At 72.6% G+C, this 55,802-nt stretch carries 57 protein-coding genes and 2 pseudogenes (1 of these 59 running past the window's edge); 30 read left to right on the top strand and 29 right to left on the bottom strand.

The genetic code is table 11. The annotated features are described in order from the left end of the window. From BLW04_RS11620 to BLW04_RS11585, 9 genes and pseudogenes are all read right to left on the bottom strand, one after another. Positions 1–826 carry the 5' portion of a GGDEF domain-containing protein gene (locus tag BLW04_RS11620; protein WP_254781380.1) on the bottom strand. 89 nt of this gene lie to the left of the window's left edge, so 826 of the gene's 915 nt are visible here — the first part of the coding sequence; it begins with the start codon at positions 824–826; its stop codon lies off the left edge, out of view. 94 nt (positions 827–920) lie between these two features. Then, the gene (locus BLW04_RS11615; RefSeq protein ID WP_217630999.1) at positions 921–1,514 is read right to left on the bottom strand and encodes an NUDIX hydrolase; all 594 of its coding nucleotides are present in this window, start codon (positions 1,512–1,514) and stop codon (positions 921–923) included. Between the two features lie 17 nt (positions 1,515–1,531). Next, positions 1,532–2,410, bottom strand: coding sequence for an HTD2 family dehydratase (locus BLW04_RS11610; protein WP_217630998.1), 879 nt, complete (start codon positions 2,408–2,410; stop codon positions 1,532–1,534). Continuing rightward, a complete protein-coding gene (locus BLW04_RS29620) occupies positions 2,407–2,802 on the bottom strand; it encodes a CoA transferase (protein ID WP_371327787.1) in 396 nt (131 codons plus the stop codon). The genes BLW04_RS11610 and BLW04_RS29620 overlap by 4 nt, the downstream gene beginning before the upstream one ends. Further along, a pseudogene (locus tag BLW04_RS11605) lies at positions 2,801–3,616 on the bottom strand (CaiB/BaiF CoA transferase family protein); the annotation flags it as partial. The pseudogene BLW04_RS11605 and the gene BLW04_RS29620, both read right to left, overlap by 2 nt. After that, a complete protein-coding gene (locus BLW04_RS11600) occupies positions 3,588–4,466 on the bottom strand; it encodes an HpcH/HpaI aldolase/citrate lyase family protein (RefSeq protein WP_091540604.1) in 879 nt (292 codons plus the stop codon). The gene BLW04_RS11600 and the pseudogene BLW04_RS11605, both read right to left, overlap by 29 nt. A 1-nt stretch (position 4,467) precedes the next feature. Beyond that, positions 4,468–5,625 (bottom strand): acyl-CoA dehydrogenase family protein, encoded by a 1,158-nt coding sequence (locus BLW04_RS11595; protein WP_175484017.1) that lies wholly within the window; start codon positions 5,623–5,625, stop codon positions 4,468–4,470. 72 nt (positions 5,626–5,697) lie between these two features. Beyond that, positions 5,698–6,885, bottom strand: coding sequence for an MmgE/PrpD family protein (locus BLW04_RS11590; protein WP_217630997.1), 1,188 nt, complete (start codon positions 6,883–6,885; stop codon positions 5,698–5,700). Positions 6,886–6,980: 95 nt separating this feature from the next. Continuing rightward, entirely contained in the window at positions 6,981–7,748 is a 768-nt protein-coding gene (locus tag BLW04_RS11585; protein ID WP_091540725.1) for a GntR family transcriptional regulator, read from the bottom strand. A 326-nt stretch (positions 7,749–8,074) separates the two neighbouring features. Here BLW04_RS11585 and BLW04_RS11580 point away from each other — a divergent pair, with 326 nt between their 5' ends. The 3 genes from BLW04_RS11580 to BLW04_RS11570 all read left to right on the top strand — a co-directional run bounded on the left by BLW04_RS11580 (position 8,075) and on the right by BLW04_RS11570 (position 11,000). Beyond that, entirely contained in the window at positions 8,075–9,088 is a 1,014-nt protein-coding gene (locus tag BLW04_RS11580; RefSeq protein ID WP_175484016.1) for a DctP family TRAP transporter solute-binding subunit, read from the top strand. A 74-nt stretch (positions 9,089–9,162) separates the two neighbouring features. Continuing rightward, positions 9,163–9,717: a TRAP transporter small permease gene (locus tag BLW04_RS11575; protein ID WP_091540596.1), complete on the top strand. Its 555-nt coding sequence runs from the start codon at positions 9,163–9,165 to the stop codon at positions 9,715–9,717. Continuing rightward, positions 9,714–11,000, top strand: coding sequence for a TRAP transporter large permease (locus BLW04_RS11570; protein WP_091540593.1), 1,287 nt, complete (start codon positions 9,714–9,716; stop codon positions 10,998–11,000). Before BLW04_RS11575 ends, BLW04_RS11570 begins: the two co-directional genes overlap by 4 nt. A gap of 21 nt (positions 11,001–11,021) precedes the next feature. Here the strand turns inward: BLW04_RS11570 and BLW04_RS11565 are convergent, their stop codons facing one another. After that, complete coding sequence (locus BLW04_RS11565) at positions 11,022–11,939, bottom strand: LysR family transcriptional regulator (protein WP_091540589.1); 918 nt, start codon at positions 11,937–11,939, stop codon at positions 11,022–11,024. 65 nt (positions 11,940–12,004) lie between these two features. Between BLW04_RS11565 and BLW04_RS11560 the strand changes: the two genes are divergently transcribed. Next, positions 12,005–13,279, top strand: a complete 1,275-nt coding sequence (locus tag BLW04_RS11560) for an MFS transporter (RefSeq protein ID WP_091540586.1) — start codon at positions 12,005–12,007, stop codon at positions 13,277–13,279. A 5-nt stretch (positions 13,280–13,284) separates the two neighbouring features. On the opposite strand, the gene BLW04_RS11555 is transcribed toward BLW04_RS11560, so the two are convergent. Genes BLW04_RS11555 through BLW04_RS11545 form a run of 3 tightly spaced genes read right to left on the bottom strand, consistent with a single transcriptional unit; the run spans position 13,285 to position 16,270 of the window. Continuing rightward, positions 13,285–14,361: a tartrate dehydrogenase gene (locus BLW04_RS11555; RefSeq protein ID WP_091540583.1), complete on the bottom strand. Its 1,077-nt coding sequence runs from the start codon at positions 14,359–14,361 to the stop codon at positions 13,285–13,287. Positions 14,362–14,418: 57 nt separating this feature from the next. Beyond that, on the bottom strand, positions 14,419–15,111 hold the full coding sequence (locus BLW04_RS11550) for a GntR family transcriptional regulator (protein WP_091540581.1): 693 nt from the start codon (positions 15,109–15,111) through the stop codon (positions 14,419–14,421). Positions 15,112–15,130: 19 nt separating this feature from the next. Further along, positions 15,131–16,270: a CaiB/BaiF CoA transferase family protein gene (locus tag BLW04_RS11545; protein WP_254781374.1), complete on the bottom strand. Its 1,140-nt coding sequence runs from the start codon at positions 16,268–16,270 to the stop codon at positions 15,131–15,133. 232 nt (positions 16,271–16,502) lie between these two features. Between BLW04_RS11545 and BLW04_RS11540 the strand changes: the two genes are divergently transcribed. Next, positions 16,503–17,342, top strand: coding sequence for a fumarate hydratase (locus tag BLW04_RS11540; RefSeq protein WP_091540575.1), 840 nt, complete (start codon positions 16,503–16,505; stop codon positions 17,340–17,342). Then, complete coding sequence (locus BLW04_RS11535) at positions 17,339–17,911, top strand: Fe-S-containing hydro-lyase (RefSeq protein ID WP_091540572.1); 573 nt, start codon at positions 17,339–17,341, stop codon at positions 17,909–17,911. Before BLW04_RS11540 ends, BLW04_RS11535 begins: the two co-directional genes overlap by 4 nt. A 34-nt stretch (positions 17,912–17,945) precedes the next feature. On the opposite strand, the gene BLW04_RS11530 is transcribed toward BLW04_RS11535, so the two are convergent. Both BLW04_RS11530 and BLW04_RS11525 read right to left on the bottom strand, forming a co-directional pair. Then, the gene (locus tag BLW04_RS11530) at positions 17,946–18,362 is read right to left on the bottom strand and encodes a carboxymuconolactone decarboxylase family protein (protein WP_217630996.1); all 417 of its coding nucleotides are present in this window, start codon (positions 18,360–18,362) and stop codon (positions 17,946–17,948) included. 40 nt (positions 18,363–18,402) lie between these two features. Continuing rightward, complete coding sequence (locus BLW04_RS11525) at positions 18,403–19,299, bottom strand: NAD(P)-dependent oxidoreductase (RefSeq protein WP_091540568.1); 897 nt, start codon at positions 19,297–19,299, stop codon at positions 18,403–18,405. Between the two features lie 155 nt (positions 19,300–19,454). On the opposite strand from BLW04_RS11525, the gene BLW04_RS11520 reads away from it, so the two are divergent. Further along, a complete protein-coding gene (locus BLW04_RS11520; protein ID WP_217630995.1) occupies positions 19,455–19,904 on the top strand; it encodes a CBS domain-containing protein in 450 nt (149 codons plus the stop codon). Next, positions 19,905–21,188, top strand: coding sequence for an ArsB/NhaD family transporter (locus BLW04_RS11515; protein WP_091540565.1), 1,284 nt, complete (start codon positions 19,905–19,907; stop codon positions 21,186–21,188). A gap of 61 nt (positions 21,189–21,249) precedes the next feature. On the opposite strand, the gene BLW04_RS11510 is transcribed toward BLW04_RS11515, so the two are convergent. After that, positions 21,250–23,070, bottom strand: a complete 1,821-nt coding sequence (locus BLW04_RS11510) for an ABC transporter ATP-binding protein (RefSeq protein WP_091540715.1) — start codon at positions 23,068–23,070, stop codon at positions 21,250–21,252. Positions 23,071–23,163: 93 nt separating this feature from the next. Here BLW04_RS11510 and BLW04_RS11505 point away from each other — a divergent pair, with 93 nt between their 5' ends. Together BLW04_RS11505 and BLW04_RS11500 are read left to right on the top strand one after the other, a co-directional pair. Beyond that, positions 23,164–23,577 carry a MarR family winged helix-turn-helix transcriptional regulator gene (locus tag BLW04_RS11505; RefSeq protein ID WP_254781371.1) on the top strand — a complete coding sequence of 138 codons (414 nt, stop codon included), beginning with the start codon at positions 23,164–23,166 and terminating at the stop codon, positions 23,575–23,577. 486 nt (positions 23,578–24,063) lie between these two features. Further along, positions 24,064–24,687 (top strand): hypothetical protein, encoded by a 624-nt coding sequence (locus tag BLW04_RS11500; protein WP_091540562.1) that lies wholly within the window; start codon positions 24,064–24,066, stop codon positions 24,685–24,687. 123 nt (positions 24,688–24,810) lie between these two features. Here BLW04_RS11500 and BLW04_RS11495 read toward each other — a convergent pair whose 3' ends face one another. Next, positions 24,811–26,388, bottom strand: a complete 1,578-nt coding sequence (locus BLW04_RS11495; protein WP_217630993.1) for a molybdopterin-dependent oxidoreductase — start codon at positions 26,386–26,388, stop codon at positions 24,811–24,813. Between the two features lie 279 nt (positions 26,389–26,667). On the opposite strand from BLW04_RS11495, the gene BLW04_RS11490 reads away from it, so the two are divergent. Then, the gene (locus tag BLW04_RS11490; protein WP_091540555.1) at positions 26,668–27,879 is read left to right on the top strand and encodes a sensor domain-containing phosphodiesterase; all 1,212 of its coding nucleotides are present in this window, start codon (positions 26,668–26,670) and stop codon (positions 27,877–27,879) included. Between the two features lie 13 nt (positions 27,880–27,892). Here the strand turns inward: BLW04_RS11490 and BLW04_RS11485 are convergent, their stop codons facing one another. Continuing rightward, positions 27,893–28,300, bottom strand: coding sequence for a hypothetical protein (locus BLW04_RS11485; RefSeq protein ID WP_254781368.1), 408 nt, complete (start codon positions 28,298–28,300; stop codon positions 27,893–27,895). 410 nt (positions 28,301–28,710) lie between these two features. Continuing rightward, the gene (locus BLW04_RS11475; protein ID WP_217630991.1) at positions 28,711–29,082 is read right to left on the bottom strand and encodes a VOC family protein; all 372 of its coding nucleotides are present in this window, start codon (positions 29,080–29,082) and stop codon (positions 28,711–28,713) included. 123 nt (positions 29,083–29,205) lie between these two features. Between BLW04_RS11475 and BLW04_RS11470 the strand changes: the two genes are divergently transcribed. The 3 genes from BLW04_RS11470 (at position 29,206) to BLW04_RS11460 (ending at position 33,547) form a co-directional block, all read left to right on the top strand. Further along, entirely contained in the window at positions 29,206–29,475 is a 270-nt protein-coding gene (locus BLW04_RS11470) for a YrhK family protein (RefSeq protein ID WP_091540552.1), read from the top strand. A gap of 89 nt (positions 29,476–29,564) precedes the next feature. Beyond that, the gene (locus tag BLW04_RS11465) at positions 29,565–31,646 is read left to right on the top strand and encodes a hydantoinase/oxoprolinase family protein (protein ID WP_091540549.1); all 2,082 of its coding nucleotides are present in this window, start codon (positions 29,565–29,567) and stop codon (positions 31,644–31,646) included. Next, positions 31,643–33,547: a hydantoinase B/oxoprolinase family protein gene (locus tag BLW04_RS11460; RefSeq protein ID WP_091540546.1), complete on the top strand. Its 1,905-nt coding sequence runs from the start codon at positions 31,643–31,645 to the stop codon at positions 33,545–33,547. Before BLW04_RS11465 ends, BLW04_RS11460 begins: the two co-directional genes overlap by 4 nt. A gap of 739 nt (positions 33,548–34,286) precedes the next feature. On the opposite strand, the gene BLW04_RS11455 is transcribed toward BLW04_RS11460, so the two are convergent. Next, a complete protein-coding gene (locus tag BLW04_RS11455) occupies positions 34,287–34,769 on the bottom strand; it encodes a DnaJ family domain-containing protein (protein ID WP_091540542.1) in 483 nt (160 codons plus the stop codon). Positions 34,770–34,802: 33 nt separating this feature from the next. Here BLW04_RS11455 and BLW04_RS11450 point away from each other — a divergent pair, with 33 nt between their 5' ends. Both BLW04_RS11450 and BLW04_RS11445 read left to right on the top strand, forming a co-directional pair. Further along, a complete protein-coding gene (locus BLW04_RS11450; protein ID WP_091540539.1) occupies positions 34,803–35,330 on the top strand; it encodes an NUDIX domain-containing protein in 528 nt (175 codons plus the stop codon). A 70-nt stretch (positions 35,331–35,400) separates the two neighbouring features. Further along, positions 35,401–35,802: an STAS domain-containing protein gene (locus BLW04_RS11445; protein ID WP_091540702.1), complete on the top strand. Its 402-nt coding sequence runs from the start codon at positions 35,401–35,403 to the stop codon at positions 35,800–35,802. 4 nt (positions 35,803–35,806) lie between these two features. Here the strand turns inward: BLW04_RS11445 and BLW04_RS11440 are convergent, their stop codons facing one another. The 4 genes from BLW04_RS11440 to BLW04_RS11425 all read right to left on the bottom strand — a co-directional run bounded on the left by BLW04_RS11440 (position 35,807) and on the right by BLW04_RS11425 (position 39,353). Next, positions 35,807–36,322, bottom strand: a complete 516-nt coding sequence (locus BLW04_RS11440) for a MarR family winged helix-turn-helix transcriptional regulator (protein WP_091540536.1) — start codon at positions 36,320–36,322, stop codon at positions 35,807–35,809. Further along, positions 36,319–37,029, bottom strand: coding sequence for an SDR family oxidoreductase (locus BLW04_RS11435; protein WP_091540533.1), 711 nt, complete (start codon positions 37,027–37,029; stop codon positions 36,319–36,321). The genes BLW04_RS11440 and BLW04_RS11435 overlap by 4 nt, the downstream gene beginning before the upstream one ends. 53 nt (positions 37,030–37,082) lie before the next feature. Continuing rightward, positions 37,083–38,078, bottom strand: a complete 996-nt coding sequence (locus BLW04_RS11430; protein ID WP_091540530.1) for a sensor histidine kinase — start codon at positions 38,076–38,078, stop codon at positions 37,083–37,085. Positions 38,079–38,216: 138 nt separating this feature from the next. Next, positions 38,217–39,353, bottom strand: a complete 1,137-nt coding sequence (locus tag BLW04_RS11425; RefSeq protein WP_091540526.1) for a DUF6986 family protein — start codon at positions 39,351–39,353, stop codon at positions 38,217–38,219. 20 nt (positions 39,354–39,373) lie between these two features. Here BLW04_RS11425 and uraD point away from each other — a divergent pair, with 20 nt between their 5' ends. The 4 genes from uraD (at position 39,374) to BLW04_RS27530 (ending at position 41,652) form a co-directional block, all read left to right on the top strand. Then, positions 39,374–39,877 carry a 2-oxo-4-hydroxy-4-carboxy-5-ureidoimidazoline decarboxylase gene (gene uraD / locus BLW04_RS11420; RefSeq protein WP_254781365.1) on the top strand — a complete coding sequence of 168 codons (504 nt, stop codon included), beginning with the start codon at positions 39,374–39,376 and terminating at the stop codon, positions 39,875–39,877. Then, positions 39,874–40,191: a hydroxyisourate hydrolase gene (gene uraH, locus BLW04_RS11415; RefSeq protein ID WP_091540521.1), complete on the top strand. Its 318-nt coding sequence runs from the start codon at positions 39,874–39,876 to the stop codon at positions 40,189–40,191. The genes uraD and uraH overlap by 4 nt, the downstream gene beginning before the upstream one ends. Positions 40,192–40,284: 93 nt before the next feature. Further along, positions 40,285–41,190 (top strand): factor-independent urate hydroxylase, encoded by a 906-nt coding sequence (pucL, locus tag BLW04_RS11410; protein WP_091540695.1) that lies wholly within the window; start codon positions 40,285–40,287, stop codon positions 41,188–41,190. Positions 41,191–41,376: 186 nt separating this feature from the next. After that, complete coding sequence (locus tag BLW04_RS27530; RefSeq protein WP_217630990.1) at positions 41,377–41,652, top strand: hypothetical protein; 276 nt, start codon at positions 41,377–41,379, stop codon at positions 41,650–41,652. Here BLW04_RS27530 and BLW04_RS11400 read toward each other — a convergent pair. From BLW04_RS11400 to msrA, 4 genes are all read right to left on the bottom strand, one after another. Then, the gene (locus BLW04_RS11400) at positions 41,631–42,716 is read right to left on the bottom strand and encodes a class I SAM-dependent methyltransferase (protein ID WP_091540517.1); all 1,086 of its coding nucleotides are present in this window, start codon (positions 42,714–42,716) and stop codon (positions 41,631–41,633) included. The genes BLW04_RS27530 and BLW04_RS11400 overlap by 22 nt on opposite strands. Positions 42,717–42,770: 54 nt before the next feature. After that, positions 42,771–43,904 (bottom strand): class I SAM-dependent methyltransferase, encoded by a 1,134-nt coding sequence (locus tag BLW04_RS11395; protein ID WP_091540513.1) that lies wholly within the window; start codon positions 43,902–43,904, stop codon positions 42,771–42,773. 31 nt (positions 43,905–43,935) lie between these two features. Continuing rightward, positions 43,936–44,853, bottom strand: coding sequence for a haloalkane dehalogenase (locus BLW04_RS11390; RefSeq protein ID WP_091540510.1), 918 nt, complete (start codon positions 44,851–44,853; stop codon positions 43,936–43,938). 80 nt (positions 44,854–44,933) lie between these two features. After that, a complete protein-coding gene (msrA, locus tag BLW04_RS11385) occupies positions 44,934–45,587 on the bottom strand; it encodes a peptide-methionine (S)-S-oxide reductase MsrA (RefSeq protein WP_091540507.1) in 654 nt (217 codons plus the stop codon). Positions 45,588–45,676: 89 nt separating this feature from the next. On the opposite strand from msrA, the gene BLW04_RS11380 reads away from it, so the two are divergent. Then, on the top strand, positions 45,677–46,453 hold the full coding sequence (locus BLW04_RS11380; RefSeq protein ID WP_091540504.1) for an SDR family NAD(P)-dependent oxidoreductase: 777 nt from the start codon (positions 45,677–45,679) through the stop codon (positions 46,451–46,453). Then, a complete protein-coding gene (locus BLW04_RS11375) occupies positions 46,450–47,472 on the top strand; it encodes an NADP-dependent oxidoreductase (protein ID WP_091540500.1) in 1,023 nt (340 codons plus the stop codon). Before BLW04_RS11380 ends, BLW04_RS11375 begins: the two co-directional genes overlap by 4 nt. Before the next feature lie 103 nt (positions 47,473–47,575). On the opposite strand, the gene BLW04_RS11370 is transcribed toward BLW04_RS11375, so the two are convergent. Continuing rightward, positions 47,576–48,229 (bottom strand): hypothetical protein, encoded by a 654-nt coding sequence (locus BLW04_RS11370; protein ID WP_091540497.1) that lies wholly within the window; start codon positions 48,227–48,229, stop codon positions 47,576–47,578. Between the two features lie 123 nt (positions 48,230–48,352). On the opposite strand from BLW04_RS11370, the gene BLW04_RS11365 reads away from it, so the two are divergent. The 8 genes and pseudogenes from BLW04_RS11365 to BLW04_RS11330 all read left to right on the top strand — a co-directional run. After that, on the top strand, positions 48,353–48,559 hold the full coding sequence (locus tag BLW04_RS11365) for a hypothetical protein (RefSeq protein WP_091540493.1): 207 nt from the start codon (positions 48,353–48,355) through the stop codon (positions 48,557–48,559). A gap of 68 nt (positions 48,560–48,627) precedes the next feature. After that, on the top strand, positions 48,628–49,326 hold the full coding sequence (locus tag BLW04_RS11360; RefSeq protein WP_091540489.1) for an alpha/beta hydrolase family protein: 699 nt from the start codon (positions 48,628–48,630) through the stop codon (positions 49,324–49,326). Positions 49,327–49,463: 137 nt separating this feature from the next. Further along, positions 49,464–50,777 (top strand): NAD(P)/FAD-dependent oxidoreductase, encoded by a 1,314-nt coding sequence (locus tag BLW04_RS11355; RefSeq protein WP_091540486.1) that lies wholly within the window; start codon positions 49,464–49,466, stop codon positions 50,775–50,777. After that, entirely contained in the window at positions 50,774–51,628 is an 855-nt protein-coding gene (locus BLW04_RS11350) for a DUF1365 domain-containing protein (protein ID WP_175484015.1), read from the top strand. Before BLW04_RS11355 ends, BLW04_RS11350 begins: the two co-directional genes overlap by 4 nt. Then, positions 51,625–52,914: an SAM-dependent methyltransferase gene (locus BLW04_RS11345; RefSeq protein ID WP_091540483.1), complete on the top strand. Its 1,290-nt coding sequence runs from the start codon at positions 51,625–51,627 to the stop codon at positions 52,912–52,914. Before BLW04_RS11350 ends, BLW04_RS11345 begins: the two co-directional genes overlap by 4 nt. A 43-nt stretch (positions 52,915–52,957) precedes the next feature. Further along, a complete protein-coding gene (locus BLW04_RS11340; protein ID WP_139306819.1) occupies positions 52,958–54,148 on the top strand; it encodes an MFS transporter in 1,191 nt (396 codons plus the stop codon). Between the two features lie 166 nt (positions 54,149–54,314). Then, entirely contained in the window at positions 54,315–55,232 is a 918-nt protein-coding gene (locus BLW04_RS11335) for a hypothetical protein (protein ID WP_139306818.1), read from the top strand. An 86-nt stretch (positions 55,233–55,318) separates the two neighbouring features. Further along, positions 55,319–55,802: pseudogene (locus tag BLW04_RS11330) on the top strand (hypothetical protein); the annotation flags it as partial.

Raw genomic sequence — 55,802 nt, 5'->3', positions numbered from 1 at the left:
TGATCAGCTCGTCGGGCCCTTCACCGGGCCGCGCGGCAGCAGTGCCGACGCTCACTCCGACGGCGAGCGGCCCGTCCGGGCCGGCGACCGGGGCACACACCCGGTCCACCACCCGCGCGGCGAGGGCCCGCAGCCGCGTGTCGTCGGCGTGCGAGCAGACCAGCACGAACTCGTCGCCCCCGAACCGGACGACGACGTCGCCGGACTCGGCCACGGCCAGGAGCCGCCGGGCCACCTCGGTGAGCAGCGCGTCACCGACCGCGTGCCCGTACTCGTCGTTGACGCTCTTGAACTCGTCCAGATCGCAGAACAGGATGCCGCAGCTGCCCCCGACCGGGGGGTCCAGCATGCGGCCGAGCACGTCGAACAGCGCCCGCCGGTTGGGCAGGCCGGTCAGCAGGTCGGTCTGCGCGCGCAGGTGCAGCTGCTCCTCACGGCGGCGCTGCTCGGTGACGTCAAGGCCCACGCACGCGATGCCCCACGGCCGGCCGTCGGCATCGGTGAGGACGTCGTTCTGCATGGCCACCCGCCGGCGTTCGCCGTCCGCGGCCAGCCAGTCGCCCTCCTGCGGGAAGGCGACCCCGCTGGCCATCGCCCGGACGACCGCGTCCTCGGCCAGCAGGACGTGCTCGGGGACGACGAAGACGTCCCAGAACCGGTGACCGACCAGCTCGTCGGGCGACCGGCCGGTGAACCGCTGCAGCGCGGGGTTGGCGAGCAGGATCCGGCCCTCGCCGTCGACGACGCAGACCAACGACCGGGTCGCCTCGACGAACGCCCGGGACAGGGCGACCTCGGGGCTCGTCCATCCGTCCCCAGACGTCACGTTCGGCACTCCCGGCTCGGGGCATCCCGCGGCGGTGCGGCATCGGCTGCTGGTGACCCTACCCAGCACCGGGATCAGGAGTGGCCGGCCGAACTCACCGCCAGGCGAACACCGGTTGCTCGAGGTGCGCGACCCGGGTGACCAGCCCACGGCAGGCGATCTGGCAGAACTGGTGGACGATCGCCGCCGTCGGCGCGTGGAGGTAGCGATCGAACAGCGGCAGTTGGATGACCGGCGCGTCGGACTCCGGGATCTGGAGGAACCGCGGCTCGACGTCCAGGTCGGCCAGCGGCACCTGATGGACCTGGGCGACCTCGGCCTCGGCGCCGACCAGCTCACCGCGATCGCCGGCCCAGCAGACGACCGGCGTCATGACGTAGCCGGATCGGGTCACGTAGTCGTCCAGCAGTCCCAGGACGTCGTCCGGGCCCACGGTCAGCCCGACCTCTTCGTGCAATTCCCGCAGCGCTCCCTGGACGGCGGCCTCCCCGGGCTCCCGGCGACCGCCGGGCAGCGCCAGCTGGCCGGCGTGGGCGCGCATCCGGGGAGCGCGCCGGGTGATGAGCAGCGCCGGCCGGCCGTGGTGCTCGGTGATGCACACCGCAACCGCTGCCTGCTTGAGCTCCGGCCGGTCAGCTTCCAGCCGCGGGAACCCGAGCAGGCGCGCCGCGACCGATGCCCTGTCCACGGGGGCCGCCGAGTGTGTCACCGGGTGATCGCGGCGGGCGCGGGACGGACGTCCTCGAGGGGCTCCAGCGTGGCTGTCGCGGTGGTCCGACCTCGGCCGTCCTGCACGCGGGCGGACCGCTGTCCGTCGAGGACCCGCGAGGTGACGGTCAGCCGCTGCGCTCCGAACGTCGGCGCGACCAGCCGGTAGGCGAACACCGTCCCCTCCAGCGGGACGCCGGAGCGGCGGAAGCACTCGCCCATCAGCAGCGCCTTCAGGGGTCCGTGCACCACCAGGCCGGGATAGCCCTCCTCGGCCGCGTACGTCGCGTCGTAGTGGATCCGGTGCGCGTTGTAGGTCAGCGCGGAGAAGCGGAACAGGACCACCGGGTCGACCGGCATCTCCAGCCGTCCCTCCGGCGCCGGCTCGTCGGCCTGCGGTGCCGCAGCCGCGCGGGGCTGCGCCGGAGGACCGGCGAGGCGGTACACGATGTCCTGCTCGTCGGTAATGGCCAGCCGGCCGTCCTGCTCGACGTCCGACCGCACCGTCGCCAGCGTCATGGGCCCCGACGCGCCCACCTTGTCGACCTCGCGGGCCAGCCGGGTGGTGCGCACCGCGGGCCGCCCGAACTCGAGCGCCGAGTACGTCGACACCCGGCCACCGCCGAACATGCGCAGCCGCCCGGGCCCGGGTGGGGCCGGTATGCCGTGCGTCGGGTGACCGTCCGGGCCCAGATCGCTCTGCCGGCGACGCTCGAGCAGGTACGTCCAGTGCCACAACGCCGGGAGGCCCTGCTCGGCCGAGGGCGCCGCGATGTCCAGCACCCCGGCCAGGGCCTCGGCCGGCTCCCGGGTGATGAGCTCGGTGCGTGCGCTGCTCTCCGGCTCAGCCGGCTGCACCATGGCGCTCGTCGTCATGACTGCTCCTGTCTGCGCGTCCGGTCGCGCCCAGAGGCGAACTCCGCACGGATGGCGTCAGTGTGTTGCCCGATGGCCGGCACCGGCCCCATGGCGGACTCCCGTCCGGGGACGGTGACCGGCGGGAGGAGTGAACGGAGTGGGCCGACCGGGGAGTCGACATCCCGCCAGCGATCGCGGGCTTCGAGCTGGGGGTGCTCGGCGAACTCGGCCATCGTCCGCAGGCGTGCGTTTGCGATGCCCACCTCGTCGAGGCGCTCGGTGACCTGGTCGGCGGTCAGCTGCGCCAGCGCCGCCTCGAGCAGCGTACTGAGCTCGGCGGTTGTTGGCGACCCGGCGGGAGTTGCGGACGAAGCGCGGATCCTCGGCCAGGTCCGGCCGGGCCAGCACATCGGTGCACAGCGCCGCCCACTCCCGCTCGTTCTGCACCCCGATGAACACCTGGGCGCCGCCCCCGGCCCGGTACGGCCCGTAGGGGGCGATGGACGCGTGGCGGGCGCCGGTACGCGGCGGCGGCGAGCCCCCGTAGCGGGCGTAGAAGTACGGCTGGCCCATCCACTCACCCAACGCGTCGAGCATCGCCACCTCGAAGCTCGTGCCGGCGCCGGTCCGCTCCCGCTCGTACAGCGCGGTCAGCACACCGGTGAAGGCGTACATGCCGGCGGAGATGTCGGCGACCGACGCACCGGCCTTCGCCGGCGACCCGGGCGTTCCGGTCACCGACAGGAACCCCGCCTCGCACTGGACGAGCAGGTCATAGGCCTTCTTGCTGCGATAGGGCCCGTCGGAGCCGTAGCCGGAGATGGAGCAGGTGATCAGCCGTGGGTGCCGGTCGCGGAGGGTCTCCTGGTCCAGGCCGAGACGAGCCGTCGCCCCGGGCAGCAGGTTCTGCACGAACACGTCGGCTTCGGCCAGCATCGCGTCCAGCACCGCCCGGTCGTCGGGGTCCTTGATGTCCAGGGCGACGCTCTCCTTGCCCCGGTTCAGCCACACGAAGTAGCTGGACATCCCCTCGACCGTCTCGTCGTAGCCGCGGGCGAAGTCGCCGACCCCGGGCCGCTCCACCTTGAGCACGCGAGCTCCCAGGTCGGCCAGTTGCCGGGTGGCGAACGGGGCTGCCACCGCTTGCTCCAAGGCGACGACGGTGATCCCGGTCAACGGCAGCACGGTGCACTCCTCATATCGTGGGGGGACTGTCCGGCGCATCGGAGCCGGAATCGGAGCCGGCCCGCCGCAACACCCGCCAGGCGTGCTCGAGGACCGGCCGGTCGATCATCTGCCCACCGATCCGCGCGGCAGACCCGCCGGCGGCGGCAGCCAGCACCTCGCGGGCGTGCCGGACGTCGGCGTCGCTGGGCCGGAAACCCGCGTTGACGGCGCTCACCTGCTTCGGGTGCACACACAGCTTGCCGCCGAAGCCGACGCCGACGGCAGCGGCGGTGTCCGATCCGATGGCCGACGGGTCGTCGAGCTCCCGCGTGACGCCGTCCACCGGCGCCGGGAGGCCCGCGACCCGGCAGGCCAGCACCAGCGCGGAGCGCGCGAACAGCAGCGGCAGTGCGGCGTCCTCCGCGCCCAGGTCAAGGGCGAGATCGACCGAACCGAAGGCCAGTCGCGCCACCCCAGGCGTCGCGGCCAGCCGGTGGACGCGGTGCACGCCCAGTGCGGTCTCGACCAGTCCCACCACGGCGGTGCCCGGTCCCAGGCGTTCGCTCAGCGCGGTCAGCCGCCGCGGGTCCTCCGCCTTGGGCACCATCACGGCGACCAGGCCGGGCGCGCCGGCGAGCGCAGCGACGTCCGCGTCGTGGAACGGCGTCCCGTGCGCGTTGATCCGCACGCAGCCCACCCCGCCACCGGCGAGCCAGCGGGCGACCTCGCCGCGGGCCGGCGCCTTGGCGTCCACGCCGACGGCGTCCTCGAGGTCGCACACCACCAGATCGGCTCCACTCGCCACCGCCTTGCCGAAGCGGTCGGGACGGTCTCCGGGGACGAACAGCCAGGAGCACGCGCTCCGTGCATCCGGACGTCCGGAACCCTGGTCAGCGGCCTGGCTCATGTCACGGGGCCACGCTGTTGCGGCTGACCAGCTGGCGCGCGATGACATTCCGCTGGATCTCGTTCGTGCCCTCGCCGACGATCATGAGCGGGGCATCCCGGAAATAGCGCTCGACGTCGAACTCGGTCGAATATCCGTAGCCACCGTGGATGCGGATCGCGTCCAGCGCGATCTGCATGGCCGTCTCGGAGGCGAAGAGCTTCGCCATCCCGGCCTCCATGTCGGCCCGCTCTCCCGCCTCGAACCGCCGGGCGGCGTAGAGCACCAACTGCCGCGCTGCGATCAGCTTGGTCGCCATGTCGGCGAGGTAGTTCCCGATCGACTGGTGCTTCCAGATAGGTTTGCCGAAGCTCTCCCGCTCCTGGGCGTACCGCAAGGCGTCTTCCAGAGCAGCGCGGCCGACGCCGAGGGCCCGCGAGGCGACCTGGATCCGGCCGATCTCCAGCCCGCGCATCATCTGCGAGAACCCACGGCCCTCATGGTCGCCGAGCAGCGCGCTCGTCGGGGTGCGGTAGTCGTCGAAGGAGAGCTCGCAGCTCTCCACACCCTTGTAGCCCAGCTTCGGCAGGTCGCGGGAGACCGTGAAGCCCGGGCCCTTCTCCACCAGCAGGATGCTGATGCCCGAGTGGGCGGGGACGGCGGCCGGGTCGGTCTTGCAGAGCAGGGCCACCAACCCGGACGTACGGGCGTTCGTGATCCACGTCTTCCCCCCGTTGACGACGTACTCGTCGCCGGCCCGCGTCGCGGTGGTGCGCATGGCCTGCAGGTCCGAGCCGCCGCCGGGCTCGGTCAACGCCATCGTGGCGCGCAGCTCGCCGGTCGCCATCCGGGGCAGGTAGGTGTCCTTCTGCTCCTGCGTCCCGTGATCGAGGATGAGCTTGGCCACCACGGTGTGCCCGCCCATGGCGCCGGCCAGGCTCATCCAGCCCCGGGCGAGCTCCTCGGTTACCAGCGCGTAACAGGGGGCGCTCACCCGGACCTCGCCCCACGGCTCGGGGATCGCCAGGCCGAAGATGCCCAGCTGCTTCATCTGCTCGATGAGCGCCTCGGGGTAGGTGTTCGTGTGGTCCAGCTCCTGGACCACCGGCTTCACCGCCCGGTCGACGAAGTCCCGCACGGTCTCGACGATCGCCTGTTCTTCCTCGGTCAGCCCTTCCACGGGGCCCCTCCCTCGGTTCGTTGCGTCCTTTGGTGCACTGCGGCCGTTTCGATGGTTCGGCCTCGCGCGGGGTCAGACGTGGTCGCGCAGGAGCTGCCCGGCGGTCGACCACTCGATCGACTCGGGCTCCAGACCGGAGCCGGCCAGGCATTCCCGCACCTTGCGCAGCAGTTCCTCGTGCGTCGGAGGGCGCTGGGGCGACCCCGGCGGGAACTGCTGCGAGGCGCGCAGCACCTCGTCCCCCACGTGGACCTCCGCGTCGAACTCCCCGGCCAGCAGCCAGTCCCCGCCGTCGCCCAGTTCGATCTGGACCAGCTCGACCAGCCGCTGCGCCGCCGGCCGCTGGACGGCCTCGTCGGTGAAACTCCAGAACCCCGCGTAGTCATCGAGCAGGGCCGTGGCCGCGGCGTACTCCATGCTGAACTTGGCCTGGAGCCCGGTGACGGGACGGTGGTGGCTCAGCGGCGTGACGGTGCCCTTCGGCGTCCGCACGACGATCCGGCGCACCTCGGCCGGGTCCACCCCGCCCGCGCGGAGCGCGGACAGCGCGCTGATCGGGCGCTGCAGGGCGTAGCAGCAGGGGAACACCTTGATGGCCAGGCCGCCCGGGACCGCCGGGCCGCCCATGTCGAGGCTGCTCGGGTCGCCGCCGGCCAGCTCCAACCAGCCGTCGAGGGCCCGCGGGTCGGCCGTGGCGCCGGCTGCGGCCAGGCGAGCCGCCCGGACGCCGGCGTCGGCGGCGAAGCCGACCTGCAGGGACTTCGCATCGGTGCCGAAGGCGCGCTGCACCCCGCCCGCCGCCGGGACTGCCAGGGCCATCGCGGTGGCCAGCCGCTCGGCGTCGAGACCGAGGGCCACGCCGGCCGACACAGCCGCGGCCGGCGCGCCGGCCGTCGTGGTGGCATGCCAGCCGGCGCTGTAGTGCGCCCAGCCCAGCGCGCGGCCGATCCGGGCCATCACCCCCGCACCGGCCAGGTAGGCCCGGGCCCCACCGCCGGTCGCCAGGACGGCCGGGACACAGACGGTGCTGATGTGCGTCGTCGACTCCATGTGCAGGTCGTCGAAGTCCAGGACGTGGGCCGCGGTGGCCCAGCGCGCGGCCTCCGAGACGCCGAGGGCGCGGCCGACGACGGGCTCGGCGCGGGCGGCGACGGCGACGGCGACGGTGTCCACGAGCGCTCGGTCCGCCAGCGCGAGGTCCTCGGCGGTCGGATCGAGGTCAGCAGCCCAGGTGGCGAGCTCGCTGGCAAGAGAGGGCACGACGTCAGCTCCTCGGGGCGGGAGGTTCAACGGGTAATGTACGGCCATTTATTCAGCATGTGGCCGGTCCGTCAAGCGGTGACGACGACCGGACCTCAGGCGGGGCTCCGGTGCAATCGGACGCGGTAGGAGTAGCGGTCCGGGTGGAAGTGGCTGATCGCCAGCTCCACGGGTTCCCCGTCGGTGTCGAAGTACATCCGGTCAATTCGCAGGAGGGCACTGCCGGTCTCGACCTCGAGGGCGGTCGCCACGTCAGCCGGCGCCATGGCGACCGTGATGCTCTGCTCGGCGTCCCGGATCGGCCGTGGGAGTACGGCGTCGAGCAGGCCGATCAGGGTCACCCGGCTCGCGGTTCCCGCGCTCGCCAGCTCACCGACCTCGCCGAGCCGCTCGCGGACCCGCGGGGGGAGGTAGGCGACGGTGTGGGAGAAGGCCTCGCCGTGGTGCAGGCGGAGGAAGATCGTCATCGCCACGCGGTCGTCGGGCAGGCGGAGCCGCCCGGCGGCAGTCGGGTCCACCAGCGCGGTCAGGGGTTGCACGACCTGCAGTTGACTGTCGGCCGACAACGACATCAGCTCCTCGACCGAGCCGAACTGGCGCAGATAGCGCCCGGACGGGGCGGTCACGAAGGTGCCTCTGCCCGGAACTCGGAAGACCAGGTTCTCGGCGACCAGGTCGTGGAAGGCGCGCCGCACCGTCTGGCGGCTCACCGAATACCGGCGGGCGAGCTCGGCCTCGGTGGGCAGCGGCGTGTCGGCGGGGAACTCGTTCCGGTGGATCTGCGAACGGAGGTCGTTCTCCAGACGCCGGAACGCCGGCTCCGGCCGGCCCGCTCCCGCGACCCGCCTGGGCTCCTCGTACATCGCGGTTCCGATCGCAGCATCCCCCTGGCCGGGCAGCACGCCGGGTGCCGGAACCTCGACACCCGGTAGTGGGTGTGGGGGCAGTCTAGGTCGCACGACGTCGTCCCCATGCCCCATGCGGTGCCCGCGGAGACCCGGCATCGGAAGGCGGTGGTCACGTCTCGGTGTCACTTGCAGCAGGCAGCTTGACCCAGGTCACACTCCTGGGTATGAATGGCCTGCCAAATCGGGGCGCACATCCAGGGCTCAGTTCTCTCTTGCCCTGAGCCCGTCGACGACGGAGGAAATACATGATGCGACGACGGAGTCGTGCCACGAGCGTTGCCGTGCTCGGGCTGAGCGCGGTGCTCGCACTGAGCGCCTGTGGCGGCGCACGCAGTAGTGGGAGCGGTGGTGGCGGAGGCGAGGATCAGACCTTCACGATCAAGTTCTCCCACGTGGTGGCCCCCAAGACTCCGAAGGGTCAGGCCGCCGAGAAGTTCAAGGAGCTCGTCGAGGAGAAGTCCGACGGGAAGATCACCGTCGACGTCTTCCCCAACTCCGAGCTCTACGGGGACAAGGACGAACTGCAGGCGCTGCAGTCCAACAGCGTGCAGGTCCTGGCGCCCGCCAGCGCGAAGTTCACCACGCTGGCCCCGGCGCTGCAGGTGCTCGACCTGCCGTTCCTGTTCGACAGCGTCGACGACATCCCCAAGGTCGTATCCCCGGACACCCCCGCCGGGAAGGCCATCTTCGAGAACCAGGCCCTGGCCGACAACAACATCAAGGTCCTCGGTCTGTGGGACAACGGCCTCAAGCAGCTGTCCTCGAACACGGAGATGCGCACGCCGGCCGACCTCCAGGGGCTGAGCTTCCGCATCCAGCCCTCCGACGTGCTGGCCGCCCAGTTCTCCGCATGGGGCGCCAACAGCACGCCACTGGCCTTCTCCGAGGTCTTCAACGCCCTGCAGCAGGGGGTTATCGATGGCCAGGAGAATCCGTACTCCAACATCGAGTCGCAGAACATGCACACGGTGCAGACGAACATCACCGAGTCCAACCACGGTTACATCGGCTACGTGCTGGTGATCAACAACGACTTCCTCAACAGCCTCCCGGATGATCTCCAGCAGGTCGTGCAGGATTCGGCCGACGAGGCGAGTGACTACAACCGCAAGATCGCCGCGCAGCTCAACCAGGACGCGAAGAAGACGATCGAGGACGCGGGGACGACCCAGATCCTCAAGCTGACCGACCAGGAGCGGCAGGCCTTCAAGGACGCCGTCGTCCCGGCGGTGTGGGATCAGTACCGCGACGTGATCGATTCTGACCTGATCGACTCGCTGCTCGCACAGAAGTAACCGGACCCAGGGCTCATCCGCGGGGGGCGGCGCTGCGGCGCCGCCCCCCGCGGTGCTTCGTGACAGGAGATCGGATGTCCCGGCTCGACAAGATACTGACCGCCATCGAGAACGCGCTGGCCATGACGGCGCTGGGGCTGGCCACGGCGATCGCAGTGAGCGCGGTGCTGCTGCGCTTCTTCTTCAACGTCTTCTTCTCCTGGTCGGAGGAGGCGATCATCTATCTGATCATCTACTCGACTTTCCTGGGCGCCGTCATCACCCTGCGGCACAACGAGCACGTGAGCGTCGACGTCCTGCTCATCGTGCTGAAGGGCCGCGTCCGGCGGGCCGTGGCCGTCCTCGGAGCCGTCCTGACCGCCATCTACCTGCTGGTGGTCGGGATCTACGCCTGGCTGCTCCTGTTCGAGCCGTTCTCCACCTCGACGGTCACCCCCTCGACCAAGCTGCCGCTGTGGGTGGTGGAGGCCGCCGTCCCGATCGGCTTCACGCTCATGTTCGTGCGGGCGCTGGAGATCGTGTGGCGCACCGCCCGCGGCCGCACCGCGTTCGAGGAGGGCGAGGGCTCCATCCTCATGTCCGAAGCCGAGGCAACCGGCACCAAGCTCGATGGGGAGACCCGGGCATGACCGGGGCGATCATCACGCTGGTCGTCGTCCTCTTCCTGCTGCTGGCGTCATCGGCGCCCATCGCGGTCGCCCTGGGCCTGACGTCGTTCCTCTACTTCTTCTACTTCACGACCATTCCGCTCACCCAGGTGCCGGAGCGCCTGTTCAACTCACTCAACAGCTTCCCGCTCATGGCGATCCCGTTCTTCGTCCTGGCGGCCGGCATCATGAGCCGCGGCGGCATCAGCCGACGACTCATCGCCGCCGGCAACGCGATCGTCGGTGAGGTCCGCGGTGGCCTGGCGGCGACGGCTGTGCTCGCGTGCATGTTCTTCGCCGCGATCTCCGGTTCCAGCCCCGCAACGGTCGTCGCCGTCGGCACGCTGATCATCCCGGCGATGGTGAACAGCGGCTACGGCAAGAAGTTCTCCACCGGCCTGGTGGCGACGTCGGGGTCGCTGGGCATCCTGATCCCGCCGTCCATCCCGCTCATCGTCTACGGGATCGCCACCGAGGAGTCGATCGGCGACCTCTTCATCGCCGGCATCCTGCCGGGCATCATGGCCGGCTTGATGCTGCTGCTGCTGGTCTTCGTCATCTCCCGCCGGCGCAACCTCGGCGTGGTCGACGAGAGCCAACGCATGACCCGGTCGGACAAACTGCGTGCCCTGCGGGACGCGGTGCTCAGCCTGGCCCTGCCCGGGATCGTGCTCGGTGGCATCTACGGCGGCGTCTTCACCCCCACCGAGGCGGCCGCGGTCGCGGTCGCCTATGCCCTGATCCTGGCCCTGGGCATCTACCGGGAGCTGAGCATCAAAGACCTCGGGGAGGTGCTGCTGAGGTCGACCCGTACGTCAGCGATGATCATGTTCATCATCGCGAACGGGATCTTGTTCTCCTTCGTGCTGACGTCGGAACGTATCCCGGGGCAGATCACCGAGCTGTTCCTGGGTTACAACCTCAACACCTTCACGTTCCTGCTCCTGGTCAACATCCTGCTGCTCATCGCGGGCGCCTTCATGGAGACCTCGAGCGCGATCCTCATCATCGCGCCGATCCTCCTGCCGATCGCCCTGACGCTCGGCGTGAACCCCATCCACCTCGGGGTGATCATGGTGATGAACCTGGAGATCGGCATGGTGACGCCGCCACTGGGGCTGAACCTGTTCGTGGCCAGCGGCATCTCGAAGATGAGCGTGCTGCAGGTCGCCCGGGCAGCCATGCCCAGCGCTCTGGTCCTGTTGGTGGCGCTCGCGCTGGTGACCTACCTGCCGTTCATCTCGTTGGCACTGCTCGGCCAGTAGCCGATCGCGGGGGTGCCCTGCTCAGTTCCGGAGCAGGGCACCCCCGCGGTCGATGAGGAACTCCCGGAACAGCGTCACCGGTGGCGTCTCCGGCCGGTCCCGGGGCCACACGACCCCGATCGTGCGGGCCGCCTCGGGAGTGACCGGGAGCTCGATCGTGCCGGGCGGGAGGCGGCCGGGCTCCCGGGGAAGCAACGCCAGCCCGAGACCGGCGGCCACCAACCCGCGGACGGTGTCGATGTCGTCGCCCTGGAAGGTCAGCTGCGGGGTGAACCCGGCCCCGTTGCACCACTCGTCGGTGATCCTGCGGATCCCGTACCCCGGCTTGAGTCCGACGAACGACTCCTGCGCAAGCTCGGCGAGCGAGACCCTCTGCCGCCGGGCCAGCGGATGGCCGGCCGGCACCAGGCAGATCAGCCGCTGGTCACTCAGCGGCCGCGTCGACAGATCGGGATCCGCGGGCATCGGTGAGGTGAGGCAGACGTCGATGGTGCCCGCGTGCAGTCGGGTCAGCATCGTGTCGTGCGCCTCCTGGTGGAGCTCGAAGCGGATCCCAGGATTGCGCGCGCGGAACTCCTGCAGCAGACGCGGGACCACGACCGGGCCGAGGGTGTGCACGAAGCCCAGATCGACCCGCCCACGGCCGGGGTCGGCGTCCAGCAGAACCTGCCGCAGCCCGAGGTTCAGCTCCGCCACGGCATCGTCGACGGACCGGCGCAGTGCCTGCCCCGCCGCGGTGAGCCACACCCGACGGCCGGAGCGCACCAGCAGCGCGATGCCGAGTTCCTGCTCGAGTCGGGCCATCCGCCGGCTCAGCGTCGGCTGGGGTATGCCGAGCTCCTCCGCGGCCCGCGTCACGTGCAGTTCGCGCGCCAGGACGGCGAACTCCACGAGGCGCGGAGCGATGGTCGCGACGGGGCCACCGGCCGCTTCATACACGACTGCATGCTAATGCGCTGACCGATGCATTGGACGTGCGGAGCGTCCGTCTCTACCGTCGATGCGTGACCGAGCAGGGCAGTGCGGCGGCGATGGCGGCGGCCGCGTCTCCCCGCCCCGCGGCGACGGAGCGGGGCTTCGTCCGCGGCAGCGCGGGATACCGGCGCGCGAGCGCGGCGCAGGCGGTGGCCGGCGCGGGGACCTTCGTCTCGTTGTACTCGGTGCAGGCCCTGCTGCCCCTTGTGGCGGCGGACTTCGACGTCAACCCCAGCACCGCCAGCCTGACCCTGTCCGTCGCCACCGGTGCCCTGGCCCTCGGACTGATACCGGCCAGCGCCGCCGCCAGGCGCTGGGGACTGGGACGGGTCGTCCGCATGTCCCTGCTCGCCACCGCGGTCCTGGGACTGCTGGCTCCACTTGCGCCCAGTTTCGGGGCGCTCCTGGCCGTCCGGACGCTGCAGGGCCTGCTGATGGCGGGCGTGCCCGCGCTCGGGATGGCATACCTCGGGCGTGAGATCCATGCCGGGTCGCTGGGTTCCGCGATGGGGCTGCTCGTGGCCGGCAACACCCTCGGCGGGCTCACCGGGCGGGTGGTCACCAGCACGGCCGCCGATCTCGGCGGTGACTGGCGGCCCGCGATGACCGTGGCCGGCGTCCTGTCGCTGGCCTGCCTGGCGGCGTTCTGGCTGCTGCTCCCCCGCGAGTCAGGCATGAGCCACCGACCAGCCGCACCGGACTCCGGGTCGGCGTGGTCGCACGTCAGAGCGCACCTGCGCGACAGCGGACTGGTGCGGCTGTTCGCCATCAGCTTCCTGATCATGTCCGCGTTCATCACCGTCTACAACTACCTGGCCTTCAGGCTCCTGGACGCCCCTTTCTCGCTGTCCCAGACAGTGGTGGGCCTGCTGTTCCTGGTCTACCTCGCGGGAACGGTCGCCTCCACGCTGGGCGGCCGCCTCGGTGATCGGATCGGGCGGCGCCACGTGCTGCTCGGCGGCACCCTGCTGTCGCTGGCGGCGATCCTGATGACCGTGCCGGACTCGCTGCCGGCCATCGGCGGAGGGCTGATCCTATTCACCGTCGGGTTCTTCAGTGCGCACACCGCGGCCAGCGGCTGGGTCAGCCGGCGGGCCACCAGCGGGCGAGCGCAGGCCTCGTCGCTGTACCTCCTGGCGTACTACGCGGGCAGTAGCGTGGGCGGCTGGGCGAGCGGCTTCGCCTTCGACGCGGCCGGTTGGGAAGGCGTCGTCGCCGTGGTCAGCGGGCTGATGCTGCTGGCCACCGGAATCGCCGCCTCCCTGCGCGGGCTGCCCCCGGCCGGGGCTGTGCCTGCCGGCTGAGGCGGTCAGCCGGTGCGCCGGGCCAGCCCCTCGGCCCGGTCGAGCGCCGCGCGGGTGAACTCGGCGGTGCTCGCTGTGCCGCCGAGGTCGCCGGTGCGGACTCCCTCGGCGAGGGTCCCGAAGCACGCCTCGAGCAGCTCGGCGCCGGCTTCCGGGTGTCCGAGGTGGTCCAGCATCATCGACGCTGACCAGATAGCGCCTACCGGGTTGGCCACGCCCTTGCCGGCGATGTCCGGCGCCGAACCGTGCACCGGCTCGAACATGGACGGGAACTCCCGTTCCGGGTTCAGGTTCGCGGCCGGGGCCACGCCGATGCTCCCGGCCACCGCAGCGGCCAGGTCGCTGAGGATGTCACCGAACAGGTTGGACCCGACGATGACGTCGAATTTCGTGGGATCGAGCACCAGCTTGGCCGCCAGGGCATCGATGTGCTCCTGGTCGGTGCGCACCGACGGATGCCGGTCCGCCGCCTCCGCCACCAGTTCGTCCCAGAAGGGCATGGTGTGCACGATCCCGTTGGACTTCGTGGCCGAGGTCAGATGACCGCCGCGCGCCTCGGCGAGCGTGTAGGCGTACTCCACGACCCGGGTGACCCCGACGCGGGTGAACACCGCCTGCTGCACGGCCAGCTCGTCGGGGAACCCGCGGTTGAACCGGCCACCGACCTCGGAGTACTCGCCCTCGACGTTCTCGCGGACGACGACCAGGTCGACCTCGCCCGGTTCTGCGCGGCGCAGTGGGCTGGGAACCCCGTCCAGCACCTTGATCGGCCGCAGGTTGACGTACTGGCGGAACTGCCGGCGGATCGGGATGAGCAGACCCCAGAGCGACACGTGGTCCGGCACACCCGGCCAGCCGACCGCCCCGAGCAGGACGGCGTCATGGCCTCGGATCTGGTCGAGACCGTCAGCGGGCATCATCGCCCCCGCATGCACGTAGCGCTCGCAGGACCAGTCGAACGAGTCGTAGGTGAAGGACAACCCGTGCCGGGCGCCGACGACCTCGAGCAGGGCCTGCGCCGGCGGCAACACCTCGGTGCCGATGCCGTCGCCGGGGATGAGTGCAATGCGGTAGCCGGTCACCCTGGGAGTCCACCGGGCGAAAATGCGTGCGTCAAGGCGGACGCACTGCCGTGTTGATCACGGCGCCGGTCGGACCGGACCCGGCAGTGACGACAGGGCCGCCGCCGCTCCGGCCTCGATGTGCCCGCGGATCTCGGCCGCGACCGCCTCGGCGTCCCGGCGGCGCAGTGCCGCGACGATCCGCTCGTGCTCCGCCGCGGACTCGGCGACCCGCGCACCGAGGCTGATCGTCTGGTACGGCACGCCGTTCCAGAGCCGGTCCACGAACTCCACGAGCAGCCCCGAACCCGACGCCGCGTAGATGCGCCGGTGCAGAGCGGCGTTGAGCACGGGCACGTCGCCGGTCCGCCCCTGCTCGATGGCCGCGGTGAGGTCGGCGAGCAACTGCTCGACCTCTGCGAGGTCGGCTTCCCCGGCCCGCTCGGCGGCGAGCGCGCCGGCCATCGGCTCGAGCGCGGCGCGCAGCCGGTAGACCTCCTCGGCGCGCTTCCGGCTGTGGTCGCTGACCACCGTGCCGCGGTGGGGGCGGTGCTCGACCAGGCCCTCGGCCCGCAACTGGTACAGCGCCTCGCGCACCGGGGTGAGGCTCATGCCGAGCTCGCCGGCGAGGTCCCGGGTGATGAGCCGGGCACCGGGGGCGTATCGACCCGCGCGGATCGCCGCACGCAGCGTGGCGGCCGCCGCCTCCACCTTGGTCACCGCCGGTACGGCCTGCGCGGACTGGACGGGGTGGACGGGCTGGCGGGTCACGGCGTGGCCCCCCGGGCGGTCACGACCGTTCGCCGTCCCCGTCGTCGAGACCGAGCTCGCGCAGAATCGCAGCCGTGTGCTGGCCCGGGGTGGGGATGGGACCCATCACCGGCTCGTCGGCGTCCAGGCGCGCGGGCGGGAGGAGGGTCCGCAGCGTGCCGACCGGCGAGTCGACCTCCCGCCAGCGATCCCGGGCGGCGAGCTGCGGGTGGTCGATGAGGCCCACCACGTCGCGGAGCCGCGCATTGGCGATGCCCGCGGCCTCCAATCGGCGCAGCACCTCCTCACTCGGCACGGCGCGGAAGATCCCCTCGATAACCTCCCGCAGCGCCGCGGCGGAGGCTACCCGCCGGCTGTTGGTGGCGAACCGCTCGTCGGAGACCATCGCCGGGCGCTCCAGCACCCGTTGGCAGAAGGCTGCCCACTCCCGCTCGTTCTGGATGCCCAGGAAGACCACCCCGTCGCTGGCCTCGAAGGGGCCGTAGGGAGCGATGGCTGCGTGCGAGGCGCCCGAGCGATCCGGCTGAGTGCCGCCGTACAGGGTGAAATACATGGGAAACCCCATCCACTCCGCGAGCGCCTCCAGCATCGAGACCTCGACGGTGGCGCCCTCGCCCGACCGCTCCCGCCGCAGGAGGGCCGTCAGCACGCCGGTGTAGGCGTACATGCCGGCGGCGATGTCGGCCACGGCGATGCCGACCTTGGCCGGCGTCTCCTCGGTGCCGGTGATCGACACGAGCCCGGACTCGCACTGCACGAGCAGGTCGTAGGCCTTCTTGTCGGTGTAGGGGCCGCCTTCGCCGTAGCCGGAGATCGAGCAGTGCACCAGCCGCGGGTGACGCTGACGCAGCTGGAATGCTCCGAATCCGAGGCGCTCGGCCGCTCCCGGAGCGAGGTTCTGCACGAAGACGTCGGCGCGCGCGACCAGGTGCTCGAGGACGTTCCGGCCATGCTCGGACTTGAGGTCCAGGGCGAGGGACTCCTTGGAGCGGTTGAGCCAGACGAAGTGGCTGGACATGCCGCGGACCGTCTCGTCGTAGCCGCGGGCGAAGTCCCCCGCGCCCGGTCGTTCCACCTTGATCACCCGGGCGCCGAGATCGGCGAGCTGTCGGGTGGCGAAGGGGGCCGCGACGGCCTGCTCGAGCGAGACGACCGTCATGCCCTCCAGCGGCCGCATCAGCGTGCCCCCGGCACGCCGAGCTCTGGCAGGTCCCGTGGCGTCGTCATCGTCGTCCTCTCCCCCAGGCATCGTCCGCCCGCGATGTTCGATTAAATATTCTCCGGGTGGCACTCTCCGCAGGACGACGAGAGCATGTCAAGGCCTGCGCCGCTGCAGGCACGACCGGACCACGCTGGCACAGGTGGTCCCCGAGGGGACGGCGAGGACGCCGATGCGCACGATCGCAGCCGAGGACCTGACCGAGGCGGTGGCACAGCTGTGCATCACCGCGAACACCTGTCTGGGCGAGGACCAACTGCGCGCCCTCCGGCGCGCACGGCAGGACGAGGAGTCCGACCACGGCCGGGAGGTGCTGGACCGGCTGCTGGAGAACGCGGCCGTCTCCTGCCGCGACGGAGTGCCCTTCTGCCAGGACACCGGCTACGCCGTGCTGTTCGTCGACCACGGCGAGGACCTGCGGGTGGAGGGTGGGCTGGCCGCGGCGCTCGACGAGGGCGTCCGCCGGGGCTATGAGCGCGGGTACCTGCGCAAATCCCTGGTGCGCGGGCCGGTGGACCGGCGCAACACCGGTGACAACACACCGGCCGTGGTCTACACCGACCTGGTGCCCGGGAGCCGGCTGAAGATCCGCCTGCTGATCAAGGGCGCCGGCTGCGACAACATGAGCGCACTGCGGATGCTGACCCCCGCCGAGGGCGTGGAGGGGATGGTCCGGTTCGTGGTGGAGACGATCGAGCGGGCCGGGCCCAACGCCAGCCCTCCGGTGACGGTCGGGGTGGGCATCGGCGGCCCGTTCGAGCGCTCCGCCGTGCTGGCCAAGAAGGCGCTGACCCGGCCGTCCGGAGAAGCCAACCCCGATCCGCAGCTCGCGGCGCTGGAGCGGCGGCTGCTCGAGGAGATCAACGCCACCGGTGTGGGCCCGGCCGGTTACGGCGGCACCCAGACCGCGCTGGCCGTGCACGTGGAGAGCTTTCCCACCCACATCGCCGCCTTTCCGGTCGCGGTCAACCTCGACTGCCACTCCCACCGCACCCGGAGCATCGAGCTGTGAGCGCCGGGGAGGGCTTCCGGCCGGTGCGGGTGACGACCCCGCTGACCGCCGACGCCGTGGCCGGCCTGCGCACCGGGGACGTGGTCTCCATCAGCGGCACCATCTACACCGCCCGCGATGCGGCGCACGAGCGGATGGCCGAGGCCATCGCCGACGGCCGGCCGCTGCCCTTCGACGTGGCGGGTCAGGTGCTCTACTTCACCGGCCCCGCCCCCGCGCGCCCCGGCGCGGTGATCGGCAGCGCCGGACCGACCACGGCGTCGCGGATGGACGCCTGGTCCCCCCTGCTCATCGAACGCGGGCTGCGCGGCATGATCGGGAAGGGGTTGCGCTCCGACCCGGTCAAGGCGTCCATGCGACAGCACGGTTGCGTCTACTTCGGGGCCGTCGAGGGAACCGCGGCGCTGCTCGCCCAGTGCGTACGCAGCGCCGAGGTGATCGCCTACGAGGACCTGGACTCAGAGGCCGTGCGGCGACTGGTCGTGGAGGACTTCCCCGCCGTCGTCGTCAACGACGTCCACGGTGGCGACCTGTACCTGGAGGGCCGGGAACGCTGGCGTCGCTCCTGACGTCCGGCGACCACTGGGGGTGGCCGCAGGCCGGTCAGGAACCGGCGCCGCTGCCACCTTCGTGCACCTCGACGGTGGGCTCGAGGCCGTCGGCCCCGACCACCTCGCACCAGGCGTCGAAGCCGGCCTGGAACGCGACGACCCCCGCCTCGGGGAGCGAGATCTCGATGGCCTCCAGGATCTCCTGCGCGGAGACACCGAGATCGAGTGCCACCCGGATGTGGCTCTGGATGTGCCCCTTGGACGCGCGCATCACCGTGAGACTGACGATGAAGATCAGTTCCTTGGTCCTGCGGTCCAACGACCGCTGGTCCAGGTAGGCCGCGGACACCAGGCCGTTGGCCGCCTGCAGGACCGGGAAGTCGTGCTTGGCCATCTTCTTGTGGTAATCCAGGACGTAGCCGCGCGTCCGGGCCATGTCGTCGATGTAGTCCTGCGGGTCGCCGCTCACGGTGCATCTCCTCTTTCGGGGTACGGACGGACCGGCCGGGTCATCCGTCGGTGGCGCGCAGCGACACCTGGTTGACCGACTCGTAGTAGCGGGCGACCTCGGTGTGGTCCAGACCCGCCCCGCCCAGTACCTCGCGGGCGCGGGTCGCGGACTGCACGGCGGCATCGGTGACCGGGGTGCTCAGCCCCTCCTCGCGCGCCAGTGCCACCGCGATGCCGAGGTCCTTGATCATGAGGTCCATGGCGAAGCCGGAGTCGTAACCGCCGGTCAGCACGTGCTTGGGGTACTTCACCTCGGTGGCCTGCGAACGCCCGGTGGAGGCGTTCAGCACATCGACCATCACCTCGGCCTGGATGCCGAACTTCCTGGCCACGGTGAGGACCTCCGCCGCCGCCGCCAGGTTGGCCGCCGAAAGCAGGTTGTTCAACGCCTTGGCGGCGTGCCCGGCCCCGGGAGGACCCACGTCCAGCACCTTGCCGCCCAGTGCACGCACGTGCGGCCGCGCCCGCGCCCTGTCGGCCTCGGTGCCACCGAGCATGATCGACAGCTCGCCGGTCACCGCCTTCGCCACTCCTCCGGAGACCGGCGCGTCGACGTACCCGACATTCCGGGCTCGCGCGGCTTCGGCCAGCCGCCGCGTGCTCCCGGGCTCGGAGGACCCCATGTCGATGACGAGCGAGCCGCTGGGCAGGCGCGTCAACAGGCCGCCGGCCACCAGGACCGACTCGACGACGGCACTGCTGGGCAGCATGAGGATCACGGTGTCGACGCCGGCGGGCAACTCCTCGAGGGACGCAACCGCAGGACTTCCCAGCTCATCGGCCAGGGCGGACGCGACGGCATGGTCGACGTCGTACAGCACCGTGTCGTGATCGCCGGCGTACCGGCGCACCATCGGCGCGCCCATCCTCCCCAGCCCCACGAAGAGCGTGCTCATCCCCCACCCCTTTCCTGGGGCACAGGCGACCCCCGACGTTCCGGTCGTTGGCGGAGGAGACCACCAGGAGCTCGGACTGCCGTCCGTCCATCCGCGCCGCCATCATGCACCACCGCCCCGGCGCGCCCGACCCACCCGGTCGGTAGGTTGGTCGGGTGCTCGCCCGCGACCTGATGGTCCCCTTCCCGGCCATCGGGATGAACGACGATGCGCTGGCTGCCGCCCGGTTGATGGCCGAGCAGCACCTGCCGGGGATCGTGGTCTGCGAGCCCGACGGCCGCCCGACCCGGATGCTGCCCGGTCCGGACGTGTTGCGGTTCGTCATCCCGCAGTACGTACAGGACGATTCGGCGCTGGCCCGGGTGATCGGCGAGCGTGGGGCCGACCGGCTGTTGGCCGAGCTCCGGGGCAGGAAGGTGCGCGACCTGCTCCCCGAGCGTGGACGCAGCGATCTGGTGGTCGCCGCACCGGATGACACCGTGCTGGAGCTGTGTGTCCTGATGGCCCGGGCCCACAGCCCGCTGGTCGCCGTCGTCGAGGACAACCGGCTGCTGGGCTGCGTGACGCTGCCCCGGGTGCTCGACGTGCTGCTCGCTGCACGCTGAATGGCCGCCTTCGCCGTCGCGGTCTTCGTGATCGCCTACGCCCTCATCGCCTCGGAGAAGGTCCACCGCGTCAAGGCCGCTCTCGGTGGAGCGGGACTGATGCTCCTCGCCGGTGTCGTCAGCTTCGAGGACGCCTTCCAGTCACCCGAGACGGGGGTCGACTGGGAGGTCATCTTCCTGCTGCTCGGGATGATGATCATCGTGGGCGTGCTCCGGCAGACCGGAGTGTTCGAGTACGCGGCGATCCGGGCGGCCAAGCAGGCCCGGGGCCGGCCGTTCCGGGTGATGGTGACGCTCGTCGTGCTGACGGCCGGGGCGTCCGCGCTGCTGGACAACGTGACCACGGTGCTCCTCGTCGCGCCCGTGACGCTGCTCGTCTGCCAGCGCCTGGGCGTGCCACCGGTGCCGTTCCTGATCGCGGAGGTGCTGGCGTCCAACGTCGGCGGTACGGCCACGCTGATCGGTGACCCGCCCAACATCATCATCGCCAGTCGCGCTGGCTTGAGCTTCAACGACTTCCTGACCAACCTCGCCCCGATCGTCGTGGTGCTGGTCATCGCGCTGCTGGGCATGTGCCGCGTGCTGTTCCGCAAGGCCTTCACCTATGACGCCGAGCGGGTCGCCGAGGTGATGGAACTGGACGAGCGTGAGGCGCTCTCCGACCGGCCGCTGCTGATCAAGGCCGGCTCGGTGCTGCTCGCCGTCCTGGCCGGGTTCGTGCTCAGCTCGCCGCTCGGCTACGCCCCGGCGGCCGTTGCACTTCTGGGTGCGGGCGTCCTGGTCCTCATCAGCGGGCTGCAACCGCGCGAGTACCTGGCCGAGGTCGAGGCGCCCACGCTGATCTTCTTCGCCGGGCTGTTCATCATGGTCGGCGCCCTGATCAAGGTCGGCGCGATCGAGCAGCTCGCCGAGTGGGCCACCGATGCCACCGGCGGCAGCGCCCGCACCGCGACCTTCCTCCTGTTGGGGGCTTCCGCTGTGCTGTCCGGCGTCGTGGACAACATTCCGTACGTGGCGACCATGGCGCCGCTGGTCGACTCCCTGGCCGCCGAGACGGGCAACCCGGGCAACGTGCTGTGGTGGGCCCTGGCGCTCGGTGCCGACCTGGGGGGCAACGCAACGGTGATCGGCGCCAGCGCCAACGTGGTGATGTTGGGCATCGCCGAGAAGAACGGCTACCGGATCACCTTCTGGCACTTCGCGAAGTACGGGTCGCTCGTCACGCTCGTGACCGTGCTGCTGTGCGTGCCGTACCTCTACCTGAGGTACTTCCTCCTCGCCTGAAGACGCAGCCCGCAACGCGGGGGGCGCCCCGGTGGTGCTGATCGCCGATGACCCGGGTCGCTCAGGTGGCCAGGACGGCGTCCCGCTGTACGGCTCCCGCCAGCCGGGCGTAGCGGCCCCCCAGGTCCACGAGCTCCTCGTGCGAGCCCTGCTCGACGACGCGGCCGGCGTCCAGGACGGCGATCACGTCGGCGTACCGGACGGTGGACAGCCGGTGCGCGATGGTGACCGTCGTCCGGCCGCGGCTGACCTCGTCGAGTGCGGCCTGCACCGCGCGCTCGGTCTCGTTGTCCAGTGCGCTGGTCGCCTCGTCGAGGACCAGCACCCGCGGGTCGCGCAGCAGCGTGCGGGCGATCGCCAGCCGCTGCTTCTCCCCGCCGGAGAAACGGTGCCCGCGTGCTCCGACGACGGTGTCGTAGCCGTCCGGGAGCGAGGCGATCAGGTCGTGCACCTGCGCGCGGCGGGCGGCGGTGACCAGCTCGGCGTCGGTCGCGTTGGGTTTGGCGTGCCGCAGGTTCTCCCGGATGGTGCCGTGCAGCAGGTAGGTCTCCTGCGAGACGACGCCGACCACCCGGGCCAGGTCAGCCAGCATGACGTCGCGGACGTCGACGCCGTCGATGGTCACCCGGCCGGTCGTGGGGTCGTTGAGCCGGGCGACCAGCGAGGCCAGGGTGCTCTTGCCCGACCCGGTCGCCCCGACCAGCGCCAGCGTGGCGCCGGCCGGCACGGTGAGGTCGACGTCGTCCAGGGCCGGTCGGGGACCGTCGGGGTAGCGAAAACCGACGTGGGAGAACCGCACCTCGCCGCGCACGGGGCCCAGCTGCACCGGGTGCGCCGGATCGTCGATGTCCACCGGCAGGTCCAGGTACTCGAACACCCGGCTGAACAGCGCCATCGACGCGGTCAGCGAGACGCCGATGTCCAGCAGCCCCATCAGCGGGCGGAACAGGTTGCCCTGCAGCGCGGTGAAGGCGACCAGCGTGCCGATGGTCATCCCACCGGACGTGGCCGGCAGCCCAGCGGCCAGGTAGATCAGCGCCGGGATGCCGGCGAAGATGATGCTCATCGTGGCCATCCGCCACCGGCCGGCCAGCTGCGAGCGCACCTCGAGGGCGACGAGCTCGTCGGAGGTGCCGGCGAAGCGCTGCGACTGGGCCGGTCCGGCGCCGAGGGTCTTGCCGAGCAGCACGCCGCTGACGCTGAGCCCCTCCTCGACCTGGGAGTGCAGGTCGGCGAGGTGCCGCTGCCGCTGGGCGGTGATGGTGCGGCGCATCCGGGCGACCTTGCGGGTCAGCGCGATGGCCGGCGGGAGGACGACGAGGGACAGCAGCGACAGCCGCCAGCTCAGCGCGGCCATGGCGACCGCCGTCCCGATCACGGTGGTGGCGTTGGAAGCGGCCGAGGTGGCGGTCGAAGTGACGACCGACTGCATGCCGCCCACGTCGTTCATCAGCCGCGACTGCACTTCGCCACCCTTGGTGCGGGTGAAGAAGCCCAGCGACTGGCGCTGCAGGTGGGTGAACACCGACGTCCGCAGGCCGTGCATGACGTGCTGGCCGACGGTGGTGGACAGCCAGGTCTGCAGCACGCCGAGGACGGCGGTCGCCGCCGTGACCGCCACCATGCCGGCGACGGCCCAGGCCAGCAGCGGCACGTCCTGGCGGGGGAGGGCCTCGTCGATGACCAGCCGGACGAGGAACGGCGTGGCGAGCGCGATCGTGGAGGAGGCCACGATCAGGACCACCACCAGGCTCAGCTGCCAGCGGTACGGGCGGAACAGCCCGGCCACCCGGCTCCACCGGACGGGCGAGCGCTCCAGCTGGGCGCGGTCGGCCGGGTCGGGCCGCCCGCCCGAGCGCCCGCCTGCCCGGCCTGGGTCCATGGTGTCGATGATGACCACCCCCTTTCGATCCGAGATTACTGAGGTTACCTCACGATGCGGTAACCGCAGAGGTGCCGTTACGATTCCCGGGTGGTGGACGACGGGACGGCCGCGCTCGGCGACCTGGTGATGCGGCTCGCGCGCACCCAGCGCCGTCGGTGGCGCGAGGCGCTCGCGCCGTGGGACCTATCACCGCACCAGGCCCGCGCGCTGCGGGTGGTGTGCGGGCAGGACGGCGTCCGGGTGTCGGACCTGGCCGGGGCGCTGCGGATCGCACCACGGTCGGCGACCGAGGTGGCCGACGGCCTGCAGGAGCGGGGCTTGGTGGAACGGGTCCCCGTCCCCGGCGACCGGCGGGCGGTCGTGCTCACGCCCACCGTGGCCGGCCGGCGGGTGCAGGGCGAGGTGGACGCTGCCCGGGCGGCCGACTCGCACGAGCTGTTCGCCCGGTTGTCCACCGCCGACCGCGCCGAGCTGGGGCGGATCCTGCGGGTCATCAGCGACTGATACCGGCCCCCCGACCATCTTCAGGGCCTCCCGCGCGGGCGACCTGGCCGCCCAGCACCTGTCCGGGACCCCCCGGCGAGGGACGCCAGCGGCGACCATCCTGGACGAGCAGCCACAGGACGAGGAAGGGCACCCCCCCGACCAGGACGGCCAGCAGGCCGAGGGCGGCACGGACGCCGAAGCGGCGCGGAGCCGCGGTCGGTCCGCGTGACGTGCGGGACCGGCTTCAGCGCCGGCCCGTCCGAATCAACACCCTTCCGCTGGTCGCCTTCTTCGAGCTGCGGCCCAGTTCCTCTCCGTGGTCGGGAAGGTGCGATCCGGCGCGCCCGAGGACCCCGGCGGGATGGTCCAGCGAGCGGACCAGCGCTCCGCTCGGTCGAGTGGCGTGTGTCGATCCCATGACGTTCGGCCGCCGGATGCGGGCATCGCGGCCCAGCCGGGCACCGCAGGGGAGCACAACGTCACCGACCCCGAGGACACCTTCCGATGACCGAACCGCGAACAACCGGCGCCACCGTGGCCGCGACGAAGAAGCGGCCCCTGTGGCCATGGCTGCTGCTGGCCGCGCTGATCGCCGCGCTGGTCCTCTGGTGGATCATCGCAGAATTCACCGGCGACGAGGATCCGAATCTTGACCCCGGCGCGGAGACCGCGATCGAGGAGACCACCGGCGCCACCGAGGACGTGGAGGGGGCCGACTCCACCGACGCCGCAGCGACGACGTCCCCGGCCGTTCCGACGATGGCCGGCCTGGGCGTCATCATGGTCGGGGACCTCGACGTGCTCACGCCGAACGTCGATCTGACCACGAGCGTCGGGGAACCGGTCGAGGCCAACACCGTGCAGGTCCAGGCAGTCGTCGCCGACGAGGCGTTCTTCGTCGGCCCGGAGGCCGGGCAGACGATCATGGTGCGGCTGCAGCCGTTCGCCGGCAGCGATGACCCCGAGTCCCCTTTCGAGGTGGAGACGGGTGACCGCGTGAGCTTCACCGGGACCCTCCAGCAGATCGACGAGGAGTTTCTCGCCGATCTGCAGCTCTACGACCCCGCGCAGCAGCTGGAGGCCGGCGACTCCTACGTCCAGGCCACGGACATCACCCTCGCGCAGTGATTCCGGAGCAGGGCTGAACACAGCGCCCTCAGCCCCCCGTTCTCTCCGACGGGGGGCCCGGGGGCGCTGTGCTGTCGGTGGGGACGGACCGGTCCCGGCCGAGTGCCGCGGTCCTCCCGAGGCTCAACCCTCGACGACGACCTCGATGACCGGGTAGCCCGATGCGCCGTCGGGCGCGACCGGCGTCCGCTCGTCGGTCTGCACCTCGCCGAGGCCGTCGGTGGCCCGGGCCGCGATGACGTGCCGGCCCGGCGTCGCGTCCCAGGGCAGGTACCACTGACGCCAGCAGTCGACGTCGAGCCGCTCGGCCAGCTCGGCCTGCTGCCATAGCCCGTCGTCGACGCGCACCTCCACGCCCTCGATACCGCGGGTGGGCGCCCAGGCGACCCCGGCGATCGGGCGCCGTCCGGCGGCAACGCGCGAGCCCGGCGCGGGGACGTCGATCCGGGACGACGTCTTGATCGGGCCCTCCTTGGCCCAGCCCCGCGGGATCCAGTAGCCGTCGACGTCCCAGTCGGTGAGTTCGATCGCCGAGAGCCACTTGGTCGCCGAAACGTAGCCGTACAAGCCGGGGACGACCAGCCGCGCCGGGAAGCCGTGCTCGGCCGGCAGCGGCTCGCCGTTCATCGCGACCGCCACCATGGCCTCCTCGAGGTCCAGCGCGGTGATGGTCGGGAAGCCGGCGGTGAACCCGTCGACCGACCGGCCGAGCAGCTGCGTCGCTCCGTCCTGCAGCCCCGCTCGTTCCAGTAGCGGGCGCAGCGGCACGCCCTGCCAGCGCGCGTTGCCGACCAGGTCCCCGCCGACCTCGTTGGATACGCAGGACAGCGTGATGTCAGCCTCGATCTGCGGCATGGCCATCAACTCGCCGTAGGTCAGCGTGAACGGGTTGTCCACCCGCCCCCGGATTTCCAGGTGCCAGGTGGTCGGGTCGACGATCGGCACCCGCAGCGCGGTATCGATCCGATAGAACTCCTTGTTCGGCACGAACAGCGGCGTCAGACCGGGGATCTCCAGGTCGGCGCCCGGCGAAACCGGCCCAGCCTGCCGGAACGGCACGGGAAGCCGGATGGCCGCGCGGAGCTCGCCCAGCCGCTCCCGCCCGGTCAGCAGCCATCCACCGACGCCACCGGCCACCGCCAGCGCGGTCACACCTGCCGCCACCAGGAGGAATCGCCTGCGGTCGGTCTCGGACGCGACGCCCTCCTGCTGCCCGCCGGCACCCGGCTCGGGGACGCGCGCCTCGGCCAACAGGCGGTGCAGCAGGACGACGCCCACCGCGGCGCCCAGTAGCCCGACGAGCACCGTGCCGAGGGCCGAGCCGCGCGGATCGGCCAGCGCCGCGGCGACGCCGAGTCCGGCGAACAGGACGAACCCCGTCGCAGCGATCGCGAACCGGCGGCGGGCCAGGAGCCCGAGCCCGGCGCCCAGCAGCGCGCAGACCAGCACGACCACGGTGAGCAACACCGGCTTGTCGTGGGTGCCGAGTGCGGCGATGGCCGCGCGCTCGAGCCAGCCGGGGACGCTGTCGATGGCGGCGTCCCCCACCGAGATGACCAGCGACTGCACGCCGCCCAGTGCGCCGGCGAGCAGCTCGACCACCCCGAGCGCCGCGGCGGTGGCCACCAGCCCGGACAGCGCTGCCCGCCCAGCCGGAATCCGGTGCCCCACGTCCTCGTCCCGGCGCTGCTGCGGTTCCACCGGTGCCGCTCCGCCGCTCATCCCACCCGCACGCATCCCCCCAGACTCTCCTGCGGCGCGGGAGACGGCACGCCCGAGACGGCAACCGACGCACGAACGTCACGAAACAGCCATGACCGTGCATCGACCGTCCCAGCCTCCCCCATCTGACACAGCGGCCACATCAACGCTTCCGCGTCCCCCCATCCGGGTGTGCCGCACGGAATCCGCCGGCCGGGAACTTCAGTCGGTGCCCTGCCCGGTCGATGACGAGGGCAGACCACCAGGTGAGGGGACGACATGGGCAAGAAGCGCACGGACGCCGAGCAGCAGATCGCCGAGCTGCTGCAGACGGCGAAGAAGTCGCTGCACCTGAGCGTGGCGTTCCTCAGCCGGCTCGACGGAACCACCCAGCACCTGGAGGTCGTCGAGACCAACATTCCGTTCCTCTTCCAGGAGGGCCACCAGCAGCAGCAGGACCAGACGCTCTGCCAGGTCGTCCTGGACAAGAAGCTGCCGCCGGTCATCCCGGACCTCAAGGCCTTCCCCGCGGCGATGGAGCTGCCCGCGGCCAAGATGCCGCGGCTGCGCAGCTACGTCTCGGTTCCGGTGCGGCTGTCCAACGGCGAGCTCTACGGCACCTTCTGCGCGGCCGGGCTGACCACCGACAAGGACCTCACCGAGCGGGACAAGTCGCTGATGGACGTCCTGGCCTCGGCCGCGGCGGTCATCATCGAGCCCGAGGTGCGGTCGCGGGCACTGCGCAAGGAGATCGAGGACCGACTGGAGCCGGTGATCGCCGTGGGTGGGCCGGTGGTCGTGCTGCAACCGATCGTCGAGCTGGCCACCGGGTCGCGCCTCGGCGCCGAGGCGCTCAGCCGCTTCCCCGCGGAGTGGGGCAAGGCGCCGGACGTCTGCTTCGCCGAGGCGCACAGCATCGGCCGCGGGCACGAACTGGAGCTCCTCGCCCTCGAACGCGCCGCCGAACACCTGTCCCGGGTGGACGGGTACGTGGCGATGAACGTCTCCCCAGCCACGCTGCTGCGCCCAGAGTGCGCCGAGCTGCTCTCCCGGCTGGCGCTGGACCGCGTCCTGCTGGAGCTGTCCGAGCACGACCAGGTCGAGGACTACGTCGCGCTGAACGACGTGCTGGCGCCACTCCGGGCGGCCGGCATGCGGCTGGCGATCGACGACGTCGGCGCCGGCTTCTCCTCGCTGCGGCACATCGTGGTCACCTCCCCCGACGTGATCAAGATCGACCGCAGCATCGTCAGCGGGCTCGACACCGACCCGGTGCTGACCACCCTGGTCCGGTCGCTGGTCGAGTTCGGCCGGGGCTGCCGCGCCCGGGTGGTGGCCGAGGGCGTCGAGACCGCCGAGGAGGCCGCCGTCCTGCGCACGCTCGGCGTCGACTACGGGCAGGGCTGGTACCACGGCAGCCCCGGCGCCCCCGACCTGCTCGCCGCGGTGCCGCGCCCGCGGGTGCCGGCCGAGGAGTTGCACCTCGTATGACGGACCGGTCCGGTCATCCGACCGGCCGCCGCCCGGCCGTACCCCGGCCCTCCGACCAGCGCCACAGGGTCGGGACGACGGTCAGCAGCGCCACGGCGAGCACGGTGACGATCCCCTGCCCTACGCGGCCGGCCGTCACCACGCCGGCTGCGTCCAGGACGTAGCTCGCCCACGCGTTCGCCATGGCGTCCGCGGCCAGGACGACCGCGCTGAGCACGACCGCGCCGAGCACGACGCCGGCTCGCAGTCGCCGCGTCACCGGGACCGCGACGAGCGGATCGAGCAGCACCAGCGAGGCGAAGAACGCCGACAGCCAGGCCGGCAACGGCCCCGCGGGCGCGCCGAGACCGGCCACCTGGCCGATGTGGACGACGGTCCCGTAGCCGAATACGACGACAACGGCTCCGGCGGCCGCCCGCACGCCCCGCGGAGCACCCCGCCAGCGCCACCCCTGGCCCAGCACGCTGACTGGGCCTTCAGTCGAGCGCGGCGTGGACCGCCTCGACGTAGGCCTGACTGCGGTCCGAGCCGATGATTCCGGGCGCCATCCGGTTCATCATGTAACTGATCGTCCAGCGCGTACCCGCTGCCGAACCGGAACGGGACGCCGAGCACCAGGTCGACACCCTCGGACTGCGGCTGGAACACCAGGTCGATCGTCTCCGGCGAGAGCAGCCGGACGCCGCCGGACGCCCCGCCCAGGGACATCGTGCGCATGATCGCGAGCACCCGCGGGCGTTGCTGTGCCCGTTGAGCGCCCCATGTCGGCCCGCCGCCACCCGGCGGTGTCGGACCACGGCCACCACGGCGGCCGGAGATCGGGGGCGGCGGTCAGCCGGCGAACAGGCAGAACGGGTGCCCGGCCGGGTCCAGCATGACCCGGACGCCGTCCTGAGGCTGGAACTCCGCGGGCCGGGCGCCGAGGGACACCGCGTACTCGACGGCCGCCGCCAGGTCGTCGACTCGCACGTCCAGGTGCAGCTGCATCTGCTGCTCGTCCGGCCCGGCCGGCCAGGACGGCGGCACGTGGTCGGTCTCGAGCTGGAAGGACAGCCCCGGGCCGCCCGGTCGCAACGTGACCCACTCCGGCTCGTCGGTGGCGATCGGCCAGTCCAGCAGCGCCGCGTAGAACCTGGCCAGCGTCCGCGGGTCGGGGCAGCCGAGCACGGTGCTGGTCAACGTCATCTGCGGGCGGTCGGGCACCCAGAACCTCCTCGGACGGGACGGATCGAACCCGACCTCGAGTCTGCGCCCGGGGGCCTGCCCCTGCACCAGGCGGATCAACCTGCGTGCGCATGCACCGGCGACCATGGGTAGGTGCCAGGGATGGCTGCTACGACCCACCATCACTCCAGCACCGGCAACCCGCACGGAAGCCGCCGACTGGGCGCGCTGCTCCGCGACTTCCCTTGGGTCCACCTGGGCATCGGCCTGCTCGGGAACAGCCTGTTCTTCGCGGGCAGCATCCTGTTCTTCTGGAAGAGCACGATGCTGCCGGCCATCTGGATTTTCGTCTTCGGCAGCCTGGGCATGCTGATCGGTTCGCTGGGCGAGCTGCTCGTGCGCGTGGAGAAGCGTCGCCACGGCGACGACTGAACCGGCGCTGTCCCGGAACAGCGGGCGGTGCGCACGTGGCTGTCAGCGGCATCTTCCGGCCGGGATACCTCAGCGTTAAGGTTCCTGCCATGAGCGCACCGGCCCGTCGGGTACGGATCGGGATCGACACCGGGGGCACGTTCACCGACGTCGTCGCCGTCGACGAGCAGACCGGCCAGGTGTCGACGACGAAGACCCCCTCGACCCCCAGCGACCCGGCTGAGGGCTTCATCGTCGGCGTGCAGAAGGTGCTCGGCCAGTTGGGGTTGTCCGGCGACTCGGTCAGCGCGGTCAGCCACGGGACGACGGTGGCCACCAACCAGCTGCTCGAGGGCACGCTCGACCGGATCGGCTTCATCACCACCGAGGGCTACGAGTCGGTGCTGGAAATAGCCCGCCAGTCGGTGCCCGACGGCTACGGCAACAGCTACTTCTGGGTCAAGCCGCCGCGGATCGTCCCGGCCGACCTGGTGCGCACCGTCCGCGGCCGGCTGGATCCCACCGGCGCGGAAGTCCGCCCGTTCGACCGGGACGATGCCGCCGCGGCCGCCCGGTTCTTCCGCGACGCGGGCATCACCACGATCGGCGTCTGCTTCCTGCACGCCTACGCCGACGACGGCCACGAGCAGCAGATGCTCGACGTCCTCCACGTGGAACACCCGGGCGCCGTCGTGTCGATCAGCTCCCAGGTGCTTCGCGAGTACCGCGAGTACGAGCGCTCGGTCACCACGCTGGTCGACGCCGCGGTCAAGCCCCGGGTGGGCGCCTACGTCACCAACATCCGCCGCCGCCTCGACGAGCTGGCTCCCGGCGTCCCGTTCTACGTGATGAAGAGCAACGGCGGCGTGCTCAGCGCGTCCGAGGTGGTGCACCAGCCGATCACCACGATGCTCTCCGGCCCGGCCGCCGGCGCCCTGGGCGCGGCCCTGATCGCCGGCACGGCGGGCTTCGACCGGGTGCTCACCTGCGACGGCGGCGGCACGTCGACCGACGTCACCGTGGTCATCGACGGCGAGCCCACCCTGACCACCGAGGGCCGCGTCGGCGACTACCCCTCCAAGATCCCGATGATCGACGTGGTCACGGTGGGCGCCGGCGGCGGTTCGATCGCCTGGCTCTCGCCCGAGGGCACGCTCAAGGTCGGGCCGAAGTCGGCGGGCGCCGAGCCGGGTCCGATGTGCTACCCGGCCGGCGGCGACCAGCCGACGGTCACCGACGCCCACGTCGTCCTCGGCCGGATCCCCCCGCACCTGCTCGGCGGGGAGATCCCGCTGTCGGTGGACGCCGCCCGCGGCGGGCTCGAGCACATCGGGACGACGCTGGGTCTGTCCCCGGAGCAGGCGGCCACCGGCATCCTGGAGATCTCCGCGTGGAACCAGGCCAACGCGCTGCGCCAGGTCACCGTCGCCCGCGGCCGCGACGTCCGCGACTTCACCCTCACCACGTTCGGCGGCTCCGGCTCGCTGCTGGCCTGCCGGCTGATGGACGTCCTCGGGCTGCCGCGCACCCTCGTCCCGCCGAACCCGGGCAACGTCAGCGCCTTCGGGCTGCTGACCGTCGACGTCCGCAATGACTATGTGCAGACGATGGTGACCCGCGCCGCGGACCTGGGGCCGGACGCCGTGACGGCCGCGTTCACCACGCTGGAGGAACAGGCCGCCCAGGCGCTGGACGGCGAGGGCTTCGCCCGCGACGAGCAACGGATGCAGCGCACCGCCGACCTGCGCTACGTCGGGCAGGCCTTCGAGGTCCGGGTGCCCGTCGCCGGAGGGCCGCTCGACCGCGCCGCCCTGGACGCGGTGGCCGCCGAGTTCCACGCCGCACACGCCCAGCTCTACGGCTACGACTTCGCCGACGACCCCCGCCAGGCCGTGGAGTGGGTCAACCTCCGGGTCAGCGGGATCGGGCCGATCCGCCGTCCCGACCTGGTCGAGCTGGCCGCCCGGGACGGCGGGGTGAACCGGTCCGTCACGGGCACCCGACAGGTGTTCTTCGACGACGACTGGGTCGACACCCCGGTGCACTGGCGGCCCGACCTGGGCGCCGGTGACGTCGTCGCCGGGCCGGCCATCATCGAGGAGTTCGGCTCCACCGTCCCCGTGCACCCGGGTTTCGTGGCCACCGTCGACCGGTTCGGGAACCTGCTGCTGACGAAGGAGACCGCCCAGTGAGCACCGTTCCCGACCAAAGTGGCCACTTTGGCCGGACAGCGGGGACGTCGGCTGCCGACCCGGTGCTGGTCGAGATCGTCGCCGGCACGCTGGCCGCGATCGAGAAGGAGGTGGAGACGTCGATCGGGCGGACCTCCCGCTCGCCGATGATCCGCGATGCGCACGACTTCCGCGCCGGCATCCACGACCGCCGGCTGCGCAAGCTCACCGGCCGCTCGTACTCCGCGCTGGTGCACCCGGTCGTCCGCGACCACCCGATCCCGACGATGAACCCCGGCGACGTCTACTTCCACAACGACGTCTACCTGTCCGAGGGGGGCATCGGCCACCTGCCCGACCTGTGCGTCACAGTGCCGGTGTTCGCGGCCGCCGCGGACGGGACCCCGGAGGTGGTGGCGTTCATCCAGGCGTTCGGCCACCACGACGACATCGGCGGCGCGGTGCCCGGCTCCATGCCCTCGGCGGCCACGTCGGTGTTCGAGGAAGGGCTGATGGTCCCGCCGATCAAGCTGTGGGATCGCGGCGTCCGCAACGACGCGGCGCTGACCATCATGACCCGCAACTCACGGATGCCCGACTCGCTGGCCGCCGATCTCGATGCCGAGTGCTCGGCCTGCCTGGCCGGCGCCCGGCGGCTGGGCGAGCTGTTCGACCGGTACGGCGTGGCCGCGGTCGAGGCGTGCTTCGAGGCGATCCTGAGCAGCTCCACCGAGGTCTACCGGCGGGAGATCCTATCCCAGATCCCCGACGGCACCTACGTGTGGGAGGACTATGCCGAGCACGATGGCGTCGACGCACCGCAGCTGCACCGGCAGCGGATCACGCTGACCATGGACGCCACCAAGGCCGTCCCGTTGGTCATCGACTTCACCGGCACCGGCCCGCAGGCCAAGGGCCCGATCAACCACTGCGGCGACTACGCCGACGGCAACTTCCTGAAGAAGTGGCTGGCGCCGATCCTGCGCAACCTGGCCGCGACGCCGGAGCGGATGGCCGAGCTCGATGTGAACGAGGGCGTCGTCCCGCTGATCGAGATGCGGTTCCCGGAGAAGGGCACCCTGCTCACGCCGATCTTCCCGGCCCCGACCAATGCCCGGACGTTCGTCATCCTGCGGCTGCTGGGCGTGCTGGCCGGGGTGCTGGCCAAGGCGACGGGGGGTCGGATGCCGGCCGACCAGGAGACGATCCGGTACACCGGCGTCTACGGCAATGATGAGGCCGGCGAGCCGTACCTGATGCGCGAGGTGCTCGGCGGCGGTTCGGGCGGGCGCTACTACGCCGACGGCGAGGACACGATCCACGTCGTCCCGGACTCCCGGAACCTGCCCACGGAGTTCACCGAGTCCCGCTTCCCATTGCGGATCGAGCGGCTGGGACTGGCGGTGGACTCCGGCGGCCCGGGCCGATACCGCGGGGGCTGCGGTTACGAGAAGCACATCCGGGTGCTGCGCGACGCGCACTTCATGTCGATCGCCGACCGCTCGATCCTGGCCTGCTGGGGCGTCAAGGGCGGCAAGGCAGGGCAGCCGTTCCAGATCACCGTCGACCCGGGAGGCATCCACGAGCACGAGGTCGACGCGCTGGCCGACGCCGAGCCGCTGTGCGCCGGCACCGTCGTCCGGGTGCGGACGACGGGCGGCGGCGGCTGGAGCGACCCGCTGGAGCGCCCGGTCGCCGAGGTGCTGCAGGACATCGCCTGGCGCAAGGTGAGCGTCGCGGGTGCGCGGGCCGACTACGGAGTGGTCGTGGACGCGGACGGCGGAGCCGACGCGGCGGCGACGGAGGCGCTACGCGCCGACCGGCGCGCGCAGCGCCCCGAGGTGGAGCCGTTCTTCGACCGCGGCCCCGGCTACGCGACGCTGTCCGGCGGGGCGGCGTTCAACGAGTTCGACGTCCTGTAGCGGGCGGTCGACCACTGCGCCCCGGCCGCGGAACGAAGGCGGAGAAGGCGGCATGGTCACCCGGGAACTCGCCGGGGAGCGACGCCGAGAACGACTGACCGCTCCCTGGCGGGCTAGGCCGATAGCGCCGAGAACCCAGCCGTCAGCCCCTACGGCCAGGATGGTGCCGCCCGGCGGCCAGTCGTCTTCAGCAGCCGCAGAGCTCGATCCTTGAACTCCGGCGAAGCATCGAACGGGTCGTGACTCACTCAGGGTGAACCCGACCGTGGCCACCGACGTCCCCTCGCCCGGTAGCGGAGCGAAGCTGCTGGCCAGACCCAGGAGGCCGGCCCGCAGAGCCGCCTGCGACGCTTCCCCACCAAGCCGACGATGATGGCGGCGACCGAGCGATCCGGCGGACGACGTCGAGCGCACCGCCCGCCTGGTCATCGCCCATGCTCGCAACCTTTCCCAGAGTCGTTGGATGCTGTCGGTGCGGCAGGGGGGGCCAGCCCCCCGGCGGGAGAAGATGTGGGATCTTGATCCGCGCGTCGGTCGTCGAGTACCCGCCAGGCGTCCGCCTCGGTGTAGCCGCTGCCGTAGATGGCCGGTGAGCTGCCGGCGTGCAGTGGGACCTGCTCCAACGCGCCGGCCCAGCACCGCAGTATCCGGGTCAGCTCGTCAGCCCGGCTCCCTTCGGAGAGTGCTCCGGCGTCGAGGTCGACGTGCGGAACGAATCACATGCGCCGATCCTGCCCGCTCAGGCCGCGCGCCGACGCAGCCAGCGCCGACGGCGGGACGACGGGGCCTCGGACGCGGCGGGCTCCGCGGCCACCACCGGCCGGGTGCGGCGCCACTCGGCGACCAGTTCCTCGACGTCGGGCATCCCGACCGGGATCCACGGTCCGTCGGCGAGCCGCCGGTAGTACTGGTCGACGCGGGCGGTGTGCGCCTCGACGACCGCGCGCGCCAGCTCCTCGGTCGGCTGCCGGGCCACCAGTCCGGGCAGCTCCTCGCGCTCCCTGCGCAGCACCAGGCCGCTGGGCAGCATGCCCACGACGTCGGCGTTCTCCCGCTTCGCCCATTCCAGCGCCCAGTCGTAGCTGGTCTGCTCGCGCGTCCGGCGGGGCAGCGGCTTCCCGGCACCGTCGAGTCCGTCGAAGGCACCGTCCTCCTGAGCCCGGGTGATCTGGCTGTCGATCCAGGTCTCGAACGACATCCCCGTCGGCTTGCGCTGCGTCATCGGCGTCCTCCCTCGTCTGCCAGTCTGAGCGCCATGCGGACGACGAGCAGCCGGGAGGTGTACCGCAACCCGTGGATCCGGGTGCGGGAGGACCAGGTCGAGCGGGACGACGGGTCGACCGGCGTGTACGGCGTGGTCGAGAAACCGCACTTCGCGCTGGTGCTCCCCGCCGAGCGGGACGGCTTCTGGCTGGTCGAGCAGTTCCGCCACCCGCTCGGCCGGCGCGCGTGGGAGTTCCCGCAGGGCACGTGGACGGCGGGCGAGGACGGGAGCGCCGAGGAGCTGGCCCGCGCCGAGCTCGCCGAGGAGACCGGCCTGCGCGCCGCCGAGCTGCACCACCTCGGGCGCCTCGACCTCGCCCCTGGCTTGTCCACCCAGGAGTTCGACGTCTGGCTGGCCACCGGGCTCACCCCGGGCCCGACCGCGCGCGAGGCCACCGAGGCCGACATGCGGTCGGCGTTCGTCCCCGAGAGGGAGCTGCAGGCGATGGTCCGGGACGGCCGGTTCACCGACGGGCCCTCGCTGGCGGCCTACAGCCTGCTGCTGCTCGACCGGGGCTGAGCCGGCCACGCCGGCCGACTCCCGGGCCGTCCCAGGAATGAACCGGCGCGGAAGCGGGAAGATCCCGACCATGACACCGCCCACGCCCGCGGACAGCCCAGCCGGGCCGGGCGGAGACGCGCAGCCGTCCACTGTCGAGGTGACCTGCACCGAGCAGGGCGACACCGCCCAGATCACCGTCGTCGGCGAGCTCACCGACAGCGCCCGGCGTCCCATGGTCCGGGTGATGACCGACCTCATGCTGAGCGGCACGCCCCTGCACCGGGTGGTGGTCGACGTCTGCGCGGTGACGTTCATCAACTCCGCGGGCATCGCCGCCCTGGTGCAGCTGCAGAAGATGGGCCAGCCCCGGGGCATCGAACTGACGTTGGCGGTGCAGAGCACCGCGGTGACCCGCCCGTTGCAGCTGTCCGGTTTGTGGCACCGCTTCCCGATCATCGACCGCCGCCACCCGGACGGCGGCGGGAGCTGATCCCTCAGGGCTCCTGCGGCACCCGGCCCAGCGCGACCAGGAACCGGCGCAACAGGCCGGCCAGCTGGGTCTGCTCGTCGGCCGACAGTCCGGCCAGCATCCCGCGCTCGGTCTCCAGGTGGTCGGGCAGCGCGGCGTCCAGCGCCGTCCGGCCGGCCTCGGTCAGCGAGACGACGACCGCCCGCCCGTCGGCTGCGCTGCGCCCTCGGGTGATCCACCCCTTCTCCTCCAGCCGGTCCAGCCGCTGGGTGATCGCCCCGGAGGTGACCAGCGCCGTGCGCATCAGCGCGGTCGGGGTCAGCTGGTAAGGCGGTCCCGCCCGGCGCAGCGCCGCCAGCACGTCGAAGGACGGCGCGTCCAGCCCGTGGCGGGCGAAGGTGGCCCGCTGAACGAGGAACACCTCCCGTTGCAGCTGGCTGATCCGGCCGATCACGCCCATCGGCGAGCAGTCCAGGTCGGGCCGTTCCCGGCACCACTGCCCGAGGATCAGGTCGAGGGCATCCCCGCCGGGCTCGGTCATCCCTTCACCTCGGGCGTGAGCACGTCGACGAGGTGCTCGGCGTAGGTGCGCGGCGGGCGGCCGAGCAGGGCGGTGAGCAGCCGCGGACTGCCGGCGAAGCCGTGGGCGCGGTAGTGGTCGACCATGGCCCGGGCGCAGCGGGCGGCGTACCCGGTCGGCACCTCCCTGCCGGGGACGACGTCGTCCGCGACGACGTCCCGGCCCAGCCGTGCACCGATCAGCTCGGCCAGCCGGGGAGCGGTGAGCGCCTGCGGCCCGGCGGCCTCGAACGTGCCGCCGTCCAGCCCGTCCTCGGTCAGCAGCACGGCGGCGGCCCCGGCGACGTCCCGCAGGTCGCTGCCGTCGAGTGCCTCCTCCGCCCGATCCTTCGCCGCATGGTGCTGCATCGCCCGCAGCTGCGGGCGATGCAGCACCCAGTGGTAGACCAGCCGCGGCAGTCGTGCGCGGCGCGCCTCGGCGAACAGGGCCGGTGCCCCCTCGGCCTCGTCGGGGTCGAAGTTCGGCCAGATGAGGTACATGGCCTGCGCGCCGACGAGCACGCGGTCCCACTGCATCGGTGCGGTCAGCTCGGCCACCACCACCTCGGCTCCCAGCGCGGTCAGTTCTGGCCGGTCGCCGCGGCGGGCGACCACGGCCCGCACCGGCAGGTCCCGCGCGCGGACCACCGCCGTCCCGGTGGGTCCGCCGGCGGCGGTGACCACGATCATCCGGCTCACCTTAGCGATGAGGTACTCCCGCCGGGGGGCAGCGACCGGGCGGGTCAGCGCAGGGCAGAGCTGAGCCGGACGGTCAGGCCGTCGGGGCTGGGGAGCAGGTCGACGTGGTCCCAGAGCTTGCGGGCCAGCCACAGGCCCATCCCTCCCCGGGACAGGTCCGCGCCGTGCGCAGGTTGGAAGCCGGCGAGGACGTCGCCGTAGCCGGTGCCGCGGTCCCGGATGGTGCACACCAGTCGGTCGGCGGCGGCCCAGAGCCGGGCCGAGACCGGCGGCCCTCCGTGCCGGAAGGCGTTGGCGGCGATCTCGCTGACCGCGATGTGCAGGTCCTCCCGCTGCTCGCGGTCGGGCACCACGGTGGCCAGGGCGGCGGCGAGCTGATGCCGCAGCGCAGCCAGGACCGGGGCGTCGTCGACCGCGAAGACCGGGTCGCCGTCCTCCAGGGGCTCCCGGGGGAGCGGCAGCCGCGCCAGGTAGTCGGGTGGGCTCAGGTAGTGCGGGTTGGGTCGCGCGACCCCGTCGACCAGCAGCACGGGATGGGTGGCGGCGGCACTGTCGACCACCTCGGCCGGCAGCGACCGCCGGTCGTAGAAGCACAGCGCGTCGATCGGCTCGGCCGACAGCAGCGTGTTGATCACAGACTCGTAGCGCTGGCCCTCGCGCCAGTCGCGGGGGGCCAGGCCGAAGCGGGTCTCCCCCACCAACCGCACCCGGCCCGACCGCGAGCCGGCCGCCTGCTCCAGCAGCTTGCGGATGGCCACCAGCGCGTCAGGGGCCCGGGTGTCGAGCAGGCTGATCCGGGCGTCGGTCTGGACGTCGGTGGCGCGGGCGCCCAGCTCGCGACGCAGCAGGTCGTTGCGTTCCAGGGAACAGGAGAGGACGACGAGGTCCCCGGCGCGGAGCCCGGCGTCCATGAACGGCACCGCCGCCGCAAGTGCCTCACCCGACGACCCGATCACGGCCGCAGCGTGGGTGTGCTGGCCGGCCCCGTCGACAGCTGCCGGGGCAGCGCCGACATCGCCGGGACGCAGACCTCCGACCACGGGTGGGACCTCTCGACGGGACGACGCACGGGAACGACTGGTCGCATTCTCAAACGACCCCCTGAGCAGTGTGCGCTCACCCCCCGCCGGGCCGTCCCCACCCGGCGTGTCGTGACAGCCACCTCGGAGGCGCAGCCGTCAGGCCGCCCGGGGACGCCGTCCGGCGAGCCTGTCCAACTCGCCGCGGTCTAGGCCGGTCGCGGCGCTGACCTCGCCGCCGTCGAGCGCCCCACAGTCCAGGCCACGCAGCACCACGGTGGCCAGCGCCCGCGCAGTGGCCGGCTCGTCCAGCACGCCGCCGGCCACTCTGCGCACGTAGCCGTCCAGCCGCGCGGCCGCGGCCGGCAGCGCCGCGCGGAAGAAGGCGTAGGTGGCCACGTAGCGGGTCACGAGCTGGCCCGGGTGCAGGTCCCAGCCCTGGTAGAAGCCGCGCTCCAGCGCCCGGCGGACCAGCCCGGCGTGCAGCTGCCAGGCCGCGTGCACCTGGGCGGTGGGCCCCACCGGCAGCACGTTGGTCGAGCCGTCGACCGCCCGCGCACCCGTGCCCGCCACCGCCACCTGCATCGCCTGCTTGGCGACGTCGGCGGCCGGGTGGTCGGAGGACTGGTGGGCCGCCGCGAGGCCGAGCGCGGCGCTGTAGTCGTAGGTGCCGTAGTGCAGCCCCGTGACCCGACCGGCGCCGGCGTGCAGCATCCGGGCCAGCGTCGTCGTCCCGTCGGCCCCCAGGACCGCCTGCGGCGTCTCCACCTGCAGCTCCAGGTCCAGGTCCAGCCCGAGTCCGTGCTGCTGCTCCAGCGCGTCCAGCCCGCCACCCATGAAGAGGTCGAGCGTGCGGACACCGCGGCGTCGGGTCGGGCCCTCCAGTGACTTCGCCCGCACCCCCAGGTACGGCGACAGCCCGGGTTCGGCGGCCAGCACGGCCGCAGCGCGGAAGACATCGCCGTCCTCGGCATCCGGGCCGCCCCGGTAGCCGTCCTCGGCGTCCACCCGCAGGTCTTCCACCGGCTCGGCGGCCAGCTTGGCGCGTACCCGGGGCAGCACCTCGGCGACCAGCGCCGCGGGCAGGCCGAGGTCGGGCAGGCCGTGCTGGTCCAGGGCGGCCAGCGCGGCGGCGCCCCAGGCGACGGTGAGGCCCGGAACGACGGCGTCGGCGGGGACGTAGCAGGTGTGCACCGGCTGCCGGGCCGGCGACTCCCCCGGGTAGGCGGCCGCCCGGGCGGCGTCCACCGGCGCCAGCCGTCGGTCCAGTTCGTTGAGCAGCGACTCGGGGACCATGGCCTGGCATTCTCTCAGCCGTGCCCGATCCCGAGCTGGACCGCTTCAACACCGAGCCGGCCGAGCGGGCCGAGGAGCGGCTGCGCGCCTGCAACGCCGCGCCGTCCTTCGCCCCCCGCGTCGCCGCCGGCCGGCCCTATCCGGACGCCGACGAGCTGGTCGCCCGGGCCGAGGAGGTGAGCCGCGCACTTCCGTGGGAGGAGGTTGCCGCGGCGCTGGCCGCCCACCCGCGGATCGGCGATCGGGTGGAGGGCACCTCGGCGGAGGCGGCGGCGTCCCGGCGCGAGCAGAGCGCGATGGGCACGGCCGGCGACGGCGACCGCGCGGCGATCGTGGGCGGCAACCGCGCCTACGAGGAGCGTTTCGACCACGTCTTCCTCATCCGGGCCGCCGGCCGCTCGGCGGCGGAGATGCTCGCCGAGCTGCACCGCCGGCTGGGGAACTCCCCCGACGACGAGCGGGCCGAGGTGACCGAGCAGCTGGCGCAGATCACCGGCCTGCGGGTGCGACAGTTCGTGTCATGAGCGTCTCCACGCACGTGCTGGACTCGGTGACCGGCCGGCCGGCGGCCGGTGTGGCCGTCGCGTTGTTCGCCGGGGACGAGCTGCTCGCCTCCGGGGCGACCGACGCCGACGGGCGCTGCCGGCTGGCCGAGGGCGCCACCGGCACGGGCGCGCACCGGCTGGTGTTCGGCACCGGCGAGTGGTTCACCGGCCAGGGGCGCGAGACGTTCTACCCGGAGGTCGTGCTGACCTTCGCCGTCCGGGGACCCGCTGAGCACCACCACGTTCCGCTGCTGCTCTCCCCGTTCGCCTACTCCACCTACCGGGGCAGCTGACGGCCCCCTCCAGGGCCTTCCCGAGCGTGCGACGGGAGCCAGGAGGAAGTCCTTTTGCAACATCCCGGCAACGTCGATCGGAAGGTCACCGTCATGGCGATCGTGCTCGGACCCCACCAGTACGGGAAGGCCGAGGTCCGTGTCGTCGCGGTCGACCGGTCGACCCCCCGCCACTCGCTGGTCGACCTCAACGTCTCCTGCGCCCTGCGCGGTGACTTCGCCGCGGCACACACCGCCGGCGACAACGCCCACGTGCTCACCACCGACACGCAGAAGAACACCGTCTTCGCCTTCGCCCGGGACGGCGTCGGCTCCCCCGACGCCTTCGCGCTGCGGCTGGCCCGGCACTTCGCCGGTGCCTACGAGTGGATCAGCGGCGCCCGGGTGGCCGTGGAGTCCTACGGCTGGGACCGGATCGCCGTCGGCGGGCAGCCGCACGACCACGCCTTCTCCCGGGCCGGCGGTGAGGTCCGGACGGCGGTGGTCACGGCGGACGGCGACCAGCTGCACGTGCTCGCCGGGCTGACCGACCTCGTCGTCCTCAAGACCACCAGCTCGGAGTTCTGGGGCTACCCCCGCGACCGCTACACGACCCTGCCGGAGACCCGGGACCGGATCCTGGCCACCGCGGTGACCGCCCGCTGGCGGTACACCGGCACGGAGCTGGACTTCGACGCACTGTTCGCCGGCGTCCGGACGACGCTGCTGGAGACCTTCGCCGGCACCCACTCCCTGGCGCTGCAGCAGTCGCTGTACGCGATGGGCGAGGCGGTGCTGAAGGCGCATCCCCAGGTCGCCGAGGTGCGGATGTCGATGCCGAACAGGCACCACAACCTGGCGGACCTGTCCGCGTTCGGGTTGGACAACGACCTCGACGGCCCGGGCGCGGTGGTCTACCACGCCGCCGACCGGCCCTACGGCCTGATCGAGGGCAGCGCGCTGCGCGACGACGTCCCGCCGGCGGAGGTCGCCTGGCTGGGCACGCCTGGCTTCTGCTGAGATCAGCAGCGCGGCCCCCGAGCGCGAGACGCTGACCTACGAGGACGTCGGCCGGGCGGCCCGTGAGCTGGCCTAGCGGGTCGCCGACGACGGGTTCGAGCCCGACCCGATCCTCTCCATCGCCCGCGGCGGCCTGTTCCTGGGCGGCCGCTGGGCTACGCGCTGGATGTGAAGAACCTCTGCGTGATGAACGTGGAGCTCTACACCGACGTCGACGAGCGGCTGGACCTGCCGGTGATGCTGCCGCCGAACCTCGACCGGGTGGACCTGACTGGCGCGTACGTGCTGATCGCCGACGACCTCACCGGTCGACCCTGCCGCCGCTCGTCAACCGGCGGGGCGGCCCGGGGCACTGACCCGCGGCGGTGCCCGGCCCGGCCATCCGGCCGACCCGCTGCAGAGTGCGCGGACTGTCCTGTTCCGGCCGCGAGCTCGGCCCCTCAGCCGGTGACCAGCCGGTAGAGCCGGAAGAAGCCGGCGTCCACCGGCACCACCTCGACGTCGGCGAAGCCGGCCTGCCGGGCGTAGGCCCGCAGGGTCGCCGGCCGCAGAACGGTGCCGGTCGCCGCCGACGGCTCGCTGGACCGCCCGTCGGGCAGGCAGCACAGCACGCTGTAGCCGTACATCAACCGGTCGATGTCGCTGCCGGGCACCGTGAACTCCTCGGCCACGGCCTCGTCCAGCACGAGCACCACCCCGCCCGGTCGCGACAGCCGGCGCATCGCGGCGAGGACCGCGACCGGATCGGCCAGGTCGTGCACGCACTCGAACGCCGTCACCAGGTCGTACTCGCCGTCCCGGCCGAGCCGCCGGACGTCGTCGGTGCTGACGGTGACCCGCTGGGCCACCCCGGCGTCCGCCGCGTGTGCCCGCGCCCGCTCGACCGAGGGCCCGTCGACGTCGAAGCCGTCCACCCGCGCGGCCGGCCACCGGCGGGCGATGCCGATCGAGGACCAGCCGTAGCCGCATCCGACGTCGGCCACCCGGCCGCCGGCGGTCAATGCGGCGTCCAGCCCGGGGACGGCGGGCAGCAGCTCGTCGACCAGCGCACCGAGGAACAGCGGCCGGTTCGCCGCCGCCTGCGCCTCCCGGACGTCGTCGCCGAGGTCGGCCCAGGACAGGGTGCGCCGGCCCCGGTAGACCTCGGTCAGCTCGGGCACCGCGCCCACCAGGGTGGCGGTCAGCGTGGCGAGCGGCGTCATGTGGGCAGGATCCAGTTCGTCGACGAGCACGCCCCGGTGCGCGGCGGGCAGGTGGTACCGCCGGTCGTCGGGGGCGGCGGACACGTCGTCCACCGCCAGGTAGCCCGAGACCGCCTGGTGCTCCAGCCACTCGCGGGCGTAGCGGGCGTCGGTCCCCGAGCGCCCGGCCAGCTCTGCGGCGGTCGCCGGACCGGCCTCGGCCAGGCAGCCGTACCAGCCGAGGCGGGCCCCGAGGGCGACCGCGGCCACCTCCTGGGCGCCCAGCAGCGCCGCCAGCAGCCGGTCGGGGAGGTCCGCCGGCCCGGGACCGGCCGGGGTCGTCATGCCGGGCGACGATGCACCGCGGCGGGAACGACGACCAGGGTCGGAGGACCCCGGTCACCGCCGGGTGGACACCGCCACGGTGAAGACCGGGTCGCGGGAGACCTGGCGGGTGGGCCCGATCAGCCGGCGCAGGGTGTCGCGGTGCGGCAGGTGGGAGTTGTAGACGCACCAGAACTCCCCGCCCGGGCGCAGCACCCGGGCCGCGGCGGCGAACAGCCGCTCTGCCACGCCGGTGTGCACAGCGACGCCGAGGTGGAACGGCGGGTTGCAGACGACCAGGTCCACACTGGCGTCGGGGACGCCGGCCGCGGCGTCGTCCCGACTTACCCGGACGCGGTTCCCGAGGCCATTGGCGGCCAGCGTCGCCCGTGCCGAGGCGACAGCCGCGGCCGACTGGTCGGTGGCCAGCACGGTCAGCCCGGGGCGGGCGGTGGCCAGGGCGACGGCGAGCAGCCCGGTGCCGCAGCTCAGGTCGACCGCCGAGGTCGCGTCCGGGGCGGCCTGCGGCAGCGCGGCGAGCAGGGCCCGGGTGCCGCGGGCGACCTTCGCGCCGGCGAATGCAGCCCCGTGGGCGCACAGGGTGACGCCGAGGTCGGCGTGCTCCCGGCAGCGCGGGAACGACGGGGTGACCGGTCGGGGGCCGCGGGCGACCAGCACCCGCGACTTCTGCCGGGCCAGCGTCGCGGACACGTCGGTGAAGCAGTCGCCGAGGACGTCGTTCATCGCGCGGGTCATGTGCTTGAGCCGGCCGCCGACGTAGAGGGTGACGGCCGGGTCGGCGTCCGCGGCCACGACCTCGGCGAGCTCACGCAGCCCGTCCAGGCTCTTGGGCGCCTTGGCCAGCACCACCCGGGCGCCCTGCACCAGTTCGGGCGCCAGCGGGAGGGAGCGGTACGAACCGGTCCGCTCCAGTCGCGCGGCGTTCGCCCCCAGCGCCAGTTCGCCGACCAGCAGGTCCTGGTGCACCCGGACGTCGACCGCCCCGTGCAGCACGACCGCGCCCAGGGTCAGCGCACCGTGCGAGTCGTCGACCACGGCCACCCGGTCGCCGTCGACGGCCAGCGCCCCGGCGGCCTCGTCCAGGAGGAGCCGGTCGGTGGCGTCGACGGCGACCAGGTCCGGCGCCTCGACGTCGGGCTCGCGGCGGAGGAGGTCGAACAGGTCTGCCGCGGGGCCGGAGGGGAGCACGCCCCCACGATGCCCTACCGGTGGCCGGCCCTCAGGGGCGCGGGGTGACCGCGATCAGGTCGAGAACGACCTGGGCCAGCTGCGGGCCGACGTCCTCCTGGAGGAAGTGACCGCCCCCGGGCAGCGTGGTGTGCGACATCCCGTGCGCACCGGGCACCACCTTCTGGAACACCGCGTCGCCACCGCCGGTGATCGGGTCGCCGTCGGAGAAGGCCGTCAGGAAGGGCTTCCTCCAGGTCCGCAGCACCGCCCAGGCCGCTCGGTTGGCGTCGGCCGCCGGGTCGTCGGGGCGGGTGGGCACCAGGGACGGGAAGACCCGCGCACCGGCCTTGTAGCGGTCGTCCGGGAACGGGGCGTCGTAGGCCGCGACCACCTCGGCGGGCATGGCCGTCGCGGTTCCGTTGGCGACGATCCGCCCGACGTCCATCTGGGTCATGCGGGCCGCCGCGCGCTGCCAGGCCAGGAATGCCTCGCTCATCGGATGGTCGCCGGTGGGCAGGCCGGTGTTCGCGGCGACGACCCGGGCGAAACGGTCCGGGTTCTCGGCGACCAGACGCAGGCCGATCAGCCCGCCCCAGTCCTGGCAGACCAGGGTGACATCGTGGAGGTCCAGCTCGCCGAACAACGCCTGCCGCGCCCACCCGACGTGCCGGGCGTAGGTGTGGTCGGTCAACTCGGTGGGCTTGTCGGAGCGGCCGAAACCGACCAGGTCCGGAACGACGACGCGCAGTCCAGACCCGGTCAGCACCGGGATCATCCGGCGGTAGAGGAATGACCAGGAGGGCTCCCCGTGCAGCAGCAGCACGGTCTCGCCGTCGTCCGGCCCCTCGTCCAGGTAGGCCATCCGGAGCCGGCCGCCGTCCCCGTCGTCGACCTCGACGTGGTGCGGTTCGTACGGGAAGTCCGGCAGGTCGGCGAACCGCTCCTCGGGTGTGCGCAGCACATCCATCTCAGGCCTCCTCGACTGGTGGGCGGCCCCCTGCAGGGACCCGCCACGAGCCTGCGAGTGGTGGGGGCAGGGGTCCTTCTTCAGACGCCGGGGAGGCCCACCGGGCAGGCGACGCCGGTCGAGTTCACCGGGCAGTAGCCGTTCGGCTCCTTGTACAGGTACTGCTGGTGGTAGCCCTCGGCGTAGAAGAAGTTCCCGAGCGGGGCGATCTCAGTGGTGATCTCGCCGTAACGGGCGGCGGTCAGGCGCTCCTGGAACAGGTCCCGGCTGACCTTGGCCGCCGCCTCCTGGTCCGGGCCCTGCGTGTAGATCGCCGAGCGGTACTGGGTGCCGACGTCGTTGCCCTGGCGCATGCCCTGGGTCGGGTTGTGCTCCTCCCAGAACTCCTTCAGCAGGCGTTCGTAGGAGAGAACCGCCGGGTCGAAGACCACCAGCACGGCCTCGGTGTGCCCGGTGCGCGCCGAGCAGACCTCGTCGTACGTGGGGTTCGGGGTGAAGCCACCGGCGTAGCCGGCCGCGGTCGAATAGACGCCCGGGGTCTCCCAGAACACCTTCTCGACCCCCCAGAAGCAACCCGCGCCGAAGACGGCGGTCTGCATGCCCTCGGGGAAGGGCGGCCGGATGCGGTTGCCGTTCACGGCGTGCACCTCGGGGATGGCCGGGAGCGGCTCGGAACGGCCGGTCAGGGCGTCGTCCGCGGTGACCGGCTGGGTCTTGGCGCGGGAGAAGAACATGCCCCCAGCGTAGGTCCGTCCTGCAACCCACGACCGGGTCGGCCATTGTGGCCACTTCGGCTCACGTGCACCGAAGAGGAGCGCAGCAGATGACGACGGACGGACTGGCGGGCCGGGTGGCCCTGGTGACCGGGGCGGCGAGCGGGCTGGGGCGGGCGGTGGCCACGACGCTGGCGGCCGCCGGCGCCACCGTGGCCCTTGGTGACGTGGACACCGTGGGCGCCAAGCGGACCGCCGAGGAGGTCGCCGCCGCCGGCGGCACGGCCGAGGTGGTCGAGCTGGACGTGACCGATGACGAGGCCCGCCGCCGGGTGGTCGCCGACCTGTTCGACCGGCACGGCGACGCCTTCGACCTGCTGGTCAACGTGGCCGGCATCGACCGTCCGGGCTACGTCACCGACATCGACCTCGCCGACTACCGGCAGGTGCACGCGGTGAACTGCGAGGGGCCGGTCTTCCTGACCAGCGAGTTCCTCAAGGTGGTGCAGCACCGGCCGGCCGGCACGCTGGCCGACGTCGTCCACGTGACGTCGCTGTCGGCGGTGACCTCGGGCAGCGGTGCGATCGCCTACAACAGCTCGAAGGCGGCTTTCCGGAGCGCCACCCGCTGCATCCAGCGGGAGCTGCGGGAGAAGGCGACCGTGGACGCCGACGGCGCCGAGACGCCCTTCCCGGCCCGGGTGCACAGCATCGTACCGGCGGCGATGGACACCCCGATGATGGAGCGCTGGGGCATCCCCGGGCACCGGATGATGCCGCCGACCGACGTCGCCGCCATGGTGCTGACCATGGTGACCATGCCGCCCACCAGCTTCGTGCCCGAGGTGTTCGTCGTGCCCCGCAACGAGCCGGACTTTCCACGGTGAGCATCGCGACGCGGGAGTGGCAGCTGGTCCGCCGTCCGCACGGCAAACCGGTGGCCGACGACTTCCGGCCGGTCGAGGCCGAGCGCCCCGACCCCGGACCGGGCGAGGTCGTCGTGCGCACCATCGCGATGTCGGTCGACCCGTACATGCGTGGGCGGATGAACGCCACGAAGTCCTATGCCCCGAGCTGGGAGCTCGGCGAGACGATGCAGGGCGGAACCGTGGGGCAGGTGATCGCCTCCCGCTCCGACGCGGTGCCCGAGGGCGCGCTCGTGCTGCACGGGATGGGCTGGCGGGACGTCGCCGTCCTGGACGCCGGGCACGTGTCCGTGGTCGAACCGCTGCCGGGGCTCCCGCTCTCGCTGTACCTCGGCGTGCTGGGCATGCCCGGGCTGACCGCCTGGGCCGGGCTGTTCCGGGTCGCGGCGTTCTCCCCTGGCGACGCGGTTTTCGTGTCCGGCGCCGCGGGCGCGGTGGGCAGCCTGGTCGGGCAGTTCGCCCGTTTGCGCGGGGCGTCGCGGGTCGTGGGCAGCGCCGGGACGCCGGAGAAGGTGCGCTGGCTGGGCGACGAGCTCGGCTTCTCCGCCGCCTTCGACTACCACGACGGCGCGGTGGCCGACCTGCTCGCCGCGGCGGCGCCCGAGGGCATCGACGTGTTCTTCGACAACGTCGGCGGCGAGCACCTGGAGGCGGCCATCGCCGCGTTCAACCTGCACGGGCGGGCGGCCGTGTGCGGGGCCATCTCCAGCTACAACGCGGTGAGCGCGCCGCCGGGGCCGAGGAACATGTTCCTGCTCGTGGGCAAGCGGCTCACGCTGCGCGGGTTCCTGGTCGGCGACCACGCGGACCTGCAGCCGGAGTTCGTCGAGACCGTGTCGGGCTGGCTGCGGGACGGGTCGCTGGTCGCGCGGGAGACCGTCGTCGAGGGTTTGGACGGCGCGGTCGACGCGTTCCGGGACCTGCTCCGCGGCGGGAACACCGGGAAGATGGTCGTCCGGCTGACGCCCGACCCCGAGTGACGACCCGCCGCCCCGCTCAGGCGTCGGGTCGGCAGAACGAGGGAGTGGTCGGCTCGCTGTTGAACCGCTCCTGCGCCGTCGGGGTCGTGCGGGTGACGCTGGGTCAGGCGGCCTGGACGGGGATCTGGTCGGTCTTGGCCTCGGCGTGCCGGCCGGCGATCCACACTGCATCGACCAGGCGGGGGCGCTCGATGACCTCGACCACCGGAAAGACATCGGTGAGCGGGGTCGGCTGCGGCTCCGGGGTGACCTCGGCGCGGACCTCGACGCCCTGCAGCGCCTGCAGGGCCTCGACCAGCGGGGACACCCGCGGCTCGGGGGCGACCTCGGGGGCCGCCTCCGCAGCGACGTCGGCCGCGGCCTCGACCTCGATCTCGATCTGCGCCTCGACCGGGGTCTCGATCTCTGCCTCGATCGGAGCCTCGGCCTCGATCTCGTGCTCGACGTGCGCCTCCACCGGCACCTCGACCACCGGCACCTCGACCACCGGCACCTCGACCACCGGCACCTCGACCACCGGCACCTCGACCACCGGCACCTCGACCACCGGAGCCGGCGGCGCGGCGACGACGGAGTGCGGCACCACGACGACGGAGGGGGCCATGACCCGCACGCGGTTCGTGGCGAGTTCGGCCACGTGGGCCATGGCGGCCTCGTAGGCGCGTTCGATCGCCACGAGGGTCGCGGTGGCGGTGTCCTCCACGGCCTTCAGGCCCGCCACGGCGGCGGTGTCCGTGATGCCTTCGAGAGTGGTCATGCCCCTCTTCTCGGCGGCACACAACGGGACCGTGACCACTTCTTCAAGCATTTCGCCTCAACACCCCACCAGCCCCACGCGCGCCGTCGGTTGGGTCCGCCGTGTTCGGGGCAGGGACGAGGCATGTGGCTCTTCCTCACCCGCCGTTTCCGCACCTGGGTCCTACTCACAGTGCTGGTCCCCCTCGCCACCGGGCTGCTGCGCCGGGTCGGCCAGGCCCTCGAGCGGCGCAACGGCCCCTCGTCGATCAGCAATGGTCTGCTCAAAGCCGGCGAGCTCGGCGACCGGGCACGCGCCAAGCTCCGCGGCGGACGCGGTTCCCGCCGCTGACCGACGTCCAGATCCACCCCGCCGTCCGAACGCGGGATGCACTGTCCCATCGCGAACCGAAGGACGACGTGGAACCGACGACCACCCCCGTGCTCGAGCAGTGCCCCGCGAACGGCGAGACCCGCGGCATCGCCCTGTTCTGCCACGGCGGCACCGCGGCCAACGTGGAGCCACCCCGGGAACGGGCCCTGTCCCTGGTTCGCATGCGTGCCTTCGAGCAGTTCGTGCACCGCACCACCGCCGACCGCGGCATCGCCACCGCCCTGATCCGCTATCGGGTCGCCGGCTGGAACGGTGAGGCCGCCGACGCCTACAACGATGTCCGGTGGGCGATCGGCCAGCTCCGCGAAAGAGACGGCTCCGACGTGCCGATCGTGCTGGTCGGCCACTCCATGGGCGGGCGGGCCGCGCTCCGCGCCGGCGGTGAGCACCAGGTCACCGCCATCTGCGCGCTCGCCCCGTGGACCCCGCCGGGTGAACCCGTCATGCACCTGCGCGACCAGACGGTGGTGATCCTGCACGGCCGCACCGACCGCTGGGTGCCCGCACGGCTGTCCGAGGAGTTCGCCGTCCGCGCCCGCCGCTCCGGCGCCCGGGTCGCCCGTTTCACCATCGAGGGCGGCCACAGCATGCTTCGGCGGGCGCACCGGTGGCACACGTTCACCCAGGACGTCGTCCTGGCCGGGGCCGGACTCGAACCGATGCGGCCCGATGTAGCGAATGCCCTCCAGCAAGCCAGTCCGGAGGGTCTGGCCGTCCCCCTCTGACGAGGGAGGTCACCTCCGGATCCGTGTGCCGCGCCCAGCGGCCAGCCCATTCTGTGGGCCCGGTCCGGAGGAGTACGACCCATGCCAGTGCTGTCCCACGTCCTCGATGTGTCCCCCGTCCTGGACAGGTCCGGCCGGTGACCGCTGCCGCGCTCACCCGCCCCACGGCCGCGGTCGTCGGCTCCGGCGTCTCCGGCCTGACCGCCGCCCACCTGCTGCAGAAGACCCACGACGTCACGCTGTTCGAGACCGACGGCCGGCTGGGCGGCCACGCGCACACCCACGACGTGCCGACCCCCGACGACCGGATCGTGCCCATCGACACCGGGTTCATCGTGCACAACGAGCGCACCTATCCGAACCTGCTGCGGCTGTTCGCCGAGCTCGGGGTCAGCACCCAGCCCACCGAGATGTCGATGTCCATCTCCTGCGAGGGCTGCGGCCTGGAGTACGCCGGCGCCCGCGGCCTGGGCGGGGTCTTCGCCCAGCCGCGCCGCATCGCCGACCCGCGTTTCCTGCGGATGCTCGTGGAGGTCAGGCGCTTCCACCGCCAGGCCAGGCGGCTGCTCGAGCTCGCCGGTCCCGAGCACCGCCGGGGCGAGGGCGGCGTGAGCGAGTTCGACAGGCTCAGCCTGGGCGCATTCCTGGCCCTGGGCGGCTACTCCGACCACTTCGTGTCGCACTTCGTCGTCCCGGTCGTCTCCTGCGTGTGGTCCTCGGCTGCCGGGCTGTCGCTGCAGTACCCCGCTGTCTACCTGTTCCGCTTTCTGGAGAACCACGGGATGCTCACCGTCAGCGGGTCGCCGCAGTGGCGCACCGTGACCGGCGGCTCGCGCAGCTACGTGGAGAAGGCCGCCAAGGGCCTCACCGCGGTGCAGACCGGCGCCGGGATCCGGTCGCTCACCCGGCACGCCGACGGTGTCGAGCTCGTGGACGGCGACGGCCAGCGGCACGCCGCCGACGTCGTCGTCGTCGCCACCCACCCGGACCAGGCGCTCACCCTGCTCGCCGACCCCACCGACGACGAGCGCGCCACCCTCGGCTGCTTTTCCTACTCGACCAACGAGACCGTGCTGCACACCGACGCCACGCTGCTCCCCGCGGCCCAGGCGGCCCGCAGCTCGTGGAACTACCGGATGAGCTCCTGCACCCAGGGCGTGGACGCCGTGGTGGTCAGCTACTGGATGAACCGGCTGCACGCCCTCGACGAGCCGGTCGAGTACCTGGTGACGCTCAACGGCGACGAACGGATCGACCCGGACACGGTGCTGCGCCGGATGACCTACGACCACCCGCTGTACACGGCGGAGTCGGTGGCCGCACAGCGCCGCCTGCCCGCGCTGAACACCGGCCGTACCGCCTTCGCCGGCGCGTACCACGGCTGGGGCTTCCACGAGGACGGCTGCGCCTCCGGGGTCCGGGCAGCCGAGTCGCTCGGGTCCGGCTGGTGACCGCGCTCGACCGCGCCCCGGACGTCGAGGGTCCGCAGCGCACCCAGAACTGGACGCCGGTCGCCACCCCGGCGCTCTACGACGTCCGGATCGACCACCGCCGCTCCGCCCCATTGGACAACGCCTTCGAGTACGGCGCCTACCTGTGGCTGGTCGACCTCGACGATGTCGCGGCCGGCCGGCTGGTCACCGGCAGGCAGCTGCCCCGGTGGCTCCGCGGGCAGGTGCGGTTCGAGGCCGCCGACCACCTCGGCGACCCGACCCGCAGCATCAAGGACAACGTCGTCGCCTTCGCCCGCCACTCCGGGGTGGACGACGTCGCCCGGGTGCTGATGCTGGCCAACGCCCGCTCCGGCGGCTCCGGGTTCAACCCGCTGTCCACGCACTGGTGCTACCGGGCCGACGGCTCGCTGGCCTGCCTGGTCGCCGAGGTGCACAACACCTATGGCGAGCTGCACGCCTACCTGCTGCACCCCGACGCGGCCGGGCGGGCGGAGGTGGACAAGGCGTTCTACGTCTCCCCCTTCACCACCGTCGACGGCCGCTACCGGATGCGCTTCTCCGCCCCCGGGGAGCAGCTGCACGTCGGCATCGCGCTGCGCCAGGACGACCGGACGCCGTTCACCGCCTGGGTGCGCGGCACCTCCCGGCCGGCCACCGTCGCCGCGGTCACCCGGACCGTGCTGCGCCGTCCGTTCATGGCCCTGCAGGTCAGCGCGCTGATACGCCGCCAGGGCATCGGCCTGTGGCTGCGCCGGCTGCCGGTCGTGCCGCGCATTCCCCACGTTCCACCGCCCGGGGTGGACCGGCATCATCGTGACGTTTCAACCAGCCAGGAGGGCCAGGCATGACCGCCGTGCAGCACCAGGAGAGCCGGACCGAGGACCCGCGGTTCCCGGTCCCCCGACCCGACGAGGCGCACTGGCCCGGCCTGGCCACCCCGCCGCGCAACGCCTTCCGCGCCCGGATCGCCCGGTCGATCTTCGAGCGCGCGGTAGCGCCGCTGCCGGTCCGCGTCGAGTACCCCGACGGCCGGGTGCTCGGTGCCGGCGGAGCGGGCGCACCGGTGATGCAGATGGTCCGGCCGGCCAACGTCTACCACCGACTCGGCTGCGACGCGAAGATCGGCTTCGGCGAGGCCTACATGACCGGCGACTGGACCACCGCCCCCGGTAGCGACCTGGCCGACGTGCTGTCCCCGTTCGCCGCGCGGCTCACCCAGCTGGTGCCGCCCGCCCTGCAGCGACTCCGGCACCTGGCCGAGCGCACCCAGCCGATCGGCGAGGAGAACAGCAAGGAGAACAGCCGGTCGAACATCTCCCGGCACTACGACCTGTCCAACGAGCTGTTCGAGGCCTTCCTCGACGAGACGATGACCTACTCGTCGGCCTGGTTCGAGCCCGGCGACGACCTGGTGTCCGCGCAGGAGCGGAAGATCGACGGCGTGCTCGACATGGCCCGCGTGCGGGCCGGCGACTCCGTGCTCGAGATCGGGTCCGGCTGGGGCGCGCTGGCCATCCGGGCCGCCCGGGAGCGCGGCGCCAGGGTCACCACGCTCACCCTGTCCAGCGAGCAGCAGGCGCTCACCCGGCAGCGCGCGGAGGCCGCCGGGGTCGGCCACCTGGTCGACGTCCGGCTGCAGGACTACCGCGACGCGACCGGCAGCTACGACGCCGTCGTCTCGGTGGAGATGATCGAGGCGGTCGGCGAGGAGTTCTGGCCCACCTACTTCACCGCGCTGGACACCCTGCTCAAGCCCGGCGGCCGGGTCGGGCTGCAGTCGATCACCATGCCGCACGACCGGATGGTGGCCACCGCGCGCAGCTACACCTGGATCCACAAGTACGTGTTCCCGGGCGGAATCATCCCCTCGCTGCACTCGATCGCGACCAACCTCGACGAGCACACCAGCCTGTCGATCGTCGAGCGGCGCGACCTCGGCCCGCACTACGCGCACACCCTGGCGCTGTGGCGGGAACGCTTCTGCGCCAACTGGCCACAGCTCGACGGCGCCTTCGATGACACGTTCCGCCGGATGTGGGAGTTCTACCTCGCCTACTGCGAGGCCGGCTTCCGGGTCGGCTACCTCGGGGTGAGCCAGCTCGGCCTGGCGCGCAACCCGTTCAGCGGCGGCTGACCGGCCGGCCGGCGCCGGTCCGGCCACGCCTAGCGTGGGCCGGGTGAACCGGGGGCAGCGCTGGTCGGTCGTCGTCGTCGCCTACGTCTTCGTCGCGGTGATGCTGGGCGGGACGGTGCCGACGCCGCTCTACCCGTTCTACGTCGACTCGCTGGCTCTGTCCCCGTTCCTGATGACCATCGTCTTCGCCACCTACGCCGTCGGCACGCTGGCCGCGCTGCTGCTCGGCGGCGGGCTGTCCGACCGGGTCGGCCGTCGTCCGGTGCTCGGGCTGGCCGTCGCCGTCGCGGCCGTGAGCGCGGCGGTCTTCCTGGCCTGGCCGACCCTGCCCGGCCTGCTGACCGGGCGGGCGCTGTCCGGCATGTCGGTCGGGCTCGCCACCGGGACGGCGACCGCCGCGCTGGTCGAGCTGCACCCCGACCGGCGGACGGCGACCACGCTGGCGACCGTGGCCAACATGGGCGGCCTCGGTCTCGGACCGGTGCTCGCCGGGGTGCTGGCCGCGCACCTGCCCGGCCCGACGAGCACGCCGTTCTGGGCGCTGCTCCTCCTCCTGCTGCCGGCGGTCGCGCTGCTGCTCGTCCCGGAGACCGGGCCCGCGCGGGCACGGACGCCCCGTGACCTGGTGCGTGCCGTGCGCCCGCAGCGGCTCGGCGTGCCACGTGGAACACGGGCGGAGTTCGCCGGAGCGGCCACCGCCGGGTTCGCCGCCTTCGCGCTGCTCGGGCTGTTCACCTCGCTGACCTCCTCCTTCCTTCGCTCGGCGCTCGACGCTCCCGGCCCGCAGGTGGTCGGCCTCTCCGTCGCGGTGGTGTTCGCCGCCGCCGTCGGCGCGCAGCTGCTGGTGCAGCGGATGGACGTCGCCCGGGCCGCGCTGGTCGGACTGGCCCTGCTCCCGGTCGGCGCGGCCGTGGTGGTCGGCGCGTTGGCTGCCGGGTCGCTGCCGCTGTTCGTGCTCGCCGCGCTGGTGGGCGGGGCAGGGATCGGGTTCGCCTTCCAGTCCGGCGTAGCCCGGGTCGGGTCGCTCGCCGGCCCCGCGGACCGCGCCGCGGTGACCTCGACCTTCTTCGTCGCCGCCTACCTGGGCATCACGGTGCCGGTCGTGGGGGTCGGGGAGCTGGCAACGGTGACGACGCTGACCGATGCCGCGCTCGGGCTGGCCGTGCTGGTCGCGCTGCTCGCCGCCCTCGGCGCCGCCCTCAGCCGGCGGGAGCGGACATCCGTCGCTGCATGACCGGGTCCCGCCCGGGGAGGACGAGAGGACGACCCTCAACTCACTCAGGGTCACCGGATCGACCCCAAGTGCACCCCATCGAGGGACCCGGCTGAGGCTGCCGTAGCCCCGGCCAGCGAGTTCACTGGGTGTCAACACCCGATGACGGTTGGTGGAGGGAGGCGCGATGTCGCAGCATGGATCTCGATCCCGTCTCGCCGCGCTCCCCCGCTTCGCGGGCCGCGCCCTGCTGCTCGCCGTCGTCGGCATCGGCCTGTGGCTGCTCGGATCAGCCACCGCTTCCGCGTCGGCCGAGGAGGTCGCGCCGACCGGCGCGCTCAACTCGCTGCCGGCACTCGCCGACGACCTCATGGCGCCGGTGACCGATCTGGTCGACCCGGCGGTCCAGGCAGCGGCGCCGGTGGTCGCGCCCGCCGTTGTTGTCGTCGCGCCCGTCGTCCAGGCTGCGGCGCCGGTCCTCGAAACCGTCCTCACCGCCGCGGAGCCCGTTGTGGCGCCGGTCCGGGAGGTCGCTGCGCCGCTGCGGGAGCTCGCGGCGCCCGTCGTCCAGGCTGCGGCGCCGGTCCTCGAAACCGTCCTCACCGCCGCGGAGCCCGTTGTGGCGCCGGTCCGGGAGGTCGCTGCGCCGCTGCGGGAGCTCGCGGCGCCCGTCGTCGAGGTCGCCGCGCCGCCGCTGGAGCCGACGGTCCGCCCGGTCGCCGCAGCCCTGCCGCCCGCGCCGGCTCCGCTGCCGGACGCCGGCCTCCAGCTTGCCCCGCAGCCGGCCGCCGGCCCGTCCGCGCCGGTCGGTCCGCGGGAGACGACGACCGCGGGACCGCGCGACGCCGGCACCGGCGAGGCGTCCCCCGCCGCCGACCCGGCAGGTGCCCCGGTCGTGCCCGCCCCCGTGCCGGCCTCCCTGCCGACCGGTCCCCTGGGCGTCCCGACGTCGGCCGGCTCCGCCGCGCCCTCCGCTCCCGACCAGACCCCGGCCGACCTCCCGGTCGCCGTCCCTGCCGGCTCCGCGGCACGCTCCGCCGTGGCCGACGAGGCCCGCGATGCCGCGGCGGACCGCGCGTTCGACCCCTCCTCCTCTCCCGACTGAGACGCCGTGGTCAGCCCCCGCGCTGACACGGCTCCCCCACCGGTCCGATCGGGCCGGTCCCCCAGTCACGGATAAGGACACCCCTCATGAACGTGTGGATGAAGCGCGCCCTGCAGACGGGCCTGTTCACCGGCGGCCTGCTGGCCGTCGGGACGGGCATCGCCTCGGCCGACGAGAGCACCATCGACGTCACCGCCCCGGTCACCATCACCGACAACGCACTGGCCGTCCTGGGCACCGCGCCCGGGGACACCCCGGCCGAGATCACCCTCCCGGCGCTGAGCGGCACGGCCGGCGCCGACCTGGGGGCGGTCACCGCCTCCGTCCCGATCACCGTAGGCGGCAACGCCGCCGACGCGGGCGGGATCGACGTGGCCCAGCCGGCGGCCGCGCCCACCGCTGCACCGGACGACGGCGGGGCGTTCGGGGACGTCGACGTCCCGGTCACCGTCTGCGGTAATGCCGTCGCGGTCGCGGGCGACGCCACCGGCACCTGCACCACAGCAGCCGGCACCGACGGCGACACGAGCACCGGCGACACGAGCACCAACGGAAACGGCACCGCGCTGG

The sequence above is a fragment of the Modestobacter sp. DSM 44400 genome, from assembly GCF_900107175.1.
In the GTDB taxonomy this organism is placed as follows: Bacteria; Actinomycetota; Actinomycetes; order Mycobacteriales; family Geodermatophilaceae; genus Modestobacter.
This window is presented reverse-complemented; position numbering and strand designations above follow the sequence as displayed.

Bases quoted from the DNA above. Each gene is read 5' to 3' on its own strand.
- BLW04_RS11370 (WP_091540497.1), bottom strand. From the start codon at position 48,229: ATGACCACTCTCGAAGGCATCACGGACACCGCCGCCGTGGCGGGCCTG.
- BLW04_RS11450 (WP_091540539.1), top strand. From the start codon at position 34,803: ATGCGGACGACGAGCAGCCGGGAGGTGTACCGCAACCCGTGGATCCGG.
- BLW04_RS11490 (WP_091540555.1), top strand. From the start codon at position 26,668: ATGGGCAAGAAGCGCACGGACGCCGAGCAGCAGATCGCCGAGCTGCTG.
- BLW04_RS11465 (WP_091540549.1), top strand. From the start codon at position 29,565: ATGAGCGCACCGGCCCGTCGGGTACGGATCGGGATCGACACCGGGGGC.
- BLW04_RS11445 (WP_091540702.1), top strand. From the start codon at position 35,401: ATGACACCGCCCACGCCCGCGGACAGCCCAGCCGGGCCGGGCGGAGAC.
- BLW04_RS11540 (WP_091540575.1), top strand. From the start codon at position 16,503: ATGCGCACGATCGCAGCCGAGGACCTGACCGAGGCGGTGGCACAGCTG.
- BLW04_RS11515 (WP_091540565.1), top strand. From the start codon at position 19,905: ATGGCCGCCTTCGCCGTCGCGGTCTTCGTGATCGCCTACGCCCTCATC.
- BLW04_RS11500 (WP_091540562.1), top strand. From the start codon at position 24,064: ATGACCGAACCGCGAACAACCGGCGCCACCGTGGCCGCGACGAAGAAG.
- pucL (WP_091540695.1), top strand. From the start codon at position 40,285: ATGGCGATCGTGCTCGGACCCCACCAGTACGGGAAGGCCGAGGTCCGT.
- BLW04_RS11435 (WP_091540533.1), bottom strand. From the start codon at position 37,029: ATGATCGTGGTCACCGCCGCCGGCGGACCCACCGGGACGGCGGTGGTC.
- BLW04_RS11440 (WP_091540536.1), bottom strand. From the start codon at position 36,322: ATGACCGAGCCCGGCGGGGATGCCCTCGACCTGATCCTCGGGCAGTGG.
- BLW04_RS11390 (WP_091540510.1), bottom strand. From the start codon at position 44,853: ATGGATGTGCTGCGCACACCCGAGGAGCGGTTCGCCGACCTGCCGGAC.
- BLW04_RS11335 (WP_139306818.1), top strand. From the start codon at position 54,315: ATGTCGCAGCATGGATCTCGATCCCGTCTCGCCGCGCTCCCCCGCTTC.
- BLW04_RS11455 (WP_091540542.1), bottom strand. From the start codon at position 34,769: ATGACGCAGCGCAAGCCGACGGGGATGTCGTTCGAGACCTGGATCGAC.
- BLW04_RS29620 (WP_371327787.1), bottom strand. From the start codon at position 2,802: ATGTGCTGGCCCGGCCGGACCTGGCCGAGGATCCGCGCTTCGTCCGCA.
- BLW04_RS11400 (WP_091540517.1), bottom strand. From the start codon at position 42,716: ATGACGACCCCGGCCGGTCCCGGGCCGGCGGACCTCCCCGACCGGCTG.
- BLW04_RS11525 (WP_091540568.1), bottom strand. From the start codon at position 19,299: ATGAGCACGCTCTTCGTGGGGCTGGGGAGGATGGGCGCGCCGATGGTG.
- BLW04_RS11585 (WP_091540725.1), bottom strand. From the start codon at position 7,748: ATGTACGAGGAGCCCAGGCGGGTCGCGGGAGCGGGCCGGCCGGAGCCG.
- BLW04_RS11470 (WP_091540552.1), top strand. From the start codon at position 29,206: ATGGCTGCTACGACCCACCATCACTCCAGCACCGGCAACCCGCACGGA.
- BLW04_RS11600 (WP_091540604.1), bottom strand. From the start codon at position 4,466: ATGAGCCAGGCCGCTGACCAGGGTTCCGGACGTCCGGATGCACGGAGC.
- BLW04_RS11570 (WP_091540593.1), top strand. From the start codon at position 9,714: ATGACCGGGGCGATCATCACGCTGGTCGTCGTCCTCTTCCTGCTGCTG.
- BLW04_RS11380 (WP_091540504.1), top strand. From the start codon at position 45,677: ATGACGACGGACGGACTGGCGGGCCGGGTGGCCCTGGTGACCGGGGCG.
- BLW04_RS11365 (WP_091540493.1), top strand. From the start codon at position 48,353: ATGTGGCTCTTCCTCACCCGCCGTTTCCGCACCTGGGTCCTACTCACA.
- uraH (WP_091540521.1), top strand. From the start codon at position 39,874: ATGAGCGTCTCCACGCACGTGCTGGACTCGGTGACCGGCCGGCCGGCG.
- msrA (WP_091540507.1), bottom strand. From the start codon at position 45,587: ATGTTCTTCTCCCGCGCCAAGACCCAGCCGGTCACCGCGGACGACGCC.
- BLW04_RS27530 (WP_217630990.1), top strand. From the start codon at position 41,377: ATGAACGTGGAGCTCTACACCGACGTCGACGAGCGGCTGGACCTGCCG.
- BLW04_RS11610 (WP_217630998.1), bottom strand. From the start codon at position 2,410: ATGACGACGAGCGCCATGGTGCAGCCGGCTGAGCCGGAGAGCAGCGCA.
- BLW04_RS11575 (WP_091540596.1), top strand. From the start codon at position 9,163: ATGTCCCGGCTCGACAAGATACTGACCGCCATCGAGAACGCGCTGGCC.
- BLW04_RS11345 (WP_091540483.1), top strand. From the start codon at position 51,625: ATGACCGCCGTGCAGCACCAGGAGAGCCGGACCGAGGACCCGCGGTTC.
- BLW04_RS11510 (WP_091540715.1), bottom strand. From the start codon at position 23,070: ATGGACCCAGGCCGGGCAGGCGGGCGCTCGGGCGGGCGGCCCGACCCG.
- BLW04_RS11425 (WP_091540526.1), bottom strand. From the start codon at position 39,353: ATGGTCCCCGAGTCGCTGCTCAACGAACTGGACCGACGGCTGGCGCCG.
- BLW04_RS11545 (WP_254781374.1), bottom strand. From the start codon at position 16,270: ATGACGGTCGTCTCGCTCGAGCAGGCCGTCGCGGCCCCCTTCGCCACC.